At 65.9% G+C, this 56,691-nt stretch carries 54 protein-coding genes and 1 pseudogene (2 of these 55 only partly in view); 20 read left to right on the top strand and 35 right to left on the bottom strand.

The features are described 5' to 3' along the window. The 7 genes from J7I92_RS10365 to J7I92_RS10335 all read right to left on the bottom strand — a co-directional run. Positions 1-444, bottom strand: partial view of a bifunctional diguanylate cyclase/phosphodiesterase gene (locus J7I92_RS10365; protein ID WP_214840116.1) — the beginning only. The gene continues 1,707 nt to the left of window position 1, outside the view; only the first 444 of its 2,151 coding nucleotides appear in the window; it begins with the start codon at positions 442-444; its stop codon lies beyond the left edge, outside the window. A gap of 116 nt (positions 445-560) precedes the next feature. Further along, on the bottom strand, positions 561-1,115 hold the full coding sequence (locus J7I92_RS10360) for a cysteine hydrolase family protein (protein ID WP_214840114.1): 555 nt from the start codon (positions 1,113-1,115) through the stop codon (positions 561-563). Between the two features lie 60 nt (positions 1,116-1,175). Beyond that, positions 1,176-1,445 (bottom strand): hypothetical protein, encoded by a 270-nt coding sequence (locus J7I92_RS10355; protein WP_214840113.1) that lies wholly within the window; start codon positions 1,443-1,445, stop codon positions 1,176-1,178. A gap of 342 nt (positions 1,446-1,787) precedes the next feature. Then, positions 1,788-3,167: a UDP-glucose/GDP-mannose dehydrogenase family protein gene (locus J7I92_RS10350; RefSeq protein WP_214840112.1), complete on the bottom strand. Its 1,380-nt coding sequence runs from the start codon at positions 3,165-3,167 to the stop codon at positions 1,788-1,790. Further along, positions 3,164-4,336: a glycosyltransferase family 1 protein gene (locus J7I92_RS10345; protein WP_214840111.1), complete on the bottom strand. Its 1,173-nt coding sequence runs from the start codon at positions 4,334-4,336 to the stop codon at positions 3,164-3,166. The genes J7I92_RS10350 and J7I92_RS10345 overlap by 4 nt, the downstream gene beginning before the upstream one ends. A 179-nt stretch (positions 4,337-4,515) precedes the next feature. Beyond that, positions 4,516-4,701, bottom strand: a complete 186-nt coding sequence (locus J7I92_RS10340) for a hypothetical protein (protein ID WP_214840110.1) — start codon at positions 4,699-4,701, stop codon at positions 4,516-4,518. Positions 4,702-4,788: 87 nt separating this feature from the next. Continuing rightward, a complete protein-coding gene (locus J7I92_RS10335; protein ID WP_214840108.1) occupies positions 4,789-5,754 on the bottom strand; it encodes a hypothetical protein in 966 nt (321 codons plus the stop codon). Between the two features lie 224 nt (positions 5,755-5,978). Between J7I92_RS10335 and J7I92_RS10330 the strand changes: the two genes are divergently transcribed. Then, complete coding sequence (locus J7I92_RS10330; protein WP_214840106.1) at positions 5,979-6,158, top strand: hypothetical protein; 180 nt, start codon at positions 5,979-5,981, stop codon at positions 6,156-6,158. 34 nt (positions 6,159-6,192) lie between these two features. Here J7I92_RS10330 and J7I92_RS10325 read toward each other — a convergent pair whose 3' ends face one another. From J7I92_RS10325 to J7I92_RS10315, 3 genes are all read right to left on the bottom strand, one after another. After that, the gene (locus J7I92_RS10325) at positions 6,193-6,441 is read right to left on the bottom strand and encodes a hypothetical protein (protein WP_214840104.1); all 249 of its coding nucleotides are present in this window, start codon (positions 6,439-6,441) and stop codon (positions 6,193-6,195) included. Then, a complete protein-coding gene (locus tag J7I92_RS10320) occupies positions 6,425-7,894 on the bottom strand; it encodes a flotillin family protein (protein WP_251039684.1) in 1,470 nt (489 codons plus the stop codon). The genes J7I92_RS10325 and J7I92_RS10320 overlap by 17 nt, the downstream gene beginning before the upstream one ends. A 343-nt stretch (positions 7,895-8,237) precedes the next feature. Beyond that, positions 8,238-8,699: a DUF4383 domain-containing protein gene (locus J7I92_RS10315; protein WP_214840102.1), complete on the bottom strand. Its 462-nt coding sequence runs from the start codon at positions 8,697-8,699 to the stop codon at positions 8,238-8,240. Positions 8,700-8,898: 199 nt separating this feature from the next. Here J7I92_RS10315 and J7I92_RS10310 point away from each other — a divergent pair, with 199 nt between their 5' ends. After that, positions 8,899-10,215, top strand: coding sequence for a DUF6350 family protein (locus J7I92_RS10310; RefSeq protein ID WP_214840100.1), 1,317 nt, complete (start codon positions 8,899-8,901; stop codon positions 10,213-10,215). A gap of 42 nt (positions 10,216-10,257) precedes the next feature. Here J7I92_RS10310 and J7I92_RS10305 read toward each other — a convergent pair whose 3' ends face one another. Continuing rightward, positions 10,258-10,689, bottom strand: a complete 432-nt coding sequence (locus J7I92_RS10305; RefSeq protein WP_214840098.1) for a hypothetical protein — start codon at positions 10,687-10,689, stop codon at positions 10,258-10,260. Between the two features lie 39 nt (positions 10,690-10,728). Here J7I92_RS10305 and purN point away from each other — a divergent pair, with 39 nt between their 5' ends. Then, complete coding sequence (gene purN / locus J7I92_RS10300) at positions 10,729-11,292, top strand: phosphoribosylglycinamide formyltransferase (RefSeq protein ID WP_214840095.1); 564 nt, start codon at positions 10,729-10,731, stop codon at positions 11,290-11,292. 34 nt (positions 11,293-11,326) lie between these two features. Here the strand turns inward: purN and J7I92_RS10295 are convergent, their stop codons facing one another. Next, a complete protein-coding gene (locus tag J7I92_RS10295; RefSeq protein WP_214840093.1) occupies positions 11,327-11,773 on the bottom strand; it encodes a MarR family winged helix-turn-helix transcriptional regulator in 447 nt (148 codons plus the stop codon). Between the two features lie 68 nt (positions 11,774-11,841). Between J7I92_RS10295 and J7I92_RS23855 the strand changes: the two are divergent. After that, positions 11,842-12,004, top strand: a pseudogene (locus J7I92_RS23855) (VOC family protein); the annotation flags it as partial. A gap of 120 nt (positions 12,005-12,124) precedes the next feature. Here the strand turns inward: J7I92_RS23855 and J7I92_RS10290 are convergent. Continuing rightward, positions 12,125-13,477 (bottom strand): MFS transporter, encoded by a 1,353-nt coding sequence (locus tag J7I92_RS10290; RefSeq protein WP_214840091.1) that lies wholly within the window; start codon positions 13,475-13,477, stop codon positions 12,125-12,127. Positions 13,478-13,641: 164 nt separating this feature from the next. Here J7I92_RS10290 and purH point away from each other — a divergent pair, with 164 nt between their 5' ends. Continuing rightward, complete coding sequence (gene purH, locus J7I92_RS10285) at positions 13,642-15,324, top strand: bifunctional phosphoribosylaminoimidazolecarboxamide formyltransferase/IMP cyclohydrolase (RefSeq protein ID WP_214840090.1); 1,683 nt, start codon at positions 13,642-13,644, stop codon at positions 15,322-15,324. Between the two features lie 174 nt (positions 15,325-15,498). On the opposite strand, the gene J7I92_RS10280 is transcribed toward purH, so the two are convergent. Then, a complete protein-coding gene (locus J7I92_RS10280; protein ID WP_214840089.1) occupies positions 15,499-15,705 on the bottom strand; it encodes a hypothetical protein in 207 nt (68 codons plus the stop codon). Next, positions 15,686-16,678 carry a serine protease gene (locus J7I92_RS10275; protein ID WP_214840088.1) on the bottom strand — a complete coding sequence of 331 codons (993 nt, stop codon included), beginning with the start codon at positions 16,676-16,678 and terminating at the stop codon, positions 15,686-15,688. Before J7I92_RS10275 ends, J7I92_RS10280 begins: the two co-directional genes overlap by 20 nt. A 291-nt stretch (positions 16,679-16,969) precedes the next feature. Between J7I92_RS10275 and J7I92_RS10270 the strand changes: the two genes are divergently transcribed. After that, positions 16,970-19,192 carry an NADP-dependent isocitrate dehydrogenase gene (locus J7I92_RS10270; RefSeq protein WP_214840087.1) on the top strand — a complete coding sequence of 741 codons (2,223 nt, stop codon included), beginning with the start codon at positions 16,970-16,972 and terminating at the stop codon, positions 19,190-19,192. Positions 19,193-19,286: 94 nt separating this feature from the next. Here the strand turns inward: J7I92_RS10270 and J7I92_RS10265 are convergent, their stop codons facing one another. The 15 genes from J7I92_RS10265 to J7I92_RS10195 form a co-directional block, all read right to left on the bottom strand. Then, positions 19,287-19,877, bottom strand: coding sequence for an SRPBCC family protein (locus tag J7I92_RS10265; protein WP_214840208.1), 591 nt, complete (start codon positions 19,875-19,877; stop codon positions 19,287-19,289). Between the two features lie 191 nt (positions 19,878-20,068). Then, positions 20,069-20,599 (bottom strand): mucin-associated surface protein, encoded by a 531-nt coding sequence (locus J7I92_RS10260; protein ID WP_251039683.1) that lies wholly within the window; start codon positions 20,597-20,599, stop codon positions 20,069-20,071. Continuing rightward, the gene (locus tag J7I92_RS10255) at positions 20,596-21,852 is read right to left on the bottom strand and encodes a serine/threonine-protein kinase (RefSeq protein WP_214840086.1); all 1,257 of its coding nucleotides are present in this window, start codon (positions 21,850-21,852) and stop codon (positions 20,596-20,598) included. Before J7I92_RS10255 ends, J7I92_RS10260 begins: the two co-directional genes overlap by 4 nt. A 224-nt stretch (positions 21,853-22,076) precedes the next feature. After that, positions 22,077-23,339, bottom strand: coding sequence for a hypothetical protein (locus J7I92_RS10250; RefSeq protein WP_214840085.1), 1,263 nt, complete (start codon positions 23,337-23,339; stop codon positions 22,077-22,079). An 83-nt stretch (positions 23,340-23,422) separates the two neighbouring features. Further along, positions 23,423-24,418, bottom strand: a complete 996-nt coding sequence (locus J7I92_RS10245; protein ID WP_214840083.1) for a hypothetical protein — start codon at positions 24,416-24,418, stop codon at positions 23,423-23,425. Positions 24,419-24,561: 143 nt separating this feature from the next. Further along, the gene (locus J7I92_RS10240; RefSeq protein WP_214840081.1) at positions 24,562-25,632 is read right to left on the bottom strand and encodes a Gfo/Idh/MocA family protein; all 1,071 of its coding nucleotides are present in this window, start codon (positions 25,630-25,632) and stop codon (positions 24,562-24,564) included. 159 nt (positions 25,633-25,791) lie between these two features. After that, positions 25,792-26,499, bottom strand: coding sequence for an ABC transporter ATP-binding protein (locus tag J7I92_RS10235; RefSeq protein ID WP_214840080.1), 708 nt, complete (start codon positions 26,497-26,499; stop codon positions 25,792-25,794). Positions 26,500-26,501: 2 nt separating this feature from the next. Beyond that, positions 26,502-27,950 (bottom strand): FtsX-like permease family protein, encoded by a 1,449-nt coding sequence (locus tag J7I92_RS10230; protein WP_214840078.1) that lies wholly within the window; start codon positions 27,948-27,950, stop codon positions 26,502-26,504. A gap of 143 nt (positions 27,951-28,093) precedes the next feature. Further along, a complete protein-coding gene (locus J7I92_RS10225; protein ID WP_214840076.1) occupies positions 28,094-28,744 on the bottom strand; it encodes a DUF305 domain-containing protein in 651 nt (216 codons plus the stop codon). Between the two features lie 169 nt (positions 28,745-28,913). Then, positions 28,914-29,390, bottom strand: coding sequence for a hypothetical protein (locus J7I92_RS10220; RefSeq protein ID WP_214840074.1), 477 nt, complete (start codon positions 29,388-29,390; stop codon positions 28,914-28,916). Between the two features lie 89 nt (positions 29,391-29,479). Next, positions 29,480-31,543: a heavy metal translocating P-type ATPase gene (locus J7I92_RS10215; protein ID WP_214840072.1), complete on the bottom strand. Its 2,064-nt coding sequence runs from the start codon at positions 31,541-31,543 to the stop codon at positions 29,480-29,482. 111 nt (positions 31,544-31,654) lie between these two features. Beyond that, on the bottom strand, positions 31,655-32,752 hold the full coding sequence (locus J7I92_RS10210) for a sugar-binding protein (RefSeq protein ID WP_214840070.1): 1,098 nt from the start codon (positions 32,750-32,752) through the stop codon (positions 31,655-31,657). Between the two features lie 50 nt (positions 32,753-32,802). Continuing rightward, positions 32,803-34,074, bottom strand: coding sequence for a multiple monosaccharide ABC transporter permease (gene mmsB, locus J7I92_RS10205; RefSeq protein WP_214840068.1), 1,272 nt, complete (start codon positions 34,072-34,074; stop codon positions 32,803-32,805). Between the two features lie 45 nt (positions 34,075-34,119). Further along, a complete protein-coding gene (mmsA, locus tag J7I92_RS10200; RefSeq protein WP_214840066.1) occupies positions 34,120-35,679 on the bottom strand; it encodes a multiple monosaccharide ABC transporter ATP-binding protein in 1,560 nt (519 codons plus the stop codon). Between the two features lie 130 nt (positions 35,680-35,809). Further along, the gene (locus J7I92_RS10195) at positions 35,810-37,000 is read right to left on the bottom strand and encodes an ROK family transcriptional regulator (protein ID WP_214840064.1); all 1,191 of its coding nucleotides are present in this window, start codon (positions 36,998-37,000) and stop codon (positions 35,810-35,812) included. 155 nt (positions 37,001-37,155) lie between these two features. Here J7I92_RS10195 and J7I92_RS10190 point away from each other — a divergent pair, with 155 nt between their 5' ends. Together J7I92_RS10190 and J7I92_RS10185 are read left to right on the top strand one after the other, a co-directional pair. Next, complete coding sequence (locus tag J7I92_RS10190; RefSeq protein WP_214840062.1) at positions 37,156-38,577, top strand: polysaccharide deacetylase family protein; 1,422 nt, start codon at positions 37,156-37,158, stop codon at positions 38,575-38,577. Between the two features lie 145 nt (positions 38,578-38,722). Then, positions 38,723-39,532, top strand: a complete 810-nt coding sequence (locus J7I92_RS10185; RefSeq protein WP_214840060.1) for a nitrilase-related carbon-nitrogen hydrolase — start codon at positions 38,723-38,725, stop codon at positions 39,530-39,532. Here the strand turns inward: J7I92_RS10185 and J7I92_RS10180 are convergent. Together J7I92_RS10180 and alr are read right to left on the bottom strand one after the other, a co-directional pair. Continuing rightward, positions 39,499-41,175: a PucR family transcriptional regulator gene (locus J7I92_RS10180; RefSeq protein WP_214840204.1), complete on the bottom strand. Its 1,677-nt coding sequence runs from the start codon at positions 41,173-41,175 to the stop codon at positions 39,499-39,501. The two genes, J7I92_RS10185 and J7I92_RS10180, sit on opposite strands and share 34 nt — an antisense overlap. After that, positions 41,165-42,373: an alanine racemase gene (alr, locus tag J7I92_RS10175; protein WP_214840058.1), complete on the bottom strand. Its 1,209-nt coding sequence runs from the start codon at positions 42,371-42,373 to the stop codon at positions 41,165-41,167. Before alr ends, J7I92_RS10180 begins: the two co-directional genes overlap by 11 nt. A gap of 100 nt (positions 42,374-42,473) precedes the next feature. On the opposite strand from alr, the gene J7I92_RS10170 reads away from it, so the two are divergent. Continuing rightward, entirely contained in the window at positions 42,474-44,009 is a 1,536-nt protein-coding gene (locus J7I92_RS10170) for an amino acid permease (RefSeq protein WP_214840056.1), read from the top strand. Then, positions 44,006-45,739, top strand: coding sequence for an NAD(P)/FAD-dependent oxidoreductase (locus J7I92_RS10165; protein ID WP_214840054.1), 1,734 nt, complete (start codon positions 44,006-44,008; stop codon positions 45,737-45,739). The genes J7I92_RS10170 and J7I92_RS10165 overlap by 4 nt, the downstream gene beginning before the upstream one ends. Before the next feature lie 86 nt (positions 45,740-45,825). Here J7I92_RS10165 and J7I92_RS10160 read toward each other — a convergent pair whose 3' ends face one another. Continuing rightward, positions 45,826-46,353: a gamma carbonic anhydrase family protein gene (locus J7I92_RS10160; RefSeq protein WP_214840046.1), complete on the bottom strand. Its 528-nt coding sequence runs from the start codon at positions 46,351-46,353 to the stop codon at positions 45,826-45,828. A gap of 131 nt (positions 46,354-46,484) precedes the next feature. On the opposite strand from J7I92_RS10160, the gene J7I92_RS10155 reads away from it, so the two are divergent. Continuing rightward, the gene (locus tag J7I92_RS10155; RefSeq protein ID WP_214840044.1) at positions 46,485-47,057 is read left to right on the top strand and encodes a DUF2231 domain-containing protein; all 573 of its coding nucleotides are present in this window, start codon (positions 46,485-46,487) and stop codon (positions 47,055-47,057) included. A 20-nt stretch (positions 47,058-47,077) separates the two neighbouring features. On the opposite strand, the gene J7I92_RS10150 is transcribed toward J7I92_RS10155, so the two are convergent. Further along, on the bottom strand, positions 47,078-47,749 hold the full coding sequence (locus J7I92_RS10150; RefSeq protein ID WP_214840042.1) for a class I SAM-dependent methyltransferase: 672 nt from the start codon (positions 47,747-47,749) through the stop codon (positions 47,078-47,080). Positions 47,750-47,776: 27 nt separating this feature from the next. Next, positions 47,777-48,649, bottom strand: a complete 873-nt coding sequence (gene purU / locus J7I92_RS10145; protein ID WP_214840040.1) for a formyltetrahydrofolate deformylase — start codon at positions 48,647-48,649, stop codon at positions 47,777-47,779. A gap of 275 nt (positions 48,650-48,924) precedes the next feature. Here purU and glyA point away from each other — a divergent pair, with 275 nt between their 5' ends. The 9 genes from glyA to J7I92_RS10100 all read left to right on the top strand — a co-directional run. Continuing rightward, positions 48,925-50,232: a serine hydroxymethyltransferase gene (gene glyA, locus J7I92_RS10140; RefSeq protein WP_311380241.1), complete on the top strand. Its 1,308-nt coding sequence runs from the start codon at positions 48,925-48,927 to the stop codon at positions 50,230-50,232. Positions 50,233-50,240: 8 nt separating this feature from the next. After that, positions 50,241-51,152 (top strand): bifunctional methylenetetrahydrofolate dehydrogenase/methenyltetrahydrofolate cyclohydrolase, encoded by a 912-nt coding sequence (locus J7I92_RS10135; protein ID WP_214840038.1) that lies wholly within the window; start codon positions 50,241-50,243, stop codon positions 51,150-51,152. A gap of 102 nt (positions 51,153-51,254) precedes the next feature. After that, a complete protein-coding gene (locus J7I92_RS10130; RefSeq protein WP_214840035.1) occupies positions 51,255-52,406 on the top strand; it encodes a sensor histidine kinase in 1,152 nt (383 codons plus the stop codon). Next, positions 52,403-53,068 (top strand): response regulator transcription factor, encoded by a 666-nt coding sequence (locus J7I92_RS10125; protein ID WP_214840033.1) that lies wholly within the window; start codon positions 52,403-52,405, stop codon positions 53,066-53,068. The genes J7I92_RS10130 and J7I92_RS10125 overlap by 4 nt, the downstream gene beginning before the upstream one ends. A gap of 133 nt (positions 53,069-53,201) precedes the next feature. Next, a complete protein-coding gene (locus J7I92_RS10120; RefSeq protein WP_214840030.1) occupies positions 53,202-53,456 on the top strand; it encodes an SHOCT domain-containing protein in 255 nt (84 codons plus the stop codon). Positions 53,457-53,654: 198 nt separating this feature from the next. After that, positions 53,655-54,578 (top strand): ABC transporter ATP-binding protein, encoded by a 924-nt coding sequence (locus tag J7I92_RS10115; RefSeq protein WP_214840200.1) that lies wholly within the window; start codon positions 53,655-53,657, stop codon positions 54,576-54,578. After that, positions 54,571-55,398, top strand: coding sequence for an ABC transporter permease (locus J7I92_RS10110; RefSeq protein ID WP_214840028.1), 828 nt, complete (start codon positions 54,571-54,573; stop codon positions 55,396-55,398). Before J7I92_RS10115 ends, J7I92_RS10110 begins: the two co-directional genes overlap by 8 nt. Beyond that, a complete protein-coding gene (locus J7I92_RS10105) occupies positions 55,395-56,228 on the top strand; it encodes an ABC transporter permease (RefSeq protein WP_214840026.1) in 834 nt (277 codons plus the stop codon). The genes J7I92_RS10110 and J7I92_RS10105 overlap by 4 nt, the downstream gene beginning before the upstream one ends. Positions 56,229-56,300: 72 nt before the next feature. Further along, positions 56,301-56,691, top strand: the 5' portion of a protein-coding gene (locus J7I92_RS10100; protein WP_214840024.1) for a hypothetical protein. Its footprint extends 173 nt past the window's final position; the window shows 391 of its 564 coding nt (coding positions 1-391); the start codon lies at positions 56,301-56,303; its stop codon lies beyond the right edge, outside the window.

The following is a 56,691-nucleotide window of genomic DNA, read 5'->3' as shown; positions in this document are numbered from 1 at the left end:
TGCACTGAGCAGCGACATCGCTTCGCGAAGCCCATCGTCGGGCGTCTCCCGATGCTGCGTGGCACGTACCGACACCGACATGCATAGGCCGGCGGCGGTGTCCAGGAGCGCGCATGCCACCTCGCCCTTGAACTCGGTACCGTCCTTCCTCAGCCCGAAGGCGTCGAACGGCGAGCTGTAGCCGTACTCCGGGCCGTCGCGGAGGAGGGCTCTGAACAGGCGCCGGACTCCCATCCGGTATCCCCCGGCGAGTATGATCCGATGGTCCTGCCCTACAAGCTCCCCGCGCTGATAACCGAACATCCGTTCGGCGGCCCGGTTCATGAGCATGACGGTGCCGTTTTCGGAAAGCACCAAAAGGGCATCAGGCAGTGAATCAATGATGGCCGTGGAATCGTCGCCGGATACCGGGTACGGTTCCTGGCTACCATCGAGCGCCGCCATCAGAGCACCGCAAATTCATTATGAGACCGCGAAAATTCCATAGAATGTCCTCCCCTCCGCACATCATAGAGCGCAAAGATCAGGACCGCTTGTCACACGGGGAATCCCGTTCCTTGTTAGCGTTCGTCGAGGAGCTTTTCGATCTCGGGATGGCTCAGCGCTGCCTGCCGGTACTCCCGGGACAGGATGGACAACAGCGCCTCGGCCGATTCGCCATCTTCCGATCCGGTGGCGTCGGCGGCATAAACAACCCTGATGTTGTGGCCGAACGCGTCTGCCCCTGTTTGGGCGACACAGTTGTGCGTGGACACTCCGGCGAGGACGACGGTGTCCGACTCCCAGTTGCGAAGCCGCCACAGGATGTCGGTTCCCAGAAAGGCGCTATCCCGGGTTTTGACCAGCTGGGGCAAATCGGCGGTTATGAGCCCGGGAACAAAGTCCGCCTGCTCCGAGCCCCGAAAGATAAACCCCTGGTCGTCCTCAAGCATGTTCAGCGTCCAGGTCGATTTGTCCCTCTCGTGCTCTGTTTTCACGAGCAGGACGTTTACGCCCCTGCTGCGGGCGGCACCGATGAGTTCGTTGCACGCCTCGACGAGTTCATCCCGACGTCGACCCAGTGCCGGGTCCTCAAAGTAGGCGTTCTGCATGTCGATAACAACAACCGTGATCACGATCGATCCTCTCGCAATAGGCCAATCCCTCAGGGCGCCGACCCGCCCGCGCCCGGGGGATCAGTGCATTGGAAGACGGCGACCGCCGCGGCTCCCGTGACTCTTATCCATCCACGACCTGAGCGCCTCGGCAATGCTGTGCAGCAGCCGGACAGCGTACCGGTAGATGCCCAGGGCAATAAGACGCAGCCCGGAAAACAGCAGCTGCAGTGCGCCGCCCAGCAGCAGGAGCAGGAGGCACGGGAGCAATACAGGCAGCAATACCAGGAATGCAGCGAACATCGCCGCTATGTAGCCGAAGCCGTAACTGACGATCGTCGCCTGTTCCACCGGGACTCGCCCCCATCATCTAATCGCCCCGCTGGACGGGGTCCGTTTTCAATTAACTTCGCCAGCCCGCGTGCCTGGACGGCCCGCCAGCCAGCCCCGCGGGCCCACGCCTCAGAAAAACCAAGCCGCCCACTGCGGAGGCCAACAAAAGTCTGACTGCGACGTGCCGCATATATTCTCCCGGCGCCCATCCGCAGGCATCGATCGTCAATCCCTGACGTCAATGCCTCGGGTGCTGCTTGCCTTTGCCAATATAATAAGCATGCTTATAACTTGGTGCCAGAGCTCCGGCAAAAATTCTTTAAGACGGGGGCGCCGAACCCGGGCAATCTCCAGTGCGGGCTAGGGGATGGCTTCCGCCCGGACAGAAACAGCGCCAACACCAGAGCCCGTCCCCAGGCCGCGTACCGTCCAGCCTTCCGCCTGCCAGAGTGCAGCGTCCAGCACGTTGCGTGCATCCAGCACCGTCCGCCGTCGGACCTGGTCTCCGACAACGGCGGGCGAGAGCGCGCAGTATTCGTCCCATTCGGTCAGCAGGAGCAGGAGCTCGGCGCCCTCGAGTGCCCGGTCCGTATGCGTTTCAAACCGCAGCTGCGGGTACCGCATCCAAGCGTTGTTGACCGCCTTCGGATCCGTCACGGTCACGTGGGCGCCGGCCGCTGCCAGCTGCAAGGCGACGTCCAGGGCGGGGGAGTCCCGGATGTCGTCCGTGTCCGGCTTGAAGGCAGCCCCCAGCACAGTCACCGTCCGTCCGCTCAGGTATCCGCCGCACAGCTCCCGGGCAATCTCCACGGTCCGCGACCGCTGGCCCAGGTTGATCCCATCCACCACGCCCATCCACTCGTCCACGGAACCGACACCGAGTGTTGCGGCCTGCGTCCGGAAGCTGCGGATGTCCTTGGGCAGGCAGCCGCCGCCGAATCCCAGCCCGGCGTGCAGGTACCGGCTGCCGATGCGGGGATCCAGGCCCATCGCTTCGCTGAGTTCGGTGACATCCGCGCCGGACGCGTCGCACAGCTCGGCCATCGCGTTGATGAAGCTGACTTTCGTGGCCAGGTACGCGTTCGACGCCGATTTGATCAGTTCCGCGGTGGCGAAGTTGCATACCAGCCGCGGGACCCCGGCTCGCAGCAGCGGCTCGTAGACGGCATCGAGGACCGCCGTCACGCCGCGGCCGGATCCTTCGGGACGGTCAAACGCGGCAGTCTTTCCACCCGGCACGCCGTAGACCAGGCGGTCCGGTACCAGGGAATCCTTCACCGCGGTGCCCTGCCGCAGGAACTCCGGGTTCCAGGCGAGAAGCACCTCAGGACGTCCCGAGAGGATGCCTTCCAGCATCGCGACGGTTCCCACGGGAACCGTTGATTTACCCACGACGGCGGCGCCCCGGTCCAGGTGGGGAAGGAGACTGTCGGTGGCCGCCAGCAGGTAGCTGAGGTCGGCGCCGTCGGACGTTTTAGACTGCGGCGTGCCCACGCAGAGGAAATGCACCCGGGCGCCGGCCGCGTCGGCGAAATCCGTGGAGAACGTCAGGCGGCCGGTGGCCCGGCCGTCCTGCAGGAGCTCGTCCAGGCCAGGCTCAAAGAACGGGGCGAAGCCGCCGGCCAGCTGCTCCACTTTGGCGGCGTCGACGTCGATCCCCACCACGGTGTGGCCCATCGACGCCAAGGTTGCGGCGTGCACGGCACCCAGGTACCCGCAGCCGATCACTGAAATTTTCACAGCGTTGCTCCTCGTGCGGTTGCTCCTTGTCCGGTCCCGCCCGGCTCAACCACCGGTTCGCCGGCCATGACTTCCCGGTAATGCCTCACCAGCTCCGCGCTGAGCGCCGGCCACGTCCGCCCCTGGACCGACGCGTGCGCTGCCGCCGCGAACGCGCGGCGCTTGGCGTCGTCGCCCATCAGGTCCATCACGTGGGCACGGAGCCCGGCCAGATCGCCAGGTTTGTACAGCCAGCCGGTGCGGGAATTCTCCACGAGGTCCAGCGGGCCGCCGCGCCCCGTGGCCACCACTGGCACACCCGATGCCATGGCCTCCTGGATGGTCTGGCAGAACGTCTCGAATTCTCCCGGATGCACGAATAGGTCGAAGGAGGCCACCGCCGTGGCCAGCTGCTCACCGCCCAGAAAGCCCGTGAAGACGGCGTTCGGGAGGGCCTCCTGCAGCGCTTCCCGCTGCGGTCCGTCGCCGACGATCACCAGCCGCGAACCCGGCACGTCAGCCAGCACGGCCAGGTCCTCCACCTGTTTTTCAACGGCCAGCCTGCCGACGTAACCGATGATGCGCTCGCCGCCGGGGGCCACACACGCCCGCCACGCGTCGTCGCGCTTTCCCGGCGCAAACCGCGCGGTATCCACACCGCGCCGCCACATGTCCACCCGCAGTACTCCGCGGCCGCGCAACTGGTTCAGCGCGAAAGTGGACGGCACCAGCGTCCGGGAAGCCATCAGATGGATGTTCTCCACCCGGTTCCAGGCCCAGTTCTCCATGAACGGCACCCCGTAGCGCGCCGCGTAACCGGGGACCTCGGTCTGGTAAATGGCAACGGTGGGGATTCCCAATTGATGTGCCGCCTGCACCGCCCGCCAGCCGAGGACGAACGGGGACGCGAGGTGGACAACGTCGGGCGCGAAATCGGCAAGGATTCGCTTGACCCGGTTCACACCGCCTAACGCCACCCGCACGTTCGTGTAGCCCGCCAGCGGCACCGACGGAAGCCGGTGCACAAACGCGCCGTTCACCTCATCCAGGACCTCTGTGTCCTGGGTCGACGGGGCAACCACCAAGACCTCATCGCCCCGGTCCTGCAGATGCTCCAGCACCCGAAGGATGGAGTGCGTAACCCCGTTCATCAGCGGCAGAAATGATTCAGCGACAATTGCGATCCTCACCCCTCCACGGTGCGCGGAGCGTGTTGCGCCGAGGGGGAGGCGGCCTTACCGGGAAGAGAAGCTTGGGTTAACGCCGCACCTTCCCGGTTCGACGCCGGAACTTCCGATTGCGCGTTGCGCCGGACGCTGCCCCGCGCTACCCCCAGGCAAGCGCGGGACAGGGCCCGGACGTCTCCCGGTCAGCGGCCGGCCGCCGAACCCGCCCGGCCCACGGCGTCGGGCCACCAGCCGATGCGGGCGTTCATGGGGTCGGGCCAGTTGCCGATGCGGTTCTGCATGGGGTCGGGCCAGTTGCCGATGCGGGCACGGGCAGATGCTGAGCGGGACGTCGGGGCGGTACTAAAGAGCTGGGTGTTGAAGGACATGACTTTTCTCCTGACTGAGTTGTGATTCCGTACGCCGATGGCGTCGAAAGGCCTTGCTCTGCCTAAAAGAGGACAGAGGTGACCTGCTCAGTCGGGGGAAGACCCCGGATCAAATGACGGGCCTGCGGCCACAGTCTCAGCCGCGTCCGTTGCGAGGGCGCTCCGGGCATCGTGCTGCGCGTTCCATGAACCGCCGACGTCGGCGGCGTCTGCGCCGGCGCTGCCTGCGCCACCGGACGCGGACCCGGAGTGGTTGGGGACAGCGGCAAACCGAAGTGCGTCGCCGGTCCACGGCGCACTTCCGGGCGTGGGCGCGGCGGAAGCAACGTGGGTGATGGTGGCAGCCAGCGCGTGGAATCTGTGCGTATTCGCCAGGAACTCCATGGGCGAAATTGAACGCACCTGCTGTGAGGCGCCCGTGGGGCGCTGGGTGGTTTGCGTGCCCGCCCCGACCAATCTATCGATGCCCCCGCTGGCGTGTGCCACGGGTAAGGCATCAAAGGCCGACGGCGACAATTCGCGGCCAGGTAAACGCCCCGGGACGACAGTGTCGGGCAGTTGTAGCGGAACTGTGGGAACGGGCAGCGTTGGAACCGGGACTGTGGGAACCTCGACGTCGGGCAACCCGGGAGCGAGTGGATCCACCACCGGAACCACAGCGTCACCGGTGCCTCCCACCGCACCGGTGACTCCGTCAGTCACCGCTTCCGCGGGCAGCGCATCCGGCAGTGTGTTGCCTGGCGCCGAGTCGGACCGGACCACCGGCGTCGTAACAACCTTCACGCCGTCGCCGAGCACAGTCACAACGGGGGCGACGGCGACCGCCGCTGTGCTGGAGACCGGAGACGGCACAGCGGCGACCGGAACGGAAAGATCCTGAATTGCCTGAAGGGTGGTGGAGGTTTCCTGAAGTACGGAAACGCTAGCCTGCCCCGGCGTGCCCGGCGTGCCCGGCGTGCCCGGCGTGCCCGGCGAGCCGGAGTCGTTGGAGGCAGCGCTCGCGGAGCCTGCGGCCCAAACGAGCCAGGCGAAGGTGAGGAGGGCGGCGAGCATGAATGGGCGCAGGACACTGCGGCAACGACCACGCAAAGTGCTGCCCATCCAGATCACCCCCCAGTGGCAATGGAAAATCAGGATACGCCCGGGGCGCCAGCCCGTCCATACCTTCGCGCTTGTAGCGGGACGGCCCGGATCAGTAGGCAGCCGGGCTCCTTGGCGTGAGAGCAACAGCGGCAGGAACAAACCGCCGTAAGATTGGTATCAGAGGTGTTCCAGAGATGTCCGGGTCAATCGTGGTGGTCCTGATTCTTCTAGCCGTCGTTGCCCTGTGGGGAGTGATCGGGACGGTGGTGGTCGTCGTGCGCGACGGCCGCGGGTTCCTTCCGCGGGAGGAATCCGACCGGCCGTGGATGGCAGGCAACCTGCCCAGCGTTCCGTACTCAGTCTGGCGGTTCTGATCCCGGCGAGACGCTCCGGGCGGTGCAGCGTGACTTACCGATGGCCGTCGTGCCTCAGAATTTCCGGCAGTTCTTCAACGTAGACCGTCTGCGGTGGCTCAAAATAGATGACCAGCACTTCCTCGCCCACCGGAATCACACTGGCCTTGTCGAAGGGGTGGGCGTGGAAGGCCATGATGCCGCCCAGGTACGGCAGCATGACTTCGCCGATGGTGCCGGGGCCGATGCGCCCCGTCACCCGCCCGATTTTGCCCGTTAGGCTCCGGTCAACGTCCCGGCGCATCGGTGCCCTTCGGCGGCTGGCTCGGGACCCTGCCGTCGCCCTGCGTGGGGTTTTTCCGTGAGTTCTTGAGGGCGGAGGAGAGGGCTGGGAGATAGTCACCCACCTGGGCGAGGATGCCGCCGAGCATCCGGTTGACCCCTTCGCCGCCGTTCAGCACCGTCATCTGGCCCACGTGCGAGAACGGCTCGGCTGCCGCGGCGATAATGGCAGGCATGTTCTCCGCCAGCTGCTGCGAAATGACCGCGTCCTGGTTGCTGGCAAGTGCCTCGGCCCGGGCCTTGATGCCCTCGGCCTCCGCCAAAGCCTTCGCTTTGATGGCGGATGCGGCAGCGTCACCGCGGGCCCTCGTGGCCGCGGCTTCCGCCTCGCCGGTCACCTTGGTGGCACCGGCCGCGGCCGCAGCAGCGGTGGCATTGGCCTGCGCCTGCAGTTCCGTCCGCCGGGCATTGACCTGGGCTTCCAGTTCGGTACGGCGGGCCAGCGCCTCGGCGGCACTGATGTCCGCGGCCTTCTGGCCTTCGGCGTCCGTACGCTTGGCGTAGGCTTTGGCATCGGCGGGCTTGCGGATGCTGGTTTGGAGCTTCTGCTCTTCGCGGTCCGCTTCAAGCTTTGCCACTTCGGTTTCCTGGACCACCACCTGTTGACGTGCCGTTGCGTCCGCGAGCGGGCCGGCCTGCGCTGCGTTGGCCTTGGCCCGTTCGGCGTTGGCCTGCGCCACCGACTGCCTGATGGCAGACACGCTTTGCGCATCAGCTATGAGCGCCGAGGCCTCCGCTTCCTTCTCCGCGGCTTCGCGGTTCCTGGTCGCTTCGGCGATGCGGGCCTCCATCTTCACCTGGGCAATGTGCGGCTTCGCGATGTTCTGGATGTACCCGGTGGGATCCTGCAGGTCCTTGATCTGGAGTGAATCCACCACCAGGCCGAGCTTTTCCATCTCCACGCCGCTGGCGCTGCGGACCTGCGAGGCGAGCTTGTCCCGCTCACGGATGATTTCTTCCATCGTCATGCTGCCGATGATCGAGCGGAGGTGGCCCTCAAAGACGTTGTACACCTGGCTTTCCATTTTCGGCTGCTGGCCCAGAAAGCGCCGGGCCGCATTTGCGATGAAGGGCGGGGCGTCGCCGATTTTGTAAATGACCACGCCTTCCACAATCACCTGGATGCCCTGTGAAGTAACACAGGAAACTTTGAGCTCGGTTTCATTCAGGGTGAGCGACAAAGTTCGCACCGTCTGCAGGCCGGGAAGAACCAGCGCGCCCTTGCCGGTGACGATCTTGAAGTCCATTCCAGCCCGGGTTTCAAGGTTTCCGCGGGTCAGGCCGGAGATGATGAGGGCCTCGTTGGGTTCAGCCACCTTCCACATCAGTTTTACTGCCACCCATATAAAAGCAACGGCAAAAAGCACCCCCAGGAGGGTGGCAATAAGCGGGAAGAATGCTGACAAGTCCGGCATGACCAGGTCCTTTCAAGGGTGTGGAACAGGCATCGCGGTAAAGCCCCAATAAATGCAGCTGTTCATTCCCGGCCGGTCGAAATGCGGGTAATTCCGGCCTGCCGGGGCAGCTGTTGTAGATAGTCTGATTGGCCCCTGCCCAAGAGTCCAGAGCCCGGCCGGTATTCGGCCGTTCAGCGCGAACGGGCACTTGAGCACCGGCGTCGTGCCTTCAACGCAAAAAGTTGGTGCAGCCGCCTGCGACTACGCAGGGCAACTGCACCAACCGGTGGTTAATACATTTCAGATTGCTATGAAGTGTTCCTCATTAGCGGCTCCTTATGTCCCGGCTACGCGATCCGGGTTACCTGCGGTCCTCGGCCAGATGCCTCGAGAGGATCCAGCCGGCGCCAATCATCAGCACACCCAGCACCATGTGGGTCCAGTTATCCATAGTGTTCAGCGACAGGAAATTGGCCGCCGAATCTACTCCGACACTGAGCCCGAAGATGCTGAGGACGATGTACAGCGCACCAAAGCCCATGAGGAAGTTCCGAGCGCCCATTCCACTGCGGGACATTGCCCAGCCTGTTGCTCCGATGACCAGCTGCACGATGTTCAGCAGCATGGATACCTGGAACAGGGTAAGGAACATGGCGTGCGAATCGGGTCCCAGGAACCTCAGTTCGCTGTACTGCTGGGTAATGCCGGGGATAAATCCCAGGACACCCACCAACATCAGGACGATACCAACACCCATGCCGACGTTCTGGACATCTGTACGACCAAAGTGAACGCCATGTGCATGTGGGGATGCGGTAGTCATTTTTCTGCCTCCAACCACTGATTGCGGACAATCCAATTTTACGGCTGGGTAATCAAAAAAGCGCTGGGGCAAGGGGACTTCTGCACAGCGGCAGGCTTGGCCGGCCTGTCACTATCGACAACTAAAGGCGCTGGTAACTCCGGGGTTTGAGCCTGTCGCAGACGGGCCCGGGGCGCCTCCCGTGACACCATGGAACACGATGAAACTGCGCGCTGATCAGACCGGAGACCGTGGCATTCCCATGCCGTTATGGCTGCAGGGAGCGCTCGAGTCGGCGCAGGCGGCGGTCATTTCCGCGCTGGTGGTGCTGGCGCCCATCGTTGCGGTGTGGGCCACGGCGGGATTCCAGAACAACAACTTCGACGCCCTGGCCCGGCTCGGCGGCCAGGCGTGGCTGCTGATCCACGGCGTGCCGCTGCACCTGACAATGGTGGCCGGAGAGGCCGCGGCGCAGCCGGAATCGGGCACCCTTTCGCTGATCCCGCTGGGCCTGACGCTGATCCCGTTCCTGCTCGCGTGGCGGGCGGGCCGGCGCCTGGCCCGCGCTTCCTACACGGACCAGCTTTGGCAGGCGCTGCTCGGTTCCTGGCTGGTATACGCCGGATTCGGCATGGCCACGGGCTTCGTGTGCCGCACCGACGATGTCGCCATCTTCCTATGGTTCGCCGGGCTGCTGCCGCTGATCCCGTTCGGCCTGGGCATGGTGGTGGGCGCCCGGCGCGAGGCGGGGTCCTGGAGCCGGCTCATCGGCGTCGACGCCGTGGACTGGATTGCCCGGACCAGCCAGCATTCCCGCTGGGCCGGTTCCTACCTGGGTTCCGCGATCAAAGCCGGATTCGTGGCACTGATGGCGTCCTTCACCATGTCCGCTGCGCTGCTCGCGGTGGACCTCTTTATCCACTGGGACCGCGTGATCGCGGTGTATGAAGGGCTCGACGCCGGCGCGATGGGCGGTGCCGTGCTCACCATCGCGCAGCTCGGGTTCCTCCCCAACCTGGCCGTCTTTGCGCTCGCCTGGACGTCCGGCTCCGGCTTCGCCCTGGGCGTCGGGTCGCAGGCCGGCCCGCTGGGAACCGCCGTCGGCCCGCTGCCGTCCATCCCGGTGTTCGCCGCTCTGCCGTCCGGGTCGCTGGACTTCGGCTTCGTGGCGCTGGTGGTGCCCGCCCTCGCCGGTGCGCTGGCCGGCTGGTGGTTCCTGCGCGAAGGCGAAAACCACTTCGATGAGTGGCTGTCCATCAAGCTCCGTGTCCGCTGGTTCACCGCCGCCGCCTCCACCCTGGTGCTCGGCGCGTTCATCGGCGGCGCGGCCGGAGCGATGGCGGGCGGCCTTGCCTGGTTTGCCCGCGGATCGGCCGGGATCGGCCGCCTCACGGACATCGGCCCGGACCCGCTGGGCACATCGCTGTGGGTGGCCGCGGAAGTGGGCATCGGCGTCGTTATCGGTTATGCGGCCGGTCCCTGGCTGGAGCGCCGGCAGAAGCTGCGCGAAGCGGATCTCGAGGCCGCCAAGCCGTAGGAGGTCCCGGCGTCGGGCATTACTGCTTATTGGAGCGGGCGCCTAGCGGAGCTGGGCGGGGAGTGACTTCTCCAGCTGCGTCTGGCACTGCGTCGTGGCCTGCTGGGTGAGTGCATTGCGCGCGCACTGCTGGAAATCCCGGACCTGGTTGAAGAACACCGCGGAGACCATGATCAGCAGCACCATCACCGCTGAGACCACCAGTCCGGAAATCGTCCCGAAAAGGACCAGCTTGGATTCCTTCAGCTTGGCGGCCCGGATCAGCAGGATGATGCCGAGCGCGATGCTTGCGGCCGTGAGGATGGAGCTCAGCCACAGGAAGTTGATGTCCAGCTGGTAGACGAAGAAGGAGCCCAGGACGGCAACGACAAAACTGCGGAACAGGTTGTGCGTCTTCAGGAGGGAGGTCTTCGCGGCTTCGCTGAGGGGGTGCCGGGCCTGCTGGGGACCTGCGGGATCCTTCGGGGGGTTCATGTTTTCCAGCCTACGCGAGCGGCCCCATAAGCTAGAGCCATGCGCATCGTTGTCCTCGTGTCCGGTACCGGTTCCAACCTCCAGGCTGTCATCGACGCCGTCAAGGCGGGCGAGCTGGACGTGGAAATCGCCGCCGTCGGCGCAGACCGGCCGGGAACCTACGGGGTGGAACGGTCGGCCGCCGCCGGAATCCCGACGTTCGTGGTGGACTTCAAGGCGTATGCGGACCGGGCCGACTGGAATGCGGCCCTGACGGACGCCGTGGCCGAGTACAAGCCTGACGTGGTGGTGTCCTCCGGCTTCATGCGGATCGTCAGCCCCGAGTTCATCGACGCGTTCGACGGCAAATACCTCAACACCCACCCCGCCCTGTTGCCGGCCTTTCCGGGCGCCCACGGTGTCCGCGACGCCATGGCATACGGCGTGAAGGTCACCGGCTGCACCGTGCACTGGGCCGACGCCGGGGTGGACACCGGCCCCATCATCGCCCAGGAAGCCGTGGCCATCCGCGACGACGACACGGAAGAAACCCTGCACGAACGGATCAAGGTCGTGGAGCGCCGGCTCCTGGTCTCGACCCTGGGGCAGCTCGCCGCCGCGTAGCCCCACCCAAACTGTCCCTACCTTCCGACCGCGATCAAGGCTTCTCAAGGGCCGTGGTACAGGCGGCGAGCAGCTGGCGCAGCTGCGTTTGCTCGTTCGGGTCGAGTCCTTGGCGCATCTTCTCTTCGACGGAATTAACGGCAGAGCTGGCGGCGTGCAACTGCTTGAGGCCGGCAGCAGTGAGCTCCACGGGGAGGGTTCTGCCTGCAACGGGGCGTTCCGGACGGGAGACTAAGCCATCGCGCTCGAGTGCCTGGAGCAGAACGTTCATCGATTGCCTGGTTACGAAGGCACCCCGGGCAAGGTCGGAGTTGGACAGCCCCGGTCGTTGGGCCAGTAGCTCAAGGCAGGCGTACTGCGGGACGGTCGTCCCGAGTGGTCTAAGGGCGGCGTCCATGGCTGCCCGGAGTGCGCTGTGCGCTTGTTTGAGCAGATACCCGAGCGAGCTGTCCAGATCCAAACCGTCTCCACCTTGTTTCATGTCAATATTCTGACATAGCATGGCCATGTCAATCCACTGACATACGAGAAGGGAAGCATCATGGCGTCATTGGGCTCGATTTCATTTCATTGCAGGTAAGCAATCTGGAACGTTCTGCCGCGTTCTATGAGCAATGCCTGCGGCCTGGCGCGGTCTAAGGCGGGTCCGCCCCACGCCGTCGTCTTCGACACCCAGCCTGTCGCCTTCGCGCCTGCTGGGCTGGCGCCGGGGGAGGTCAAGTGAGCGCCTGGCTCGGCGTCGCCTCTTCTGAGCACGTCCGGCGCGGCCTCGCCGCAGCATTCCGGAGCCGCCGCAGCCAGGTCCGCCCAGCGCTAGTGGCTGCGGCTCGGCCTACTCGAGCGTCCGCTGCTTGGTCTCGGGGGAGAAGAACGCCATCCACAGCACGGACAGCAGCACCAGGCCGCCCGCCAGCGCGAACGATGTTGCCAGGCCCAGCTGCGGCCACAGCACGGAGGCAAAAATGAGCGGACCGAAGCCTGCACCCAGCCGGGAGAACGTCGATGCCCAGCCGAAGCCCGAGCCGCGCAGGTCCGTCGGGTAGAGCTCGGAGACGTAGGCATACAGCACGGGAATGGCCACCTGCACGACGAAGCCGAACACCAGCAGCCAGAACACCGCGGCCGACGGGATGTCCACCACGACCGCCACGATCACCAGGGTCAGTGCGGACAGCGGGCCGGTGACAGCCAGGATCCATTTGCGGCCGACGCGCTCCACCAGCACCGCGGCCACCACCACGCCAAGGAGTCCGACGGCGGCCATCCCCGCCGTCGTCAGGAAGGCCTTGTATTCAGCGAACCCCGCACTGATCAGGATCCGGGGCATCCAGGTCAGGGACAGGTAGTAGACCAGCAGGATGCTGAAGAACAGGGACCAGGCGGCGGCAGTGATCTTCCAGTTGAAACGCCAGACACGGACCAGCTGCAGCCAGGCGCTGCCTGCGGAGAGCCGCGGCGCGTCCTGGGCTTCAGGGAGGCTGTAGGCGCGCGGCTCGGCGCCTGTGGCCTGGACAAGATCGTCGATGACCTTGGCCGCTTCTTCCCGGCGGCCCTTGCGGATGAGGAACAGGGGAGACTCCGGCACGCTCCGCCGGACCCAGAACACCAGCAACGCCGGCAGCACCATCACCAGCATGGTCAGCCGCCAGTCCGCGAAGGCCGCAACCAGCCAGGCTGAAATGAAGCCGCACAGGGCGGCACCCACCGGCCACCAGCCGTCCATGGCGGTCAGGACCCTGCCGCGCTGCTTCCGCGGCGTGAACTCGCCCACCAGCGCATAGTCCACCGGGATGCAGCCGCCCAGACCGAAACCGGCCATGAACCGGAACACGCAGAACCAGATGAAATCGGGGGAGAAAGCGCCCAGGACCGTGAACAGGGAGAAAATCAGGAGGGTTGCCGTGAACGCCTTCTTGCGGCCGATGGTGTCCGCGATGGTCCCCCAGGCAAACGCCCCCAGCGCCATGCCGATAAGGTTTGCCGTGCCGATCCAGGCGGCATCGCCGGGAGTCAGCGCCCAATGCGTGGACAGCAGCGGAATCAGGATCCCGTTGAGCGTCACGTCCCACGCGTCGAACATAAAGCCCAGACCGCCGATCAGGAAGATCCGGCCCTGGACTTTCCACCGCCACGGCAGTTCCTGGACCACCTGTTCGCCGCTGGGCACAGTGGTGTAAGTATTCATCTCGGCCTCCTGGGAAAACTCTACGTTGCCGGGCTGGATCCGCGGGCAGCCCTTCACACTCCGGCGTGCTGGAGGCATGCACGAATGGCAGTCCGCCGGACGCGATAAACTGGCCACATCCCCACCAACCGCGGCAACCACCGTGTCAAAAGACGGAGACCTTTGTGAGCTTTACGCAGCTAGACCGTGTTCCCATCCGCCGAGCCCTGATCTCGGTCTACGACAAGACCGGTCTGGAGGAGCTCGCGAAGGGCCTGCATGAAGCTGGCGTCAAGATCGTCTCCACCGGCTCCACGGCGAAGAAGATCGCCGCAGCAGGCATTCCGGTGCAGGAGGTCGAGGAAGTCACCGGCTCGCCGGAAATGCTCGACGGCCGCGTCAAGACGCTCCACCCGCGCGTCCACGGCGGTATCCTGGCTGACCGCCGCGTTCCGGCCCACATGGAAACCTTGGCCGGCATGGAGATCGAAGCGTTCGACCTCGTGGTGGTCAACCTGTACCCGTTCGTCGAAACCGTCAAGTCCGGTGCCGCCCAGGACGAGGTCGTGGAGCAGATCGACATCGGAGGCCCCGCCATGGTGCGCTCCGCGGCGAAGAACCACGCCGCCGTCACCATCGTGGTTGACCCCACGTTCTACGGCAATGTTGTGCGGGCTGCCGCCGAGGGCGGCTTCGACCTGAAGACCCGCCAGCGCCTGGCTGCCAAGGCCTTCGCCCACACCGCCACCTACGACAACGCGGTGGCCACCTGGACCGCCAGCCAGTTCCTGGACGAAGACGGCGACGGCGTCATCGACTGGCCCGCGTACGCGGGCCTCGCACTGGAACGCTCGGAGGTCCTCCGCTACGGCGAAAACCCGCACCAGCAGGCCGCGCTCTACGTGGACAAGGCAGCCCCGGCGGGCATCGCCCAGGCCGACCAGATCCACGGCAAGGCCATGAGCTACAACAACTTCGTGGACGCCGACGCCGCCCTCCGCGCCGCATTCGACTTTGCCGAGCCCGCCGTGGCCATCATCAAGCACGCCAACCCGTGCGGCGTGGCAGTCGGTTCCGCCGATGCCGCCGACCCGATCGCCGACGCCCACGCTAAGGCCCACGCCTGCGACCCGGTTTCCGCGTTCGGCGGCGTGATCGCGGCCAACCGCACGGTGACCGCCGGCATGGCAAACACTGTTGCCGGGATCTTCACCGAAGTGGTCATCGCACCCGGCTTCGAGCCGGAGGCCGTGGAAATCCTCTCCAAGAAGAAGAACATCCGCCTCCTGTCCCTGCCGGAGGGCTACGGCCGCTACCCGGCCGAAATCCGCCAGGTTTCCGGCGGCGTGCTGGTCCAGATCTCGGACAAGGTGGACGCCGACGGCGACAATCCTGACAACTGGACCCTCGCTGCCGGCGACGCCGCCGATGCCGCCACGCTGGCAGACCTCGCGTTCGCCTGGACCGCGTGCCGCGCCGCCAAGTCCAACGCGATCCTGCTCGCCGCCGACGGTGCCGCTGTCGGCATCGGCATGGGACAGGTGAACCGCCTGGACTCCTGCAAGCTCGCCGTGGAACGCGCCAACACGCTGGGCGTGAAGGTTGAGTCCGACAGTGCTGTTGGGGGCGATGCCCCCGGCGGTGCTTCCAACGCCGACGCCAGCGGCGCACCCCAGCGCGCCCGGGGTGCCGTTGCTGCTTCGGACGCGTTCTTCCCGTTCGCTGACGGACTGCAGATCCTCATCGACGCAGGCGTCCGCGCCGTGGTCCAGCCCGGCGGGTCCGTCCGGGACGACGAGGTCATCGCCGCAGCCAACGCTGCAGGCATCACCATGTACTTCACGGGTGCGCGCCACTTCTTCCACTAGTCCCAACCGCCTCCCTAACCTCGCTGCGCTCGGCCAGGGAACCCGGGCGGCGTGGGCCCAACCGCCTCCCTAACCTCGCTGCGCTCGGCCAGGGAACCCGGGCGGCGTGGGCCCAACCGCAGTACGACGGCGACCGCCCCCGAAAGGGGACGGTCGCCGTCGTCGTTAATTCAGTCAGCCTTTTTCAGTTCCGGCGTCAGGTCCCGTGTCAGCGTCTGGGCTGGCCGTTGGCTCCGGGAGCCGCACCTCGCGGGGCTTCGCTTCGGCCATCCGTTCAGGCGTCCAGTAGGCCAGGATCTCCTCCGGGGCCTGGCTGATGTCGCTGTGGCTTACGGCATCGTCATCCGGAGCGCCGGGGTTGTTAGTTCGCGGACGATGCACTGGAGTACGCCTGTTGGATGACTGAACCCCAGTACGGTCCGTACATGACGTCGGACCGGCTGCCGTATCCGTAGCTGTTGACCGAGTTCTGGTAGCCGCCCGAGCTGCTGCCGATGAACCACGGACCGCCCGAGGACCCGCCGGTCATGTCGCACGGGATGCCCTGGGACAGGAACTGCGGGTTGTAGGGATCGTTGCCGGCCGTGCCGGTGCAGCTCACCAGGGAGGCGCCGTCAAACGGGGCGGCGGCGGGGTAGCCGAAGGCCTTGTAGGCCAGGCCGCGGGCGGCGTTAAACTGGACCCCAGAGGCCCCGACAACATCGGCCAGGTTCTGGCCGTTCAGCTGCGAGACGACGGCGAAGCCGGTGTCGTACTGCATGTCGCCGGCCGAGCTCCACTGGGTGGGGGCGTACAGGGCCTTGGCCGCCCACTTGCCGTACGGCGCGGCACCGTCCAGGTATGCGGGAACAAAGACGAAGTTCGTAACGAAGGCGCCGGGGCCCTCATTTATGCAGTGCCCGGCCGTTGATACCGTGCTCTTGTTGTTGGACGCCACGGAGTTGCCGGAGCAGACGTAGTTGTTGCTGCCCATGCTGAAGAAGACTTTGCCAATGTGGGACACGGGACTCTCGTCGAGATGGAGGGGAGTCTTACCCTTGCCGGCATTGCCGGCGATCTTGGTGCTGGAACCCTTTTCCACGGCAACGGCCGGCGATGTGTTGCCCCGCTGAAGCGCCTTGCCTGCCAGCACATCGCCAGGAAGCGCTGCACGCATGCGGTCCGCGGTCCAGTAAGCGGCGGCACTCGTTCCCTCCACCGACTGGCTGGCGACCTGCCCGCCGTCCTGCTTTGAGGCGGGTGCGGCGGTCTTTGAAGCGGGTGCGGCGATGGCGCCGCCGGCTGCGGACACTGCCAGCACTGCGGCCGCGGAAAGGCTCAGGAGGCTCGTGGCCAGAGTCTTCGATTTCGTCATGGTCGTCCTAACCCGTCGTGATGCGGCGGCCTCACATAGCGGCCGCCGCTGCTGGAGATGAACCTACCCAGCCGTGACATTTTTGTAAAGAGATACACAACTCTTGTATTTTTCGCAGGCGGGAACGGCGGTCCGGCCTCCTGGCGACTGCGCCCGCAACAACGGCGCCGGTCATGCTACGGCCCGGAAGGGCCCCGGTAGGTGCCAAGGCGCCCTGCTCGGGTAAGTTAAGTATGTTGAACGAACGCCAGAGTTCCAGATGTATGTATACCTTCAGGAGACGCCCAAGCAATGGCCAAGATTATCTATACCCACACTGACGAAGCGCCCATGCTGGCCACCTACTCGTTTTTGCCGATCGTCGAGGCCTACGCGTCGACTGCCGGTGTGGAAGTGGAGACCCGCGACATCTCCCTCTCTGGCCGCATCATCTCCGTTTTCGGCGACTACCTCACTGAAGAACAGCGGATCACCGATGCCCTCGCCGAACTGGGTGACCTGGCAAAGAAGCCGGAAGCCAACATCATCAAGCTGCCCAACATCAGCGCGTCCATTCCGCAGCTGAAAGCAGCCATCGCCGAGCTTCAGGGCCAGGGCTACGACCTGCCGGATTACCCGGACAACCCCTCCTCCGACACCGAGACGGACATCCGCTCGCGCTACGACAAGATCAAGGGATCGGCTGTCAACCCCGTCCTGCGCGAAGGCAACTCGGACCGCCGCGCGCCGCTGTCCGTCAAGAACTACGCCCGCCAGAACCCGCACTCCATGGGCGCCTGGACGCCGGAGTCCAAGACCAACGTGGCCACCATGGGCGCCGACGACTTCCGCTCCAACGAAAAGTCCGTGGTCATCGAAGCCGATGACACCCTCAAGATCCAGCTGGTCAAGGAAGACGGCACCGTCAAGGTCCTGAAGCGCGGCTTCCCCGTTCTCGCCGGCGAAGTTGTTGACGGCACCGTGATGCGCGCCGCCGCCCTGGACGAATTCCTGGCAGCCCAGGTTGCGCGCGCCAAGGAAGAAGGCGTGCTTTTCTCCGCGCACCTGAAGGCCACCATGATGAAGGTTTCCGACCCCATCATCTTCGGCCACGTGGTCAAGGCCTACTTCGCCGAACTGTTCGACACCTATGGCGAGCAGCTCGCGGCGGCCGGGCTGAGCCCCAACAACGGCCTCGCCTCCATCGTCGGCGGACTCGAAGAGCTTCCCGAGGAGGTCCGCGAAGGCGTCCAGGCTGCCATCAAGAAGGGCCTGGAAGAGGGCCCCGCACTGGCCATGGTGGACTCCGACAAGGGCATCACCAACCTGCACGTTCCCAGCGACGTCATCGTGGACGCGTCCATGCCTGCCATGATCCGGTCCTCCGGCCACATGTGGGGCCCGGACGGCAAGGAAGCCGACACCCTCGCAGTCCTTCCGGACAGCAGCTACGCCGGCATCTACCAGGTTGTCATCGACGACTGCCGTGCCAACGGCGCCTATGATCCCACCACCATGGGCACCGTTCCCAACGTGGGCCTCATGGCCCAGGCCGCGGAGGAATACGGCAGCCATGACAAGACTTTCGAGATCCAGTCCGCCGGCACCGTCCAGCTCCTGGACAGCAAGGGCACCGTCCTGATCGAACACCAGGTCTTCCCCGGCGACATCTGGCGTGCCTGCCAGGCCAAGGACGTCCCGATCCGCGACTGGGTGAAGCTGGCCGTGACCCGCGCCCGTGCCTCCGAAACCCCCGCCGTCTTCTGGCTGGACGAGGAGCGCGCCCACGACGCCAACCTGATCGCCAAGGTCAAGGAATACCTCAAGGAGCACGACACCGAGGGCCTGCAGATCGAAATCATGTCCCCGGTCAAGGCCACGGCCTTCACGCTCGAGCGCGTCCGAATGGGCGAGGACACCATCTCCGTCACCGGCAACGTGCTCCGCGACTACCTCACGGACCTTTTCCCGATCCTGGAACTGGGCACCAGCGCCAAGATGCTCTCCGTGGTCCCGCTGATCAACGGCGGCGGACTCTTCGAGACCGGTGCAGGCGGTTCCGCGCCGAAGCACGTCCAGCAGCTGCTGAAGGAAAACCACCTACGCTGGGACAGCCTGGGTGAGTTCCTGGCCCTCGCCGTCAGCTTCGAGCACCTGGCGACCACCACGGGCAACAAGCGTGCGCAGGTTCTCGCCGACACCCTGGACCGGGCCACCGGCACCTTCCTGCTCGAGAACAAGTCCCCGCGCCGCAGCGTCGGTGAACTCGACAACCGCGGCAGCCACTTCTACCTCGCCACCTACTGGGCGCAGGAGCTGGCCAAGCAGACCGACGACGCCGAGCTGGCCGCCGACTTTGCTGCCGTCGCGGACGCCCTGACCTCCAACGAGGACACCATTGTTGCCGAGCTGCTCGCAGTGCAGGGCTCCCCGGTGGACATCGGCGGTTACTACCACCCCGACGTCACCAAGGTTGCCGCGGTGATGCGTCCGTCCGCTAAGTTCACGGAAGTGCTGGCCGGACTGGCCAAGTAGCCCGACGGCACCAACTAGCACTACGGCACTACGCAAACGCCCCGCTTCCCTGATGGGAGGCGGGGCGTTTTGCGAACGCTTTGTTTGGGTGGTGTCAGCGCTCCACGTGCTTACCGAACGGCGGCTCGGTGGCCATGTCCGGATCTGTGCTAATCGGACGCTCCGTAGGCGTGGCGTCGTAGCCCACTTCCTCCTCAAGGGGAACGGCGGTTGTGGCAGCGGACGCCGCTTCGCCGGGACCGACGCGTTCCCGCCAGGCCCCTGTTTCAACTTCGCGTTCCTCGATGAACTTCTTAAACCGTTTGAGGTCCGAGGCGACCTGGCGGGAATCCATCCCGACAGCTGCCCCGGCCTTTTCCACGGCGGTGTCCGGCTCCCAGACAAGCTCCACCGTGACCTTGGTTTCGGTGGGATTGAGCGATTCGAACCACACGGTTCCGGCGTTACGGGGTTCGTCGAGACTTTCCCAGGTAATTTGCTGGTCCGGCTCCTGGACGGTGATCCGGGCATCGTACTCGCGCTTGACGCCGGCGATGCTGGTCTGGAAATGCACCGTTGTGTCGTCGAGCTGCCGGACGGACTCCACACCGCTCATGAAGTGCGGAAAATCTTCGAACTGGGTCCACTGGTTGTAGGCCTGGCTCAGCGGGACATTCACGTTGATGGATTCCCGGACAGTTGCCATGCTCACATCACTCCTTCAGCTGCGGACCGGACGGTCCGCGGTTCTGATCTCGGGTTCTGATCTCGCTGCGGGCTTCCTGGGGCCCGCTTAACCAACGTAGCGGCATTCGAGGCAAATAGTAAGCTTGCTGAGGAATGCGCAGGCGTCCGACGGCGGGATCCCGGCGTCAGCTTCGTGCACAGCTTTCCCGATTAGTCGTCCTTGTCCTTGCCTTTTTCGCCTTTGCCTCCCCCCGGGTTTTGCCCCGCCGGCGCCGGTGCCGGCTCCGGGGCCACCACCACAGGCGGCACGGCCGCCTGTGAAGCTTCGCTGGCTGCTGCAGCAGCCGCGGCCGCCGCTTGAGCTGCGGCTTCGGCTGCTGCAGCGGCCTCGGCTTCAGCCTTCGCCTGGGCCTGGGCTGCCGCGAGGTCTGCCCGCACTGCATCAACGGCCTTCATGATGCTTTGGTGCCGCTTGAAGGAAACCCGGCCTTCGGCCGCCGCAGCGTCAAGCAGGGCGACCAGCTCGTCGAGGGACTTCAGCGCTCCGGCGGCGTCCTGGCCGGCGGCGGAGCGGGACACGGACAGTACGTTGGCCTGCAGTTGCTTGGCCGCGTCCGGATCGAGGTCCGGGACGGCCGGGCTGCAACCGGTCAGGGCGGCAGCAACCAGCCCTGCCGCGAATGCCGTTTTCCAACGCGGAAGCTGCGGTAGGCGAAGGCCGCGCACCTCGTACGGCCTCATGGTTCGACGCTCCTCTGTAGCTGGTTCAGGTGCTCGCCCAGGGTCCCGGTGACGGCGGGATAGGGAACGGGGTCCGATGTTGCAGGTTGAGTAACGGAGAGAAGGGCGAGGGCGGCGACCAGGAGCGCGATGGCCGTCGCTGCAGCGGCAGCCAGCTTGCCCCTGCGGTCATTGCTGCCGCCCCGGCTGCCGCGCTTGCGGCCCGGGGGCCGGGGCGGTTGTCTGAGCAGTGTGGGGGCTGGGGTGTCTTCGGCTTCCGCTAAATTTCCTGTGCTGACTACCGTGTGTTGGCCGCTTGCCTGGATGTTTTCAGGAACCTGAATGTTCTCGGGCGTCAGCAGTGGCGGACGCGACGGCGGCGCGGGAAGTACTCGGGTGGGCTCCTCGGCCATCACCGCGGGAACGGACTCGGGGGAGACCAAGGCATGCCGAAGTACGGTCTCAAGTTCTGCCGCCGTCGGCCGGTCCATGGGATCGATTGCCGTCATGGAGCTGATCAGCTTGGCCCATTCAGCAGGCAGGTCGGCGGGAATCTGCGGCGCCCGGTGAAGGCGCGCGACAGCTGATTCAATGGCGCTTCCGGGGTACTCAACGGACCCCTTGATGCATTCGAGCAGCACGAGTCCCAGCGAGTAGATGTCGCTGGCGGGCCCGAGGTCGGTGCCCCGAGCTTGTTCCGGGCTGAGGTAGGCCGCCGTCCCCACCATTGTTCCGGTGGCCGTAAGGCGAGTGCCATCGACGATTCGAGCGATGCCGAAGTCCGTCAGTTTGGGACGGAGGGGTTCGCCGGGCCGGACCCGCACCAGCAATATGTTCGCCGGCTTGATGTCCCGGTGGATGATGCCCAGGTTGTGGACGTAAGCCAATGCGTCGGCAATCCCTGCTCCAATCACGGCCAGCTCGTCCAGCGGAACGGGGCTGTGCCGGATCCTGCTCCGAAGATCCTGCCCGTCGAGGAGCTCCATGGTGAGGAACGGGCGGGGTTCCTCCGGTACCCGGGAGTCGATTCCGGCGTCGAACAGCGTCACGAGGCTGGGGTGGCTCAGGGTGGCGAGCAGTTCAATCTCGGCTTCCTGGCGCTTCAGCTCGTCGGCATCGGCGGACTGCGGAGCGAACAGCTTCAGGGCTACGTCACGTCCGAGGTTCTCATCCCTGGCCGTGTAGACCGACGCCGTGCCGCCGCGGCCGATGACTGTGCCAAGACGGTAGCGGCCGCCCAAGACCTCCGCCGTATCGCTTGGCGAACTCTCCACGTTGTCCCGTCCTTTTCTGTGCGCCGTCGGAGTGCACTTCAAGAATGATACGGGGACGGGGATCGAAATTCATAAGGGTGCTTGTTAGTTTCTTCTCCTTTCGCCGGCGTGCCACACGGCTGCCCGGCCGGTCATCCGCGGAGGGCTTCCCGGCCAGAGCACTAAGCGCTCCAAGTCTTTGCGGGCAGGGTGCCGGCGGGGCCGGCACCCTGCCCGCAGTCGGGTTAGGCCTTCTTCCGCCGCGAGAGCACCAGCATGATGATCATGCCGGCGGCGAGGAGAAGGAGGGCCGCGGTCAACAGTTCGACGTTGGCTCCCGTGTTGGCGAGCGCCGGCGAGTTGCCGGCCGTCGCGGGGTTGGCAGTCGAAGCGGACTGCGCTGCAGCCGAGGTGTTCAGGCCCGTGCCAGTGGCATTGCCCATGGCCGGCACTGTGCTCCCTGTAACGACGGCGCCAGAATCGGTGCCGCTGGGGACAGAGCCACCGGTAGCGACGGTGCCGGGGACCGTACCGCCGGGAACGATGGCGTTGGAAGGACCGCCTAGGTTGTTTGAACCTGGATCAGTGCTGCCCGGAACGGTGCCGCCGGGGACGGTGCCGCCGCCGGTCGAAGGTCCACCGGTGGTAGGTGCACCGCCACCAATACCCAGGCCGACACCCAGGTCGGTCCCAAGATCGACTGCCGTGTCAGTGCCCGTATCGGTTGACCCAGCAGTAGCCAGGTCGACACCCAGATCCACTGTGGTGTTGGTGCCTGTGCCGGTGGTTCCCGTGCCCACGCCGAGGCCGAGGTCTACGGCTGCGGCGAGGTCAGCATTGGTCGTTTCAGACCCTGCCGTCCCGGTCCCGGTTCCGGTCCCGTTCCCGGACCCGTTGCCGAGGCCGAGCCCGAGGTCAACGGCTGCGTCGAGAGCTGCGGCGGTGTCGGTGCCGGTGGCTGCCGGTGCGGTGCCGAGGTTGACGTTCACGGCTGCGTCGAGAGCTGCCGCGGTGTCCGTTCCGGTGGTTCCCGTGCCCAGGCCGAGGCCGAGGTCTACGGCCGCGGCGAGATCGGCATTGGTCGTGTCAGACCCTGCCGTCCCGGTTCCGTTGCCGAGGTTGACGTCCACGGCTGCGTCGAGAGCCGCTGCCGTGTCGGAATCGGTTCCGGTCGCGGTCGTTCCTGTCGTCCCGGTGCCGAGGTTGACGTCTACGGCTGCATCGACGTCGGCGGTGGTCGTGTTGGACGCCGCCGTCCCGTTGCCGGTGCCGAGGTTGACGTCGACAAGTGCGTTGACGTCGGCCGTGATGTTTTCCGGCGTTGAGTCACCCAGTAGGCCCAACGACGAGTTTGCGGCAACTGCCGCTGAGACCGTAGCGGTAGTGCCGGATAAGAGACCATCCGACCCGCTTGATGTGTCCGCTGCGTTGGCAGCCGTTGTGCCGAGAGCCAGTAACCCTCCGGCAAAGAGGGTGCTGAGCAGCCCTCTGCGGATATTTGTGTGCATTGTGATTTCTCCTGAAGTTGTTGTTGGGCGCATAAGGCAGCCCGAACGGCCGTTTTCCGCGCCTAGGCGCAGGTAAGGCCCAACTAGTCAGGAGATGAACCGGGGTCGAACGACACCGGCGCAGGGGCGCTTTGAAGAGGGCCGCTGATGGAAAATACTCCGGTCAGCGGAGTATCGAGGTGGAAAACTGAAAGCCAGGCGGAACCGCCGGAGCCGCCGCCTGAAGACTGGCCACCACCCGAACCGGACCCCGGCACGGCCGGAGGATCGTGGGGGACCGGAGCAGCTTCCCCATTGCCAGGGGATTCAAGGCTCCCACCTGGCGGCGCGGGTGAATGCGGTTGGGCGGATAATTGCGCTGGTGCAGTCCGGGCCGAGTGCATCGGCTGTGCGGACTCCGTCACCACCGTCGGCCCGGAAGTGACGAGGGAAGCCTGGCCTGACCCACCTACGGCTGGTTCAACGCCCGTGGTCAGACCGCCGTCGAACGTAGAAATATTCGGGACAGCGGCAGGGCTTGGGTCGAGGACTTTGCTCTCCGGAATTGGGAGCGCATCGATGCCCGCCAGCACTTCCTCGACGGGCTCAAGGATCGGTTCGAGAACGGGGACGGCGTCGCCAGCAGCCGGTATGACGGCGTCAGCAGCGTCGGCCACGATCGTGTCCGCGGCCGCGGCGACCGGAGTTGTGACTGTGTTGACCGCGCCAGCAGGAACTATCTGGGCTACGACGGGAACAACTTCGATGAGATGGTCCCCGGTGCGGGTGATGGTGGTGGCTGGCTGAAGCAAGCCCAACTGTTCGGGAGCCGCTGGCTGGGCCGGACGTGCAGCGGCAGGAGGTGCCGGCGTCGTGATCGGGTCGGCAACATTGACCGCAGAGGCCAAGGCATCGACGGGCGCAGCCGCTTTATCGGCAATTGAGGAAACGGACGAGCTAATGCCGCCCAGCAGGGAACCCGGATCTGCGGTCGAGTCGGCACTGGCCGCGGGAGCTGACAATGCGAGCCAGACGGATGCGGCTGCCCCCGCGAGGAGCAAGGGACGGAGCGCGCGCCATGGGAGTCGTGCTGATTCCATGCGCACCACCCCCCACGGGCTCCTCGAAAAATCGACGATTGGCTACAGCGTAGCCACGGTCAATTGCGGGAGTCCAGAGTTTTCTGTAAATACTCCGGCAACTGGATTATTGATCGCCGACGTCGGAGCCGTCTTTGAGAGGGTCAGTGGGAATCATTCGGGTAGGTTACACCGAGTTGCGCGCGGACGCCGTCGAACAGTCTCATCACGTTCAGGGAATCTTCGAGGGGCATTACCGGGCTCTCGGTGAGCCCCTGCTGGATGCACCGGGTGACCTCGCGAAGCTCGTACGTGTAGCCGCGGCCAACCACATCGAAGCGTTCAATCCGCGGTTCTTCCATGCCGATTCTGACCAGGATTTCCTTCGGATTATTGACCGACCCGATGGTTCGGAGGTAGCCAAGGCTGCCGGCAACGGTGGCGGCCCGCGGCCCGAAGGCCATGAGGGACGACGTCAGCTGGGCCTGCGCACCATGGTGGTATCCGAGGGTCAAGGCATTCTGTGCGTCCACGCCGTCGTCGTTCAAAGTGCCTGTGGCACTGACCGTCTGCGGCAGGCCCAAGGTTCCCAGCGCCCACAGCAACGGGTAAACGGTCAGATCAAGGAGTGCGCCGCCCCCGTCGTCGCGGGCCCAGAGACGGGCGGTAGGGGAGTAAACCGCCGGAAATCCGAGGTCTGCGGTGACCCACTGAACCGTGCCGAGTTCCCCGGAACCCGCGATTTGGAAGGCCCGCTGCATGCTGGGCAGGAACCGGCTCCACATGGCCTCCATCAAAAAGAGCTTCTTTGACCGCGCCACGGCAACGAGCTCTGCAGCCTCGCGCGCATTAATGGTCAACGCCTTTTCGCACAGGACGTGCTTGCCTGCCTGCAACGCGGCCAGGGCGACTTCGTAATGCTGGGCGTGGGGCGTTGCCACATACACAACGTCCACCGAGTCGTCGGCGAGCAGCCGGTGAATGCCCCGCCCGCCGTCGTCATCACCGTAGGCTTTGTCGAAGCCGTACTCGGCGGCGAACGAGTCAGCCAGATCCGGGCTCCGCGAGCTGACCGCATACAGCTCGGCGTCGGCGAGCAGGACGAGGTCCTGCGCGACTGCCCGGGCAATTGCACCCGTGGCAATCACACCCCAACGCAGGGTTGCTCCCGTGGCGGAACGGGGATCCTGATCGGACTGGCTGAACAGCCACGGCTTCGCGATGGGGGCACTCATTGTGCCATCCTCTCATCCGGGTGAGAGAGCGTTTGGGAAATTCCGGCGGGAAGTGAGGGAGCGTCGCGTAAAAAGCGGCAGGAGCTGAGAGAGGGTTGGAAATTGCCCTCCCTCGGCTCCCGCCTACGCCATGCCCTCTACCTACGCCATGCTGACCGCCTACGCCGGGGCTGTTGCCGCGATCCGGGTGCGGGCCGGATCTTCGGTCAGGCGGCCCTGCTGCAGCCGGAACCGCCGGTCCGTCTTGTTGGCGAGCTGCCGGTCATGTGTCGACACCAGGATGGTGGTGTTGTGGTCGCGGCTAAGCGAACTGAGGAGCTCGATGATGTGTTCCCCGGTCTGCTCGTCCAGGTTGCCGGTGGGCTCGTCGGCCAGGATGAGCTTGGGCTCGTTGGCCAGTGCCCGGGCAATCGCCACCCGCTGCTGCTCGCCCCCGGACAGACGGTTGATGCGGCGGATGTGCTTCTCGGGATCCAGCTGCACCTGCTCCAGCAGTTCCTTGGCCCGTGCCAGCCGGACGGCCTTGCGGATTCCGGCGAACTCCATCGGCAGCATGACATTGTCCACGGCCGACAGGTTCGGGATCAGGTTGAACTGCTGGAACACGAAGCCGATGTCCCGGCGCCGGTACTCGGTCAGCTTGCCGTCCGGCATGCTGGCCAGGCTGACACCGTTCACGACGACGTCTCCGCTGGTGGGCTTGTCCAGTGCGCCGAGCAGGGACAGGAGCGTGCTCTTGCCGCTGCCGCTCTTGCCCACGATCGAGGCAAGCGTGCCCTGTTCGAGTTCGAAGCTGACGTCGTTGACGGGTTTGATGGTGCGGTCGCCGGACTTGAAGGTGCGGACGAGGTTCTTGACTTCGATCATGGCTACTCTCCTCGGAGGACTTCGATGGGACGGATGCGTGCTGTCAGGAGCGCCGGGACCAGCGCTCCGATGATGGCCACCCCGAACACTGCGGCGATGCCGGTGGCGATCACGCCGGGGGAGGCGCTCGCGGTGACGGTGGTCAGCAGCTGGGACGCCCCGCCGAACGGTCCCCCTTGGGGAAGACCAGCGCCGCCCCCGGGGAAGCCGGCCGCCCCGCCGGGCATGCCGCGCCAGGTGGTTGCCGTCGTCGTCGTACTGGTGTTGGAGCTGATCAGCGCGGAGGCGATGCCTCCGCTGGCGAAGGATGCGACGGCGGCACCAACCACACTGCCGAGCGCAACGAGTACCAGCGCCTCCAGGACGAACTGGAATCCGATGGTGCGGTTGGGGGCTCCGATCGCCTTGAGCACACCGATTTCACGACGGCGCTCGCGGACCAGCATCACCATGATCAGCAGGATGATCAGGCCAGCCGTGCCCAGCGCCGCGACGAACGCGATGAACGAGATGTTCTTGACGCTGTCCAGCGAGCTGACGGCGGTTTCGAGGTTCTGACCCTGGGTGACGTCGGCCTTGTCGGTGCCGAGTGCGGACTGCAGCGCGGTCTTGGTGGAATCGACGTTTTCGAGGGTGTTGATTGTGACGATCATCGTGGACAGTTCGCCGGGCAGCTCGGCCAGCGTCTGAGCGGCAGGAAGCGTGACGTACAGCGCGTTGTTGCCGAAGGTGGTGCCTGCGTCGAACAGGCCGGCAACCGTGTAGGTCTGGTCATTGATGGTGAAGGTTGAGCCGACCTTCAGGCCGTTCTTTTCGGCGAGTGTGGTGCCTAGGAGCGCGTTGGTTGATGCCGCGGCGTAGCCGCCCAGGCCGGTGCCTTCGGTGATGGACAAGGCCTTGCCCGTGCTGTCCACCTCAGCGCCGATGCCAGTGGCGGTGATCGGCAGGCTGCGGACCGGCTGGGTGGTGCCGGTGCTGCCGGTGGTTCCTTCTGCGGCCTGGTTGCGGTTGCCGAGGGTTCCGGCGTCGACGGCGGCGGTGAGGCTGGTGGTCAGCGTTGTGGTGTTCTGCCCGGCGGGTCCGCCCTGGCCCCCGCCGGGGCCGGCGGCCGGCGTGCCGGCTGCGGCCTGCGCTGCGGCCGCAGTGGCATTGCGGAGGCGCAGCGCCTTGGTCCCGACGACGGAGCTGACGTTCTGCACCGCGGCCGCGGTGGCGGCCTGCTCGGCCGTGAGCGGCTCGCCGCCGCCTTCGAAGCCCTGGCCGCCGGCCGGATTCACGGTCAGGACGGTGCCCACGGATGCGTTCAGTTCGGTGACTTTGGCGGCGACTGCCTGGTTGGCCACCAGCATGGACAGGGCCAGGCCGATCGCCACGGCCAACACTGCCACCACGGCCCCGGTTCGGACCTTGTTTCTGAAGGCATTGCCTACACTTCGGGCGAGGACGCTCACGGTACTCCTAGGATCTCTGGCCGGACGGGATGGCCGGCTTGCTGATCCCACAGTGGTGCGCGCTGCTGTGCGGACGACGGGCTGAAGCTATGTTTGCGCTGTGAAGCGGGTGCGCGGGTGCCCCGCGGGGCACCCGCGGGGCGTCAGAGGGCTGCCAGCAATTCCTTCATTTCCTGGATTTCCTTTTCCTGGGAGCTCGCAATGATCTTGGCCAGGGCGACGGCGTCGGGGTTCTTCCCGTCGGTTCCTTCAGTCTCCGCCATAACCACAGCCCCTTCGTGGTGGGCGATCATCTGGGTGAGGAAGAGCCGGGCCGCTTCGGTGCCCTGGGCCGCATCCAGCTTTTTCAGGTCATCGTCGCTCATCATGCCGTCCATGCCGGAAGCCATGCTGTGGGAGGCCATGTCGTGTCCGGTCGGGGCCTCGGTGGGTTCGTTCCAGCTGGTGAGCCAGGCGGTCATCGTCTCGATTTCCGGCGCCTGGGCCTTTTTGATCCTGGTGGCCAGCTCGGTCACCGGGGCGGGGATGTTCTCTTTGCTGAGCATCATCTCGCTCATCTCCACAGCCTGGGCATGGTGCGGGATCATCATCTGGGCAAACATGGTGTCCGCTGCGTTGTGCTCCGCGTCGGCCGCAGTGGGGCTGCCGTCAGTGGAACCGGCAGTGCCGCTTGCCGGGGCGGTGCTGCTGTGGTCCATGCCGGAAATGCCATTCCCGGAACTTGGGGCGCATCCGGCCAGGGCAAGGGCGGCGGCGACGGCGGCGGTGGAAAGGGTCAGTAGCTTCTTGTTCATCGAAATCAGGTCCTTCAAGATCAAGCGGCCGGACGGCCGAAAACGTAGGGGGCACGCATCAGCGATGCGTTTCAGGTGCGCGGTGTGCACGCCGTCGTGCTTTGAGCGCCGGACGGGTGACTGCGCGGAACAGATGACTGCGGCAACCGCTCACGGCGGGAGCCCGGGTTTACGTTCTACTGATTGAAAGTTCGAGGGGCGAAGGCGTACCGGGCAGATACCAGTAGTCCCCGGTGACGGGTCCGCCGAAGCGGTAGCCGGGCGGAACGATGATGGTGGTGCTTCCGGGCAGCGGGGCAGTGAGCGAGGCCTTTTTCGCGGAGGGGGTGCAGGAGACGGTCATCGCATGCCTTGCAGCGCAATCACCCAAGCTGCAGGACTCCGCCGTCGCAGTGGGCACATCTGCCGGGTGGTGGCTGGAGGCAGCCCCGTGATCAGCCTCGTGATCCGCCTCGTGATCTGCACGGGAGGCATGGCTCGGCTGCGCGGAGATGGCCCCATGTCCCCCGTGGGAGGAGTGGTCTGCGGCGAGGACGTGCATCCCGAGGATCCCGACAGTGATCGCCAGGATAAGGCCCAGCAGGCCGGCACGGCGTGAAACCATCCGGAGGAACGTCAGGGCATCGCCGCTGGATCTTACGGCCATTTCGTTCCTCCTATCCGTTTCCGGCGTTCTGTGTGCAAGGCTACCCGCCACCGGGGCTGCCGGCGCGGCCGAGTGCTGCATCCCAGATTTCAACGTACCTGGGGAGGGTTCAGTTTCAGCCGGCGCAGCAGCTGGGCGTTCAAGGCGACCACGATGGTGGAGGCGGACATAAGGATGGCGCCGGCTGCAGGCGACAGCACCACTCCGGCGAAGGCCAGGACGCCCGCCGCCAGCGGAACTGACAGGACGTTGTACGCGGTGGCCCAGATGAGGTTCTGCCACATCTTGCGGTAGCTGGCACGGGAGAGGTCAACCATGGAGAGCACCGCACGGGGGTCGTTGCCGGCCAGGACAACGCCGGCCGATTCCATCGCGACGTCGGTGCCCGCGCCGATCGCGATGCCCACCTCCGCCCTGGCCAGGGCGGGGGAGTCGTTGACGCCGTCGCCGACCATCGCGACCTTCATGCCGCGTCCTTGCAGTTCAGCGACCTTCTTGTCCTTGTCCGCTGGGAGCACCTCGGCGAAGACTTCGTCGATGTTCAGCGCCGCCCCGACGGTGCGGGCCACCTGGCGTGCGTCGCCGGTGATCATGGCCACCTTGATGCCCCGGTGCTGCAACGCAGTGACAGCCTGCCGGGATTCTTTCCGGATGGCATCTTCGAGGCTGACCGCGCCCAGGACGGTGCCCTGGTCCACCACGTGGAGCACGGCGGCGCCCCGGTCGATCCAGGTCCGGGTGGCTTCGCTGAGCGATTCCGGCTCGGAAACCCGGAGTTCGCGCAGGAGTGCAGGTCCGCCGATGTGGATGCTCCGCCCGTCCACGGTGGCCCGGACGCCGCGGCCGGTCATGGCCGAGAAGTCCGTGGCCCGCGGGATGTCCAAGCCCTGTTCGCGGGCCGCGCCGACGATTGCCCGGGCGACGGGGTGCTCGCTGTCGGCCTCGACGGCGGCGGCCAATGCCAGCAGTTCCTCACGGCTCCCGCCCTGGACGGGTACGACGCCGGTGAGCTCCGGTTCGCCCTTGGTAAGGGTGCCGGTCTTGTCGAAGAGCACGACGTCGATGGTCCGCATGCGCTCCAGCGCCATCCGGTTCTTAATCAGCACGCCGGCGCGGGCCGCCTGCTCGGTGGAGATCGCGATGACGAGCGGGATGGCCAAGCCCAACGCGTGCGGGCAGGCGATGACCAGCACGGTCACGGTGCGCGTGACGGCCTCCGGCACGCTCCCCATCAGCGTCCAGGCGACGAACGTAATAACGCCGGCGCCAGCTGCGAAGTAAAAGAGGAACGCGGCGGCACGGTCCGCCAGCGCCTGCGCCTTCGACGACGAGGCTTGCGCCTCCGCGACGAGCCGCTGGATGCCTGCCAATGCGGTGTCATCGCCGACGGCGGTAACCCTCACCCTGACCGTGTTGTCGGTGGCCACCGTCCCGGCCACTACGGCATCTCCTTCAGCACGGAGCACGGTCTTGGATTCGCCGGTGATCATGGCCTCGTCGAAGGCCGCTTGCCCGCCGATCACGGTTCCGTCGGCGGGCATCCGTGCACCGGAGCGGACCAGGACAAGATCACCGGTGCGGAGATCGGCAACACTCACTGTCTCCGTGCCGGCATCCGTGATGCGCTCTGCCTCATCCGGCAGCAGTGCAGCCAGCGCATCGAGTGCGCCCTGCGCGGACCCGAGCGCCCGCATTTCGATCCAGTGGCCCAGCAGCATGATGGCCACCAGCAAAGCAAGCTCCCACCAGAAATCCAGGTCGAACCCGCCGATGCCCAGGCTTGTCACCCAGGATGCTGCAAAAGCGACGGTGATGGCCATGCCGATCAGCAGCATCATCCCGGGTGTGCGGTTCTTCAGTTCGCGCAGCCCACCGGCCAGGAACGGCTGGCCGCCGTACAAGAAAATCACCGTCCCCAGCGCCGGCGGAATCCAAACCGATCCCGGGAACACCGGAACGTGGTAGTTCAGCAGGTGACCCACCATCGGGCTGAAATAGACCACGGGCACGGACAGGGCCAGGGCCAGCCAGAACCGGTCCTTGAACATGGCAGTGCTGTGACCGGCATGCTGTCCGTGCGTGTGTACGGTGTGGTCGCCGTCCCCGCTGTTTGACATCGGGTGGTGGACGTGATGGTTTGCGTGATCTTGCATGCCTCAAGATATACCCCTGGGGGGTATTCACGTCAAGCACCAAACGAAAAGCCCCGGCCCGCCCTCCTCGGGCGGGCCGGGGCTCCCGGCTTGCAGGCGCCTAAGCGCGGACTACTTGGTGATCGGTCCGAGTACCGGATCGTCGACGTAGGCCGTCTTGACGTTGGCGCTCGTGACGATGACCGGCTCCAGCAGGTAGGCCGGAACGGTCTTGACCTTGTTGTTGTAGGACTTGTCGTCGTTGATCTCGGGGGTCTTGCCGGCCTGGATGTCCTTGACCATGGTGATCGCGTGCTCAACGAGCTTGCGGGTGTCCTTGTTGATGGTGGAGTACTGCTCGCCGGCCATGATGGACTTGACTGACTCAACCTCGGAGTCCTGACCCGTGATGACCGGAACCGGCTTGCCTGCGGCCTTGACAGAGGTCATGATTGCGCGGGCCAGAAGGTCATTCGGGGACAGCACACCGTCCAGGGAGGCCGAGCCGTAGCTGCCCGCGAGGAGGGTATCGGCGCGCCTCTGGGCGTTTTCGCTCTTCCAAGCCTGGGTTACGGCCTGTTCGAAGGACGTCTGGCCGGAAAGCACCTTGAGGGTGCCGTCGTCGATCTTCGGCTTTAGTACACTCATGGCGCCGTCGAAGAAGACCCTCGCGTTGGCATCGTCGGGGGAACCTGCGAACAGTTCGATGTTGTAGGGACCGGACGCCTTCTTGGCCTTGAGTCCTTCCAGCAGCGCCTGGCCCTGGAGTTCACCCACCTTGAAGTTGTCGTAGGCCACGTAGTAGTCCACGTTCTCCGTGTTCAGGAGCAGGCGGTCGTAGGCGATGATCGTCGCGCCGGCGTCCTTGGCCTGCTTGAGCTGCGTGCCCAGTTGGGCGCCGTCGATGGCACCGACGATGATGACCTTGGCACCCTTGGTGACCATGGCGCTGATCTGGTTCTGCTGCTCGGACACGCCAGCGTTGGCGAATTGCACGTCAGCCTTGAAGCCAGCTCCGTTCAGGCCGTCATTGAACAGCTTCTCGGCCAGCACCCAGTTTTCGCTGGTCTTCTGGGGGAGCGCGACGCCGATCGAGGAGTCCTTGGGGAACGCCTCGCCTCCGGCGGTTCCTCCGGGGGTGGGGGATTCGGCGCGGCCGCAGGCCGTCAGCGCCAGTGCCGCGATGGCAGCTATTGCTGCTGCCTTTCCTGCTTTACCAATCATTCGCATTTCTTGGTTCGCTTTCTATAGATGGTGTGCGGAGAAATGTGTGGCAGCGCTCAGGCTTCCTTGCGGATGACTTCCTTGGTGGCTGTGGTCTCGTCCGGCTGGAGCTCGGTGCTGGTGCGGCCGAAGTTCTTCATCATCATGCCGATGATCGATTTCTTGCCCTGGGTCTTGTTGTAGACGTCAAAGGCGACGGCGATCAGGAGCACCAGGCCCTTAATGATCTGGGTGAGGTCGGCGCCGACGCCGAGGAGCTGCAGGCCGTTGTTCAGCACGGCCATGACCAGGCCGCCGACGATCGAGCCAATCACGGTCCCCACGCCGCCAGTCACGGCGGCGCCGCCGATGAACACGGCCGCGATGGCGTCCAGTTCCCAGCCCACGCCGTCGAACGGGCCGGAAGCGGTGGAGCGGCCCACGAAGATCATGCCTGCCAGGCCGGCCAGGATGGACATGTTCATCATGACCAGGAAGTTGACCTTCTTGGACTGGACGCCGGAGAGCTCGGCGGCGTGCCGGTTGCCGCCCACGGCGTAAATGTGGCGGCCCACGATGGTCTTGGAGGCGATGAAGCCGTAGATCAAAACCAGCACAGCCAGGATCAGGCCGGGGATGGGGAAGGAGGTGCCCGGGCGGCCGGTGGCGAACAGGTAGGTGGCGTAGAGGATGGCGCCACAGATCAGGACCAGTTTGAGGATCATCACCCAGGCTTCGGGGACTTCGGCGCCGAGCGCGATGGCCCGGCGGCGTGAGCGTACTTCGCTGAAGATCACGAAGGCCACGGCCAGCAGGCCCAGGAGCAGGGTGAGGTTGTTGTACCCGGTGCTGGGTCCTACTTCGGGGAGGTAGCCGGATCCGAGGTACTGGAAATCGTTGGGGACGGGGATGGTGTTGGACTTGCCGACGAACTGGTTGAAGCCGCGGAACAGCAGCATGCCGGCGAGTGTCACGATGAAGGCGGGGATGCCCACGTAGGCGGTCCAGAACCCTTGCCAGGCCCCGATCAGCGCTCCCAAGGCCAGGCCAAGCAGCACACCGGCGTACCAGGGGATGCCCCAGTCTCGGATGGCCAGGGCGACGGCGACGCCTACGAAGGCGGCCACGGAGCCGACGGAGAGGTCGATATGGCCGGCGATGATCACCAGGACCATACCGATGGCCAGGATCAGAATGTAGGAGTTGCCGTTGAAGAGGTTGATGACGTTGCCCGGTGTGAGCGTGCGGCCCTCAGTGAAAATCTGGAAAAAGACGATCAGGGCAACCAGGGCGAAGATCATGCCGAATTGGCGGGTATTGCCGCCAAAGAGCTTCTTGAGCGCGTTCATTGTTTCGGTCCTTGTGTCTGGAAGGTTCTGGACATATCCAGAGGGTCAGGCGGCGGTCTTACGGTCGGATGTCATGAGTTTCATCAGGCTTTCCTGGCTGGCGTCATCCTTGTCCAGGACGCCGGTGATGGCGCCTTCGAAGATGGTGTAGATGCGGTCGGAGAGGCCCAGCAGTTCGGGCAGCTCGGAGGAAATCACGATCACTCCCTTGCCTTGGTTGGCCAGCTGCTGGATGATGCCGTAGATCTCGTATTTGGCGCCCACGTCGATGCCGCGGGTGGGTTCGTCAAGAATCAGCAGATCGGGGTCGGTGAACATCCACTTTGCCAGGACCACCTTCTGCTGGTTGCCGCCCGAAAGCTTGGCGACGCCTTCTTCCACTGACGGCGTCTTGGTGCGGAGGGACTTGCGGTACTGCTCCGCTACGGTGAACTCCTTGTTGAGGTCCACTACGTTGCGCTTGCTTATCTTCTTCAGGTTGGCCGCAACGGTGGTGGTCTTGATGTCGTCCAGGAGGTTCAGCCCCAGGGACTTCCGGTCCTCCGTGACGTACCCGAGGCCGGCGTCGATCGCCTGGCGCACACTGCGGAGGGTGATCTCCTTGCCCTCTTTGTAGATGCGCCCCGAGATGAAACGTCCGTAGGAACGGCCGAACACGGACCGGGCGAGCTCAGTGCGGCCTGCGCCCATGAGCCCGGCGAAACCCACAATCTCGCCGCGGCGGACGAAGAAGTTGGAGTTCTTGCAGACCATCCGATCCTGGATTTGCGGGTGGCCCACGTTCCAGTCCTTGACCTCGAAGAACACATCGCCAATCTTGGGCTCGTGATCCGGGAAGCGCGATTCCAACGTCCGGCCAACCATTCCCTTGATGATGCGGTCCTCGTCAACCCCTTCGGCCTTCACATCGAGGGTCTCGATGGACTTGCCGTCACGGATGATGGTGATGGAGTCCGCGATCTGCTCGATCTCGTTAAGCTTGTGGGAAATGATGATGGACGTGATGCCGCGGCCCTTGAGCCCCAGCATGAGGTCCAGCAGGTGTTGGGAATCGGATTCGTTCAGGGCGGCCGTAGGCTCATCCAGGATCAGCAGCTTCACGGACTTGCTCAGGGCCTTGGCGATTTCCACCAGCTGCTGCTTGCCGACGCCGATTTCCTTGATGGGAGTGTCGGGGTCGTCGCGCAGGCCCACCCTGGCCAGCAGCTCCCTGGAGCGGGTCCGGGCCTCGGCCCAGTCGATCACGCCCCGTTTGGTGGGCTCATTGCCCAGGAAGATGTTCTCCGTGATGGAGAGCTCGGGGATGAGCGCGAGCTCCTGGTGGATGATCACGATGCCGGCGTGCTCGCTGGCGCGGATGTCCTTGAACTGCTGGACCTCGTTCTGGTAGACGATGTCTCCCGAATAGCTGCCGTACGGATACACGCCGGACAGGACTTTCATGAGGGTGGACTTGCCGGCGCCGTTCTCACCACAGATTGCGTGGATCTCGCCGGCCTTCACCCGAAGGCTCACCTCGGACAAGGCTTTAACGCCGGGGAATTCCTTGGTGATGGAGCGCATCTCGAGAAGGATCGGATCGCTTTGCGTGGTCTGGGACGTCATTTGCCCTTACGCCTCCAATGCATGACTTCGTTGTCCGCCCCGCAAACCGCAGGGCCGTCTGATGAAAAAGTAAACTGGATCACAACCCTTGTCGTCAAGTCTTTAACGCAACGGCCAGATAACGAAACGATCAGGATCTACGGATCCCTGCGTGCTGGAAGACGAGTGCCGCCGCCCCCAGAGCCTCGGCGCGGTCACCCAGCGAGGACATCGTCAGGGTGGTGGTCTCGCCGATGACGGGTACCGCATGGCGTACAAGTCCCCGCCGGATCGGGTCCAGCAGCAGGTCGCCCAGGCCCGCCAGCGGACCGCCGACGACAATGACCTCGGGGTTGATGAGGTTGGCCACGTTGCCCAGGGCGCGGCCCACTGCCAGACCCGCATCATCCACAACCCGAAGGGTGGCCGAGTCCCGCTGAAGCGCCTTGCGGACAATGTCTTCAGCGCTCAGCGGCTTCTCCTCGCCGCGGCCGAGGAGCTCGACCATGGTGGTGGTGGAGGCGATGGTTTCCAGGCACCCCCTGTTTCCGCAGCGGCAGATGAGGCCGTGTTCGTGGATGGTCGCGTGGCCGATTTCGCCGGTGATGCCCACGTGGCCGTAGTACGGGGCGCCATTCAGGATCAGGCCGGCGCCGATGCCCGAACCGATCTTCATGAACATCAGGTTGCTGATGCCGCTGTGGGGTCCCCAGGTGACTTCGGACAAGGCCCCGAGATTGGCGTCGTTGTCCACAAAGACGGGGAAATTCAGCGTGTCCTCGAGGTGCTGGAGGATGTTGATGCCGACCCATTCGGGGAGGATGGCACCCTGCGCCACAGTGCCTGTGCGGCGGTCGATCGGGCCGGGGATTCCGACGCCGGCACCCACCACCGCGCTGCGTTCCACGCCGCTTTCCGCCAGCAGTTTGGCAAGGAGTTCGACGGCGGCATGAATGCCTTCGTCCGCGTGGTGGCCCAGCGGCAGCAGTACCGATTCCTCGGCGATGATGTGGTAGCTCAGTGTCGCCAGGACCACCCGGAGGTGCCGGCGGCCGAAGTCGATCCCGACAGCAACGGCCCCGTTGCTGTTGAGCCTGACGTTCAGCGCCCGGCGGCCTGAGCTGGTGATCGGTTCCGTGGACGCCAGCCCGGCGTCCTGCATGATTTTGACGATGTTGGAGACCGTGGCCGTGGACAGGCCCGTCTGCCGTGCGAGTTCAGCCTGGGTGGACGGACCGTTCAAAAGGCACTCGATGATCCGTTGCTGGTTCAGGTGCCTCAATGCGGACTGTGAACCCGGGTTTTTGGTTCGGCTCCTCGTTGAGCGCGGTGTTGAGGGCATGGAATGAAGAGTGCACCATCTGCACCGTTGTAGTCAAGAAGTTAACGCAATGATCATCGGTAGTTTTGCCGGCAGGCTGGTGACGGGTTTCATGTTCCGGAGTTATTATCAGGTAAGGCCCAACCGGGCACTCCCACACTCAGGGGCTGGAAGAAATGAAGCCTCGCAGACTCCTCACAGCCGTCATGGCCGCTATCGCCCTCGTACTCGGAAGCACTGGTGCCGTCGAGACGGCTAAGGCAGCGCAAATAGCCGACGGGTACTACCTGCTTGAATATTCCGGAGTAATTTACCGGGTGAGCGGTGCCTCCATCCGCAGCATCACGTACGAGGAATGGGCGGCAGCCGGATTTCCGGCGCCCCGGCCCGCGCCTACCGATTACGTGAAGTATTCGTGGGCCCCGACCATCAGTGCGGTGACCTACTTCGACCCCGACAGCAGCGCTTCGTGGCTCTGGGAGCCCCTCGATTATGCGTCATGGCAAAGGGCAGGGGCGCCTGCGCCGCGGACAGTGGCGTACGTCGGCGGCAGCTACTTCTACCAGTGGGGAACTTCCACCCAGATCCTGGTTGAGGAGCCGGGCAAGGCGCGGCACGTGCTCAGCTACCCGGAGTGGGAGGCCTCCGGATTCCAAGGGTTCGACCGCCGGCACAATGAAGGCTTCCTGAAACTGTCCTGGACGAGCACGATCGCCCGGATGTCAGACCTTGCCACCGGAAAAGGTGCCCCCATTACCTATGACCAATGGCGTGAGCAAGCATTCCCCGCCCCACGGGTGGTGAACCGGGTGACCGGGGACCAGTTCTTCCGTGAATACTTAAGCAGCACCATCTGGTACGCGGGTCCCACGGAATACAGGCCCATCAGCTTCGCCGAATGGCAGTCGGCAGGAAGTCCGGCGCCGCTGGTTATCAATGTGCCTGCGACTTGGGGAGTTCCCGCCCAGTGGCGTGGCGTGGATCTTGAGCGGATCCAAACCAACCGGCCGGTTGTGGCACTGACCTTCGACGCCGGAGCCTCGGACACCGGCGTCCGCTCGATCCTTGACACCCTGGCCCGGTACGACGTTGACGCTACATTCTTTGTCACCGGAGCATTTGCCCGGAGTTATCCGCAAGCGGTCCGGGCGATGGTGGCGGGCGGCCATCCGGTGGGCAATCACAGCGACACCCATCCCGACTTCACCACCCTGACCAACGCACAGATAGCCGCGGAACTCACTGCTGCAGACGGGTCGGTCAAGGCCGCGATCGGCCGTGGAACCGTACCGTTGTTCCGCTTCCCCTTCGGCGCCCGGACTCCGGCGGACATCGCCGTCGTCAACGACGCCGGTTATGTGGCGTTCCGCTGGACCGTGGACTCCCTGGGCTGGCAGGGCACAAGCGGCGGGCGTTCCGTGCCGTTCGTGCGCGACCGCGTTCTTGCTGCGGCGACTCCCGGTGAGATCGTTTTGATGCACGTGGGTGCCCATCCAACCGACGGGTCCACCCTCGACGCCGACGCGCTGCCGTCGATCATCGAGGGGCTGCGTGCGCGCGGGTATGAATTCGTCAGCCTCTCCTCGCTGGTTCCCTGACCACACCCGGGCGCATTGCCCGCAGCTGTCCCGCCACGGGTCAAAATGTCCTGACAGCCGTCCGCGCCGCCTCGGTACGCTCAAGGAAGGCCGGGAATGACCGGCGACCGGAATGGGCCGGTGACAAGACTGAGGAACGGTGGTAATGGTGCTGCTGGCGCTGATGCAGGCGAACTCCGCCGTGCTGAACGTGGAAGCCAACTGCGGGACGGTGGATCAGGCTGCCCGGGCGGCCGCCGCGGCCGGAGCGAAAGTGCTGCTCACTCCGGAACTGTTCCCTGTGGGGTATGCCCCGCTGCGGGTCCGCTCCGGGCTGGACCCCGCCGTCCTGCCCTCCCTCAGGCGGGAGCTCGCCGGGATTGCGCGGCGGAACAGCATCGGCCTGGTCTACAGCCTGCCCGCCGTGACGGCAGACGGCAGCTGGCAGATCACCTCCACGCTGGTGGACCACGACGGCGCCGAGCTACTAACGTACGCCAAGGTTCACCTGTTCGGCGGGGAAGAGCGCCAGGCGTTCAGCCCGGCGGCTGAACCTCCCGCCGTCGTGGATTTTCACGGGATCAAAACGTCCATGGTGATCTGCTACGACGTCGAATTTCCGGAATCCGTGCGGGCGGCCGCCGTCCGCGGCGCCGAATTGCTCCTGGTTCCCACGGCCCTGTCGGCGGGGTTCGAGTCCGTCCCGCAGGTCCTGTTGCGGGCCCGGGCCCTGGAGAGCCAGCTGACCGTGGCGTATGCCAACCACTCGGGGACCGAAGACGGCTGCGAATTCCTGGGCGGCAGCGTCATTGCCGGCCCCCACGGCGCCCTGCTGGCCGAAGCGGGAACGGCGCCGGCGCTGCTGTACGCGGAGGCGTCAGCAGCAAGCGCCCGCGACGCGCGGGAGGAAGTGCCGTACCTCCGGGAACGCCGGCCGGAGGTCTACCGCGGCTGGGAATCTTCGTCCACGTACTGAAGTGCAAACCAGAGCTCGGCGCGCACCTGGGCCTGGTTGAGGTCGGTGTCCAGCAGCTCGGCCAGCCCGTTGATTTGGCGGCGGACACTGTTGCGGTGCAGGCCCAGTGCCTTCGCCGTTGCGTCCCAGCTGCCGTTCTCGCCCAGCCATGTCCGCAGCACAGCCAGCTGCGCGGACCGCCGCTCGGGATCCTCCTGGCCAAGCACCGGTTCCAGGAGCCGGGCCGCCAGCATGGTCCCCGCTTCGCGGCCCAGCAGTCCTGCCACGGACCAGGTCACCTCGTCCACCCGGGCGCTTCTCCCGGTGGCGTGGACCCGTGCCCGCAGCGAGGTGACCCGCTGGTAGGCGGACGCCAGGCCCTGGAACTCGGTGGCATCGCCGATCACCAGCCGCCAGCCGAGTTTTTCCGTTTCCGCCAGCAGGGCGTCATCAACCTTGAGCCTCGTGATGGCGGCGAAACCGTAGTCGGTGATTTCCACGAGTTTGGTGTCGAACATCCGGCGCCACTGCAGGAGTTCCCGCACGGGGCTTTCGCCCGCACTCCAGCCGGCGTCCGCCTTGACGCCCTGGACAACCCGCAGCGGTGCCGAGCGCGTGGACGAAATGCTCTGTGCCAGCAGGTCCTTGAGCCCGTTCACATGCTTGGTGCCGCCCGAGCCCGCGGTTTCCGGGTGCAGCAGCAGCGCCGTCGCCAGCTGGCTCGGAGCCAGCGAACCGCTGGTACGCTGCCGCACCAGCAGTTCCAGGAGCCCGACGACGGAGGACACGACGCTGTTCTGCGCCGGGGTGAGCGGCGCGGCGGCTCCCAGGACCAGCGCGCCCAGGTTGGCGTCCCGGGTGCTGCGGAGCGGATGTCCGAACACCACGGACGCGGGTTCGGCCAGGGACTCCATTTCCACCCGCGGGCCGCTGCCGGCCAGCAGCCGTCCCAGCAGCGGCTGCAGGACGGAAAGTTCGACGGCGGCGGGCGGGTTCAGGCTTCCGTTCCCGCTAATGGCGCCGCTGCCGGCACCTCCGCTTCGGGCTGTTCCACTGCCGGCGCCGCCGCTTCCGGGGGCCGTGGCCCGGGCGCGCGTCCGCCCGTCCGCGCCGACGAGCAGGGCCCAGACCGGAACGCGCTGCACCAGCGCGGCAAGGAGCTCGTGCTCCGGCCGGGCCGACAGGACCGCCCGCATCAGTTGCCGGTTGGTGTCCGCCAGCTGCCGGAAAACCCTGGCGTTGTCCGATTCCAGCAGCTGCGAAAATTCCAGACCGATCGCGGCGAACGGTACAGTCTTGGGAACCTCCAGCAGCGTCAGGTTGTGGCGCCGGCAGGCAGCAACCAGAGTCTCCGGAACGGCGTCGAAGTATGGTTCCAGCCCGAAGCCGAGGGCGCCCACGCCGGCGCCGACCAGCCTGCTCACGTAGGCGTCCACCTTTTCGTCGCCGCCCCCGTCGCCGAGGAACGGCAGCCCGGCGGTGAGGATGAACTCGCCGTCCACCAGGTAGGGCGTCGGATCGTCCAGCTCGCTGGGCTCCACCCAGCGGAGCGTTCCGCTGCCGTTCCCGCCGTCGTGCAGTATTTTCAGCTCCGGCGGGAGCTTCTGCAGGAACTGTTCCAGGGTGACGAAACCGAGCCGCTCGGCGGCAGCCTCAGGCGCCAACGGGACCACCGGCCTCCTGGTAATCAGGGCACTCGTACACCCGCGGCAGGCGCGGCGCGATCCGGTTGATGATCTCATCCCCGTGGCTGCCGATCGCCGCACCCCAGTCGTCGGCGCTCGCCGCCCCCGTGGCCGGGGCGCCAAATAGCACGGCTGTGTCACCAACCGCGACGCCGTTGAGGTCCGGTCCCAGGTCCACCATGAACTGGTCCATGCAGACCTTTCCGATGACCGGCACCCTGCGGCCGCCCAGGAGGATCAGGCTGCGGCCCGAAATGCCTTTGGGGATGCCGTCCGCGTAGCCCAGCGGGATCAGTCCCAGGTACCTGGGCTCATGCGTGATGGCCTGGTGCTCGTAGCTCACGCCGGTTCCCGCCGGTACTTTCTTGACCAGCACCACGGGCGCCGTGACAGTCAATGCCGGGCGCAGGCCGAAGTCCGAGGGAGCCAGATGGTCCGCCGGTGCCAGCCCGTAGAAGGCCAGGCCGGCCCGCACCATGTCGAAGGCGAATTCCGGCCGGTCCAGGATGTTGGCGGAGCTCGAAACGTGCCGGAGGGCGGGTTCAAGTCCGGCTGCCCTGGCCGCGCGGACAGCTTCTTCGAAGGAGTCCACCGCCGCCACGTTGGCCGGGTGCGCGGGGACATCGGCCCAGGCAAGGTGCGTCCACACGCCCCTGACGGACAGGGTTCCGGCAACCTCGGCGCTGCGGGCGGCAGCAACCAGCTCCGGCCAGTCCTCCGCGCGGGCCCCGCCGCGGCTCAGCCCGGTGTCCAGCTCCAGATGGACGACGGCGGGACGGCCCAGGCGGCTGGCGATGCCGGCCACGACGTCCAGCTGGGCGACACTGCCCAGCGACACGTCGACGTCGTACTCCAAAGCCTCCCTGATCGTTTCGCTGGACGCCGCCGCGAGGTAGAGCCAGGAGAGCACCGGGGCGGTGATGCCCGCCCGGCGCAAGGTGATTGCCTCATGCAGCTGCGCTGTGCCCAGCCAGTCCGCACCCGCGGACAGTGCCGCGCGGGCGACCTCGACCAGCCCGTGGCCGTACGCGTTTCCCTTGACCACGGCCATGAAATGGGCCGCGGCGGAGCGTTCACGGAGCGTGCGGATGTTGCGGGAAATAGCGGAAAGGTCAACGCTGACCTGCCCGGTAAGGGCCGCTTCCAATGGGCCTTCGGTGTGTGCATTAAGTCTCATGCCAGAATACTATAGGGCATTTTGCACAACACGAGAGGTAGCTCACAAACCTAAGCTTGACCGGGGGAAACCGACAACTACTCACGAACGGAAGTCAACGATGACTGTGCCAACACTCACCGGCCGGCCGCCGGCAGCTGCCCCCCGCCCGGGCCTGGCTGCGCAACTGCTGCGCCGCAAGCCGATCGGCCAGATGGTCAGCGAAGCCGAAAACGGCCATGGCGGCACCGGGCTGGTCCGCAGCTTCGGCGTTCTGCAACTGACCATGATCAGCGTCGGCGCCACGCTAGGGACCGGCATCCTGGTCATCCTGGGCGAATCCGTGCCCCTGGCCGGTCCCGCCATCTGGATTTCGTTCGCCATCGCCGGCCTGGCCGCCCTGCTCTCGGCGGTCTCCTACGCCGAGATGGCCGGGCTGGTCCCGGTGGCAGGCTCCAGCTACTCCTACACGTACGCCACCCTGGGCGAAGGCATGGCCTGGATCTGCGGCTGGTGCCTGGTGCTGGAGTACGCCGTGTCCGTGGCGGCAGTGGCTGTGGGGGCGGGCCAGTACGTCAACGAGACCCTGGCGGTCTTCGGGCAAGTCCTGCCGGACGCCGTCTCGCAGCCACCGGGAGACGGCGGAATCATGAACATCCCGGCGATGATCATTGTTGTCCTGGCCACAATCCTGCTGGTCCGCGGGGCCAGGGAAAGCGCCTGGATCAACACCGCAATCGTGGTGGTTAAGGTCGCTATCCTCCTCTTCTTCTGCGCCGTGGCGTTTACCGCCTTCAACGCAGGCAACTTCGAGCCGCTCCTGCCCATGGGCGCTGCCGGCGTTTCAGCCGCCGCTTCCACGGTCTTCTTTTCCTACATCGGTTTCGACGCCGCCTCCACCGCCGGCGAGGAGGCCCGCAACCCCAAACGGGACCTGCCGCGCGCCATTATGCTGTCGATGCTGATCGTCACCACCATCTACGTCCTCGTAGCGGTCGCCGCCATCGGCGCCCGCCCCTGGGGCTGGTTCGACGGCACCGAGGCTGCGCTGGTGAAGATCCTCGAGGAAACCACCGGGCAGCCGTGGATCGCGGTTGTCTTCGCCGTCGGCGCCGTCCTGGCCATCGCCAGCATCGTCCTGACCGTCCTCTACGGCCAGACCCGCATCCTGCTCTCGATGGCCCGCGACGGCCTCATCCCCAGGATCTTCGGCCGCGTCTCGTCCCGCACCGGCACCCCCGTTGCAGGCACGCTGATTGTGGGCTTCCTCGTGGCCCTCACAGCCGGCCTGGTGCCGCTCGGCGACCTGGCGGACGCCACCAGCATCGGTACCCTGTTCGCCTTTGCCCTGGTCAACGTTGCCGTCATCTACCTGCGGCGCAACCGGCCGGAACTCAAACGCACCTTCCGTGTCCCGCTGTTCCCGCTGACGCCCATCCTCGGCGCGCTCATGTGCGCCTACCTCATGGCTAACCTCGGGGCCGAGACCTGGCTGGTCTTCGGCCTCTGGATGCTGGTGGGCCTCGCAGCCTACTTCGGTTACGGCCGGCGCCACTCAAGGGTGGCGGCGCTAAGCCACGAGGAATACCGTGAACTCAGCGGGCGCGACACTTCAACACCCTCCACCACCGAACCGACGAAGGCAGACCTTTCATGACCATCGCCACCGAACTGCCGGCAAACAATCCTGCTGCGGCCGCTCTTGAAACCGCGACGGCCGGCACCCTGCCGGAGGCGGGCGCGGCCCCGATCACCATGCTGAACCCGGACTTCCCGTTCAGCTATGACCACTACCTCGCCCACCCCGACGGGCTCGGTTCCGTGCCGCCCGAACTCTTCGGGACCGAAGTGGCAGTGGTCGGTGCAGGACTCTCCGGCCTGGTCACGGCCTACGAACTGATGAAGCTGGGACTCCGCCCGGTCATTTACGAAGCCGACCAGATCGGCGGCCGGCTCCGCACTGCCAGCTTCCCCTCGGCGCCGGGCGTCGTGGCGGACCTCGGCGGGATGCGGTTCCCGGTGTCCGGCAAGTCCTTCTACCATTACGTGGACCTGCTGGGCCTGAAGACCCAGGAGTTCCCCAACCCGCTGGCCCCCGCCACCTCAAGCACCGTGATCGAACTGGCCGGGAAGAAGCACTATGCCAGCACCCCGGCGGACCTGCCGCCGTTCTTCCGCGAAGTGGCGGACGCATGGAAGGCAGCCGTGAACGACGGCGCCAAATTCAGTGAGATGCAGGAGGCCATCCGGGCTCGGGACACGGCCAGGATCAAGGAGATCTGGAACGAACTCCTACCCCTGATGGACGAGCAGACGTTCTACGGCTTCATCGCCGCCAGCGAGTCCTTCAAGGAAGCCGGCTTCGCCCACCGCGAGGCGTTCGGGCAGGTGGGTTTCGGCACCGGCGGCTGGGACACCGACTTCCCCAACTCCATCCTCGAAATACTGCGCGTCGTTTATACGGACGCCGATGACCAGCACCGCTTCATAGCCGGCGGGGCGCAGCGGCTCCCCGAGGCACTGTGGCAGCACTCGCCGTCGGGCATGGCGCACTGGCCGGAAGGAACGTCACTGGCGTCACTGCACTCAGGTTCCCCGCGCGGCGCCGTGGACCGGATCGGCCGCGATGCCAACGGCGACCTCCGCCTGCGCGAACGCTGGGGCCGGGAAGCGAGCTATCCCGCCGTCGTCACCACGTGCCAGTCCTGGCTGCTGTCCACTCGGATCCACACGGAGGAGGCCTTGTTCCCCGCAGAGCTGTGGACGGCGATCGAGCGCTCGCACTACATGCAGTCCTCCAAGACCTTCGTGATGGTGGACCGGCCGTTCTGGAAGGACACCGATCCGGAGACCGGCCGCGACGTGCTGTCCATGACGCTGACGGACAGGCTCAACCGCGCCACCTACCTACTCGACGACGGCCCGGACAAGCCTGCCGTGATCCTGCTTTCCTACACCTGGAACGACGACGCCCTGAAATGGCTGGCACTCGACGCCGACCAGCGGGTGGAGCTCATGCTGCACTCGCTGGAGCAGATCTACCCGCGCGTGGACATCGCGAGCCACATCATCGGGCAGCCCATCACGGTTTCGTGGGAGGCGGACCCCAACTTCATGGGAGCGTTCAAGGCGAACCTGCCCGGGCACTACCGCTACCAGCAGCGGCTGTTCACGCACTTCAAGCAGGACAAACTGCCGGAAGCCCAGCGCGGGATCTTCCTGGCCGGCGACGACGTTTCCTTCACCGCCGGCTGGGCCGAGGGCGCTGTCACCACCGGCCTGAACGCCGTGTGGGGCGTGGTGAACCACCTCGGCGGGTCCTCCTCACCGGGCAACCCCGGCCCGGGGGAACTGCTCGACGCCCTGGGCCCGATCAGCCTGGACTGAGGTCGTGCGACGCACAAACGGTCCTGGGACACCGGTATTCAGGTGTCCCAGGACCGTTACGGCGTCTTGGCGCCGAACGCGGGTCCTCAGCCTGGACTGCCGTGCATCTCCCGGTGCGCCTGCGCCAGCTCGCGGTAGTGCGCAGCGTTGCGCTTCACGCCGTCGAACTCTTCATCGGTGAGTTCACGGCGCACTTTCGCCGGGACGCCCGCCACCAGGGAACGGGGCGGAATGACGGTGCCTTCGAGCACCACGGCGCCGGCCGCCACCAGCGAGCCGGCGCCGATCACGGCACCGTTCAGGATGGTCGCGCTCATGCCGATCAGGCAGTCGTCCTCCACCGTGCAGCCGTGGACGACGGCGCTGTGCCCCACACTGACGCGCGCCCCGACGCTGCAGGGGAAGCCGGGGTCCGCGTGCAGCACCACGTTGTCCTGCAGGTTGCTGCCGATGCCGACAGTGATGGCGGCGGTGTCGGCGCGGACCGAGACGCCGTAGAACGCGCTGGCGTCCTCGGCAAGGGTGGCGTTACCGATCACGGACGCGCTGGGGGCGACGAAGACTGAAGGGTGGACGTCCGGGCTGGTGCCGGCAAAAGGATAGAGAGGAGCCATGAGCCCAGCCTAGGACACAGCCGGCCGCATGCCCTGGAAACGGGCTCCGGGATCGGGTTCCACGGCCTCCGGCCCTGGAAACGGACTTTGTGCCTAGTGACGCCGCTGCCCGGGCTCACTAGCATGGGCCCATGGGACTGCGTTCATTGGCACTGCCCGGCCTCAACCTACGCAAGGACACCGGGGGCGGGTCCAGCGTGTTCCGCCGGCAGATGCACCGCCTCGAGCGGCTGGAAGCCCTGGATGCGGCGGTCCGCGTCGCTGAACCGCGGGCCCGCCGCCTGGTCGAAAACGGTCGCCTCCGACGTATCCTGCACGGTGATGCAACCGGCATACCGCTGCACATCATCCTCACCGATGTGCCCTTCGGCGCGTGGTTCATGGCCGTGTACCTCGACCTGTTTGCGGATCCAGGGACGCAGCGGGCGGCCACCCGGCTGGTGGGTCTTGGTGTTATATCCGCCGCGCCCACCGCACTGACAGGGTGGGCCGAATGGGCGTTGGCCGCCCATCCCACGAAGCGGGTGGGCATCGTCCATGCCGGGTTGAACGCCGTGTCCGTGCTGATCTTCGCGGCATCGCTGGCAGCACGGCTCCGGGACCGCCACAAGCTGGGCGTCCGGCTGGCGCGGGTGGGGGCGGTCCTGCTGGTCGCCGGAGGCTTCCTGGGCGGCTACATGGCAAGGGACCGCAGGGGCAGCTAGCCGCACCTATCTTCCCCAACCTAGGTGTGCTGGGCTCTGGGAGTGCGGAGGACCAGGAACTGGTAGTGCTGGGTCCAGCGGCCGGCGCCCGGCCCGGATTCCGCGCCGGTGCCCTCCGGCCACGTGATGAATTCATCGATCTCCCCGTGCCTGCCGAAGATCCGCCGGAGCGCAGCATCGCTGCGCCGGCTGAAAAAGCGCTGCGGCTGGATCACGTCTTCGGGGTTGAGCACCTCTTCGTCGTCCCCGGACCAAAGTCCGACGGCGATCGGCGCGCCCGGCGCGGCGACCCGCGCGAGTTCGCGTACGACGTCGTCAATGTCGCTGTTGGGGATGTGCAGCAGAGTGCTCATGGTCCACACCGCCGGGAAGGCCCCGTCGGCGAAGGGCAGGCTGCGGGCGCTTGCCACCGAGACGTTGAGCCCCTTGGCCGTTGCAATCCGAACCTGCTCTTCGGACAGGTCAACGCCCGTGTAATGGATGCCGGCCTGGACGAACTTCAGCCCGTCGAGACCCGGGCCTGAGCCGATCTCGAGCACCGCATGCCGGCCCTCCGCCTTCAACCGGGCAATGAACTTCTCCCGCTGCTCCACACGCTGGTGGGTCAGCGGATGCACGGGATGAAGGACAGCGCGCTGGTTGTAGAACGCGGCCAGTCTGTCTTCGCCACTGTGCTCCTCCAGCGAATTCATTGCGGCACCTGCGAAGCCATCAGGCCCCTAGTTGAAGACGACCGTGCGGTTTCCATCCAGCAGCACCCGGTGCTCGGCGTGCCACTGGACGGCCTGGGCCAGGGTGCGGCCTTCCACGTCGCGGCCCATCTGCACAAACTGCTCGGCGGTGCGCCGGTGGTCCACGCGGATGACTTCCTGCTCGATGATCGGCCCCTCGTCCAGGGCGGCCGTGACGTAGTGTGCGGTGGCACCGATCAGCTTCACGCCGCGGGCATGGGCCTGGTGGTACGGCTTCGCACCCTTGAAGGACGGCAGGAAGGAGTGGTGGATATTGATGGCCTTGCCGGTGAGCTCGGTGCACAGCTCGTTGGACAGAATCTGCATGTAGCGGGCCAGGACGGTCAGCTCGATGTCCTCCTCGGCAATGATCTTCCGCAGCTGGTCCTCGGCCCGGACCTTGGTGTCCGCAGTGACGGGGATGTAGTGGAAGGGGATGCCGTAGAACTCCGCGAGTCCGGCCAGGTCCTGGTGGTTGGAGACAATGGCCGGGATCTCGATGGGCAGGGTGCCGGAGCGCTGCAGGAACAGCAGGTCGTTGAGGCAGTGGGCGGATTTGCTGGCCATCAGCAGGGTGCGGACCTTCCGGCCGGCGGGATTCAGGCTCCACTGCATGCCGAAGGCCGCGGTCACCGGCTCCAGCGCACTGTGGACGTCGGCCCGGGACGCGCCCGTGGTTACTTCAACGCGCATGAAGAACGTTCCCGTGGCTTCGCTGCCGTATTGCTGGGAGTCGGTAATGTTGCAGCCGGCCACGAGCAGTGCTCCCGCGACGGCGTGCACGATGCCGGGCCGGTCCGGGCAGGAAAGGGTCAGTACGTAGCCTGCGTTCTGCTGGCGGTTTTGCTGGTCTTCAGTCACGCACACCAGCCTACCCGCGCCGTGGCCCGTGCTTTGATACTCTTAACCGGTCGCAACTGGCGTTGGATGGCTAACCATCAGGGAGCGGCACTGACGAAGACCACGGATCGTACGCCTGGGCCGAGGGTCATGTTTTGCCGGCCGGCAGTTTAACAACTGCCGACCCACCGCGCTGTCCTGCCCGCAACCACGGGCCTGCCTGTAACCAAGGGGCGGAGCAGCGTCACAGCCGGTAGCCTGACCTTAGCAGCGCCCATCCTAGCCAGGAGTTCTTCGTGACTACTTCACCGACTTCCGTCAGCACTTCCTCCACCGTCAGTAACCTGCCGCTGGCTGAGCTCGACCCCGAGATCGCCGCCGTACTGGACCAGGAGCTTGGCCGCCAGCGCGGCACCCTGGAAATGATCGCCTCCGAAAACTTCGCCCCGCGCGCTGTCATGGAAGCCCAGGGCTCCGTCCTGACCAACAAGTACGCCGAGGGTTACCCGGGCCGCCGCTACTACGGCGGCTGCGAATACGTCGACATCGCCGAGCAGTTGGCCATTGACCGCGTCAAGGAACTGTTCGGCGCCGAGTACGCCAACGTCCAGCCGCACTCAGGTGCCCAGGCCAACGCCGCAGCGCTGTCCGCCATGATCACGCCCGGCGACAAAATCCTGGGCCTGTCCCTGGCCCACGGCGGCCACCTGACCCACGGCATGAAGCTCAACTTCTCCGGCAAGCTCTACAAGGTGGCTGCCTACCAGGTGGAGCAGGACAACTTCCGCGTGGACATGGACAAGCTCCGCGAGCAGGCCATCGCCGAGAAGCCCCAGGTGATCATCGCCGGCTGGTCCGCCTACCCGCGCCACCTCGACTTCGCGGCCTTCCGCTCCATCGCTGACGAAGTCGGCGCCCTCCTCTGGACCGACATGGCGCACTTCGCCGGCCTCGTGGCCGCAGGCCTGCACCCGAGCCCGGTGCCGCACTCCGACGTCGTCACCTCCACCGTGCACAAGACCCTCGCCGGTCCTCGCTCCGGTGTGATCCTGGCCAAGCAGGAGTGGGCCAAGAAGCTCAACTCCAACGTCTTCCCGGGCCAGCAGGGCGGCCCGCTGATGCACGTCATCGCAGCCAAGGCCGTGGCCTTCAAGATCGCCGGCAGCGAGGAATTCAAGGAGCGCCAGGAGCGCGTCCTCGAAGGCGCCAAGATCATCGCGGACCGCCTGAACCAGGCCGACGTCGCTGAAGCCGGCGTCTCGGTCCTCACCGGCGGCACCGACGTGCACCTGGTCCTGGTGGACCTGCGCAACTCCCAGCTGGACGGCCAGCAGGCCGAGGACCTCCTGCACTCCGTGGGCATCACCGTGAACCGCAACGCCGTGCCGTTCGACCCCCGCCCGCCGATGGTCACCTCCGGACTGCGCATCGGTACCCCTGCCCTGGCCACCCGCGGCTTCGGCGCCTCGGAATTCACCGAGGTCGCGGACATCATCGCCACCGCCCTGAAGGCCGGCTCCGCGACGGATGTGGAGGCCCTGCAGGCCCGCGTGGACAAGCTCGCCGCCGACTTCCCGCTGTACCCGCAGCACGAGCAGTGGTGAACCCGTCTATGGCGCAGACCGCGAAGATCCTTGACGGCAAGGCAGCCTCTGCCGCCATCAAGTCCGAGCTGGTCGAGCGTGTCGCGGCGCTGAAGGCCCGCGGCGTCACTCCGGGCATTGCCACCGTGCTCGTGGGCGCGGACCCCGCCTCGCAGCTGTACGTGTCCATGAAGCACAAGCAGTCCGTGGAGATCGGGATGAACTCGATCCAACGGGAGCTCCCGGCGGACGCCACCCAGGCCCAGGTCGAGGCCCTCATTGACGATCTCAATGCGGACCCCGCCTGCCACGGGTACATCGTGCAGCTGCCGCTGCCCAAGCATCTGGACACGCACGCCATCCTCGAGCGGATCGACCCCGCCAAGGATGCAGACGGCCTGCACCCGACCAACCTTGGCCGGCTGGTGCTCAACGTCAACGACGAGATCACCTCGCCGCTGCCGTGCACGCCCCGCGGCGTCATCGAACTCCTGGAGCGCAACGGCTACAGCCTCTCTGGCAAGCACGTCGTGGTGGTCGGCCGCGGCGTCACGATCGGCCGCTCGATCGGCCTGCTGCTCACCCGGCGGGCCGTGAACGCCACGGTGACTCTGACGCATACCGGAACCGAGAACCTCTCGGAGCTGCTGCGGCAGGCGGACGTCATTGTGGGCGCGGCGGGTGCCAAGCACATCGTCAAGGCTGCAGACGTCAAGCCGGGCGCGGCAGTGATCGACGTCGGTGTCACCCGTGAAACCGACCCCGAGACGGGCAAAAGCAGGGTCCACGGCGACATCGATCCCGCCGCTGCCGAGGTGGCCGGCTGGATTTCGCCGAACCCAGGCGGCGTCGGTCCCATGACCGTGGCGCTGCTCATGACCAATGTGGTGGAAGCCGCGGAACGCCAACTGGCGTCGGAAAGCCGCGCCGGCAGGGCCTGATTTCGCGGACCCGATCGCCGTAGGGCGCCTACTCCGGAAGGAGTAGGCGCCCTACGCCGTTAAGCCGACGACGCGGGGCGGCTCCACGGCTAGGCTCGGAGTATGCCGCGCCGATTCCAAGGTCCTCCCACCGCCTTCGTGGTGGCGGCGGTGGCGGTGGTCCAGGTGGTTGGCACGCTGTTTGCCTCCGCGCGGCAGCCGGACCACCCGCCCTTGGACGCGCTGGCCTTTGCGCTGCTCCTGGCCGGTCCGGCGGCGTTGTCCCTGCGGCGAAGGGCCCCCGGGATCATGCTGCCGATCGCTGCCGCCGCAACCCTCCTATACCTGGCCTCCGACTACCCCTGGGGCCCCGTTCCGCTGTCCCTCGCACTTGCCATCATCTTCTCGGCCGCCGCCGGCCGGCGCTGGCAAACGTGGACAGTGGTGGCGGCCTGCGCCGCTGCCCTGGTGGGCTACTTCGTGGCCACCGGCGACGAGGGTGCACTGATCCGTGCCGTGGCGGGAACGTCGTGGCTGGTGATCCTGGTGCTGCTGGGGGAGGGCGCCAGGCTTCGCCGTGAACGGGCGGCCGAAAGGCGCCGCCAGCAGGAGTCCCGGGAGCAGGCCGCGCGGGACGAATACCGCCTCGCCCTGGCCCGTGACATTCACGACGTCGTGGCGCACTCCTTGTCCATGATCAACGTCCGGGCGTCCGTGGCACTGCATCTGGGGAACCGGGATCCGGAGCAATTCCGCCCTGCCCTCGAAGCCATCAAGGCGGCAAGCAAGGAGTCCCTGGACGAGGTCCGCCAGTTGCTGGGTGTCCTCCGGGACGACGTCCCGCTGCGTCCGGCCGAAGGGCCGGGACTGCGGAAACTTCCCGGGCTGGCCGAGAACGCGCGCCGGACCGGCCTGGACGTGGGGCTGGATGTCAGGCTGCCGAAATCCTCCCGGCAGCCTGGCGCAGCCGTGCAGGAGGCTGCCTACCGGATCGTCCAGGAGGCGCTCACCAACGTGGTCAGGCACGCCGGTGCCAGCCGGGCCGCCGTCGTGCTTGACATTCCGGAAGACGGCCCGGACGCCGGCCGCCTGACCGTTACGGTCGACGACGACGGCCGCGGCGCCGCCGGCGCGCCGGAGGGCAACGGCCTTACCGGGATGCGTGAACGGGCAGCGGCGCTGGGCGGCACGGTCCGGTACCTGCCCCTGGACCCGGGGTGGCGGGTCCAGGCGGTCCTGCCGCTGGACGGCACTGCGGAGGGGGAGCAGCCGTGATCCGCATCCTGATCGCCGATGACCAGACGCTCATCCGCGCCGGATTCCGCGCACTCCTGGACGCCGAACCGGACATGGAAGTCGTGGCCGAATGCGGCACCGGGTCCGACGCAGTCCGGCTCGCGGCACGGGAAAAGCCCGACGTCGTCCTGATGGACATCCGCATGCCGCAGGGCAACGGACTGGAAGCCACGCGGCTGATCCTGGCCGATCCTTCCCTGCCCGGAACCAGGGTCATCATCCTCACCACCTTCGAACTGGACGAGTACATCGCCGAGGCCGTGCGCGCGGGCGCCGCCGGTTTCCTGGTCAAGGACACCGAACCGGAGGAACTGCTCCGCGCGGTGCGCGTGGTGCACGACGGCGACGCCCTCCTGTCGCCGTCGGTGACCCGCCGGATCATGGCGCAGCTGGCCGTGCAGTCCCGTGCCGCCGGCCAGCCGAAGTCCCTCGGCGCGGTCACCGACCGTGAGAAGGAAGTGCTCCGGCTGGTGGGGGAGGGACTGAACAACGCCGAGATCGCCGGTCGCCTTTTCATCACTCCGCTGACGGCCAAGACCCACGTTTCGCGGATCATGGCCAAGCTGCAGGTCCGTGACCGCGCCCAGCTGGTAGTGCTGGCGTATGAATCCGGCCTGGTGCGTCCCGGCTGGAGCAGCTGACCCCGCCTGCCTGCCTCCCCGGGGAGTAGGGGTGACGGCGCAAGTGCCTCCCGCCGTCGGACGACGCCAATCGGACCGGAAACCAGACTTGAAGCAGAGCCGAAGGACGGCTCGTTGAGAGTTTGGAGCTGACATGTTGACAGCAATAGGCACGGTCGGACCGTGGTACGACGGCGGTTTGCCGCCCTGGTTCCTGCTGTTTCCGCTGTTCTGGATCCTGGTCATCGGCCTGTTCATCTTCATCGCGCGGCGCACGTGGCGGACCAACCACCGGTGGGCGGCGCGGCAGGGCGGTGAGGGAGTGCTGAGGGAACGTTACGCCCGCGGGGAAATCGACGAAACGGAGTTCCGCCAGCGCCTGCACGTCCTCCGCGGAGAGGAAAAGTAGGACGCGTCCCGGCGACCCTTGAGAGGGGCGCCGGCTCCGCGTTCGCTTGGTGCCGGCCGGACCAAATCGAATGGATTTTTTGAGATCCGGCTCTTTCTTTGTTCGAACGTGAGTACTACCGTGGTGTGGGTGCCTGAACTTGTGTCCAATGAAGAACTGTCCAGCAAACAAACCAGCACCCAGAGCCAGGGCGAACAGATGCAGTACGTCATCACCGCCGAAAACCTCACCAAGACTTATGGCGATGTGATCGCCGTGGACGGCATTTCGTTCAGTGTTCCCGCCGGGGAGGCTTTCGGCCTGCTGGGTCCGAACGGGGCGGGCAAGTCCACCACCATGAAGATGATCGGCGGGGTCTCTCAGCGCACCTCCGGAAGCCTGTCCATCATGGGGCTGGATCCGGAAAGCCACGGGCCGGAGGTCCGCGCCCACCTGGGCGTCGTGCCGCAGCAGGACAACCTCGACGAAGAGCTCAAGGTCCGCGACAACCTGCTGGTCTACGGCCGGTACTTCGGGCTGCCCATGAGCTACCTGCGGCCCAAGGCGGACGAGCTGCTGGAGTTCGCCCAGCTGACGGACAAGGCCAAGTCCAAGGTGGACGCACTCTCCGGCGGCATGAAGCGCCGGCTGACCATTGCGCGCTCGCTGATCAACGAACCCCGCATCCTGCTGCTGGACGAGCCCACCACCGGCCTTGACCCGCAGGCCCGGCACATCCTCTGGGACAGGCTGTTCCGGCTCAAGGAACAAGGCGTCACGCTCATCCTGACCACGCACTACATGGACGAGGCCGAACAGCTGTGCGACCGACTGATCGTGGTGGACAAGGGGCGGATCATGGCCGAGGGGTCACCTGCCAGCCTGATCCGGGAGTACTCCACCCGTGAAGTCCTGGAGCTGCGCTTCGGCTCGGAACGCAATGCCACCATCGGTGCCGAACTCGAGGGCATCGGCGAACGGCTGGAAACCCTGCCGGACAGGGTGCTGATCTACGCCCACGACGGCGAGGCCGCCCTGGAGCAGGTCTCTGCCCGCGGACTGCGTCCGCTCACTTCCCTTGTGCGCAGGTCCTCGCTGGAGGACGTCTTCCTCCGCCTCACCGGTAGGAGCCTCGTTGACTGAGCAGCGTGCCCACCCGCCGGCTGTGTCCGCTGCCCGTGCGCGCCGGTGGGGCTCCTTCTACTACGCGGAGCAGGTCCTCCGGGTCATGAAGGGCTACGGCTGGACCATCGTCATGTACGGCGTAGGCCAGCCGGTGGCCTACCTGTTCGCCATGGGCGTTGGCCTGGCCACGCTGGTGGACACGAACAGCGAAGCAGCCTTCGGCGGTGTCAGCTACCTTGCCTTCATCGCTCCCGCCCTGCTGATCTCGGCGGCCGTTATGACCGCAGCCAACGAATTCACGTTCCCCGTGATGGACGGTTTCAAGTGGCGGCGCGTGTACTACGGCCCGCATGCTTCCCCGCTCACCCCGGAACAGATCGCCACCGGCCACATTATGGCGGTGACCCTGCGGTTCCTGCTTCAGTCGGCCATTTACTTCGTGGTGGTGGCCCTCTTCGGCGCGTCTCCGAGCGGCTGGGGCTGGGTGTCCGTCCTGGTGGCCACCCTCGCAGGGCTCTCGTTCGGCCTGCCGCTTATGGCCTACGCCGCCTCCATCAAGGAGGACAAGGGCCAGTTCGCCATGGTGATGAGGTTCATCGTGATGCCGCTGTTCCTGTTCTCGGGCACCTTCTTCCCGCTCGACACCCTGCCGCTTGTGGTGCGGTGGATCGGCTGGATCTCCCCGATCTGGCACGGCACCGAACTGGGCCGGGTCTTCAGCTACGGCTATGAGGAGTCCCCGCTGCTGACCATCCTGCACATCGTGTTCCTGGTGGGCCTGGCCGTGGTGGGCTGGGTGCTCACCAAGCGGCAGTTCGTGCGGAGGCTGGGGCAATGAGCACACTCACCGAAGGCCACAGCGTCACGGAGGCGGCGCGGAACCGCCGCTTCGGGCCGATGTACTCGCGTAACGTCAAGGCGGTCATTGCCCGCGGGCTGATGGCCACCAAGAGCAGCAACTGGATGGTGATGCTTTCGGGCTTCTTCGAGCCGGTGCTCTACCTGATCTCGATGGGCGTGGGCCTGGGGGCAATCGTCGGTGCCGTGGAGGGTCCCGGCGGCCAGGAAATCAGCTACGCCGCGTACATCGCACCGGCGCTCCTGGCCGTCTCAGCCATGAACGGCGCCATCTACGACTCCACCTGGAACGTCTTCTTCAAGATGAACTTCGCCAAGCTGTACCAGGGCATGCTCTACACCTCCCTGGGTCCGCTGGACGTTGCCATGGGCGAGATCTTCCTTGCACTGCTGCGCGGGCTGCTGTACGCCACCGGCTTCACCGCCGTGATGGGTCTCATGGGGCTCATCACCACTCCGTGGGCCATCCTCATGATTCCGGCCTCGGTGCTGATCGCCTTCGGTTTCGCCAGCTTCGGCATGGGGATCACCAGCTTCATGAAGACTTTCCAGCAGATGGACTGGATCAATTTCGTGATGCTTCCCATGTTCCTTTTCAGCGCCACGTTCTACCCGCTCAGTGTGTATCCCCAGTACATCCAGTGGTTCATCCAGGCGATGCCGCTGTGGCACGGGGTGGAGCTGCTCCGGCAGATCAGCGTGCGCACATTCAGTCCCGCCACCGCGATCCACATCGGGTACTACCTGGTGATGATCGTGCTCGGGGTCCTGCTCACGGCCGGGCGCCTGCGGAAGCTGTTCCTGAAGTAGCTGTCCTGCAGTAACGTTCGCCCGGGGTGGAAGCGTCCATTCCCACTCCCGGGGGTTTGAGACAATGGGGGCATGCGATCTTTGGGTAACCCTCACTCTGCGTCCAACCCGGCCAAGGGCGGGTTCTCCATGCTCCGTATCAGCGGCCCCGGAATGATGGTGTTTGTCATCGCCTTCGTGGTGGCCGTCGTCTTTGCGGCCAACCAGAACGACGTCGTCGGCTGGGTTGTGGCGGTCATTGCCGGGTTCTGGCTCGCGCTGGCGGCGTTCGTCGTCTTCAGCATCCAGAAGGCGGCCAGAAAGGCGACCGCAAAACTTAACGATGCACAGAACGCCTTCAACGCTGCCACCGGCCGCGCGCCGTCGTCCGGCAGCGCGGACCACGGGGGGACCCGGCTGGTGAAATCCCGCAGCGAGGCGGATGAAGTCCGCGACCTGAAACTGGACCACTCCTTCAAGATCG

This window comes from Arthrobacter sp. ISL-72 (assembly GCF_018613755.1).
Lineage (GTDB): Bacteria > Actinomycetota > Actinomycetes > Actinomycetales > Micrococcaceae > Arthrobacter.
The sequence above is the reverse complement of the archived record's forward strand: the minus strand, read 5'-3'. Positions and strand labels throughout refer to the sequence as shown.

Bases quoted from the DNA above. Each gene is read 5' to 3' on its own strand.
- J7I92_RS10135 (WP_214840038.1), top strand. From the start codon at position 50,241: ATGGCGCAGACCGCGAAGATCCTTGACGGCAAGGCAGCCTCTGCCGCC.
- J7I92_RS10105 (WP_214840026.1), top strand. From the start codon at position 55,395: ATGAGCACACTCACCGAAGGCCACAGCGTCACGGAGGCGGCGCGGAAC.
- J7I92_RS10235 (WP_214840080.1), bottom strand. From the start codon at position 26,499: ATGATCGAAGTCAAGAACCTCGTCCGCACCTTCAAGTCCGGCGACCGC.
- J7I92_RS10315 (WP_214840102.1), bottom strand. From the start codon at position 8,699: ATGACTACCGCATCCCCACATGCACATGGCGTTCACTTTGGTCGTACA.
- mmsA (WP_214840066.1), bottom strand. From the start codon at position 35,679: ATGACGTCCCAGACCACGCAAAGCGATCCGATCCTTCTCGAGATGCGC.
- J7I92_RS10130 (WP_214840035.1), top strand. From the start codon at position 51,255: ATGCCGCGCCGATTCCAAGGTCCTCCCACCGCCTTCGTGGTGGCGGCG.
- J7I92_RS10295 (WP_214840093.1), bottom strand. From the start codon at position 11,773: ATGAAACAAGGTGGAGACGGTTTGGATCTGGACAGCTCGCTCGGGTAT.
- J7I92_RS10275 (WP_214840088.1), bottom strand. From the start codon at position 16,678: ATGACGAAATCGAAGACTCTGGCCACGAGCCTCCTGAGCCTTTCCGCG.
- J7I92_RS10220 (WP_214840074.1), bottom strand. From the start codon at position 29,390: ATGGCCGTAAGATCCAGCGGCGATGCCCTGACGTTCCTCCGGATGGTT.
- J7I92_RS10160 (WP_214840046.1), bottom strand. From the start codon at position 46,353: ATGGCTCCTCTCTATCCTTTTGCCGGCACCAGCCCGGACGTCCACCCT.
- J7I92_RS10170 (WP_214840056.1), top strand. From the start codon at position 42,474: ATGACTGTGCCAACACTCACCGGCCGGCCGCCGGCAGCTGCCCCCCGC.
- J7I92_RS10155 (WP_214840044.1), top strand. From the start codon at position 46,485: ATGGGACTGCGTTCATTGGCACTGCCCGGCCTCAACCTACGCAAGGAC.
- J7I92_RS10330 (WP_214840106.1), top strand. From the start codon at position 5,979: ATGTCCGGGTCAATCGTGGTGGTCCTGATTCTTCTAGCCGTCGTTGCC.
- J7I92_RS10270 (WP_214840087.1), top strand. From the start codon at position 16,970: ATGGCCAAGATTATCTATACCCACACTGACGAAGCGCCCATGCTGGCC.
- J7I92_RS10190 (WP_214840062.1), top strand. From the start codon at position 37,156: ATGAAGCCTCGCAGACTCCTCACAGCCGTCATGGCCGCTATCGCCCTC.
- mmsB (WP_214840068.1), bottom strand. From the start codon at position 34,074: ATGAACGCGCTCAAGAAGCTCTTTGGCGGCAATACCCGCCAATTCGGC.
- J7I92_RS10210 (WP_214840070.1), bottom strand. From the start codon at position 32,752: ATGCGAATGATTGGTAAAGCAGGAAAGGCAGCAGCAATAGCTGCCATC.
- J7I92_RS10225 (WP_214840076.1), bottom strand. From the start codon at position 28,744: ATGAACAAGAAGCTACTGACCCTTTCCACCGCCGCCGTCGCCGCCGCC.
- J7I92_RS10240 (WP_214840081.1), bottom strand. From the start codon at position 25,632: ATGAGTGCCCCCATCGCGAAGCCGTGGCTGTTCAGCCAGTCCGATCAG.
- J7I92_RS10150 (WP_214840042.1), bottom strand. From the start codon at position 47,749: ATGAATTCGCTGGAGGAGCACAGTGGCGAAGACAGACTGGCCGCGTTC.
- J7I92_RS10325 (WP_214840104.1), bottom strand. From the start codon at position 6,441: ATGCGCCGGGACGTTGACCGGAGCCTAACGGGCAAAATCGGGCGGGTG.
- purN (WP_214840095.1), top strand. From the start codon at position 10,729: ATGCGCATCGTTGTCCTCGTGTCCGGTACCGGTTCCAACCTCCAGGCT.
- J7I92_RS10115 (WP_214840200.1), top strand. From the start codon at position 53,655: ATGCAGTACGTCATCACCGCCGAAAACCTCACCAAGACTTATGGCGAT.
- J7I92_RS10215 (WP_214840072.1), bottom strand. From the start codon at position 31,543: ATGCAAGATCACGCAAACCATCACGTCCACCACCCGATGTCAAACAGC.
- J7I92_RS10165 (WP_214840054.1), top strand. From the start codon at position 44,006: ATGACCATCGCCACCGAACTGCCGGCAAACAATCCTGCTGCGGCCGCT.
- J7I92_RS10245 (WP_214840083.1), bottom strand. From the start codon at position 24,418: ATGGAATCAGCACGACTCCCATGGCGCGCGCTCCGTCCCTTGCTCCTC.
- J7I92_RS10265 (WP_214840208.1), bottom strand. From the start codon at position 19,877: ATGGCAACTGTCCGGGAATCCATCAACGTGAATGTCCCGCTGAGCCAG.
- J7I92_RS10310 (WP_214840100.1), top strand. From the start codon at position 8,899: ATGAAACTGCGCGCTGATCAGACCGGAGACCGTGGCATTCCCATGCCG.
- J7I92_RS10120 (WP_214840030.1), top strand. From the start codon at position 53,202: ATGTTGACAGCAATAGGCACGGTCGGACCGTGGTACGACGGCGGTTTG.
- J7I92_RS10185 (WP_214840060.1), top strand. From the start codon at position 38,723: ATGGTGCTGCTGGCGCTGATGCAGGCGAACTCCGCCGTGCTGAACGTG.
- J7I92_RS10195 (WP_214840064.1), bottom strand. From the start codon at position 37,000: ATGCCCTCAACACCGCGCTCAACGAGGAGCCGAACCAAAAACCCGGGT.
- J7I92_RS10305 (WP_214840098.1), bottom strand. From the start codon at position 10,689: ATGAACCCCCCGAAGGATCCCGCAGGTCCCCAGCAGGCCCGGCACCCC.
- J7I92_RS10320 (WP_251039684.1), bottom strand. From the start codon at position 7,894: ATGCCGGACTTGTCAGCATTCTTCCCGCTTATTGCCACCCTCCTGGGG.
- alr (WP_214840058.1), bottom strand. From the start codon at position 42,373: ATGAGACTTAATGCACACACCGAAGGCCCATTGGAAGCGGCCCTTACC.
- J7I92_RS10250 (WP_214840085.1), bottom strand. From the start codon at position 23,339: ATGCACACAAATATCCGCAGAGGGCTGCTCAGCACCCTCTTTGCCGGA.
- J7I92_RS10340 (WP_214840110.1), bottom strand. From the start codon at position 4,701: ATGTCCTTCAACACCCAGCTCTTTAGTACCGCCCCGACGTCCCGCTCA.
- J7I92_RS10290 (WP_214840091.1), bottom strand. From the start codon at position 13,477: ATGAATACTTACACCACTGTGCCCAGCGGCGAACAGGTGGTCCAGGAA.
- J7I92_RS10260 (WP_251039683.1), bottom strand. From the start codon at position 20,599: ATGAGGCCGTACGAGGTGCGCGGCCTTCGCCTACCGCAGCTTCCGCGT.
- J7I92_RS10335 (WP_214840108.1), bottom strand. From the start codon at position 5,754: ATGCTCGCCGCCCTCCTCACCTTCGCCTGGCTCGTTTGGGCCGCAGGC.